Raw genomic sequence first — 55,280 nt, 5'->3', positions numbered from 1 at the left:
GTCGCGGAGTACCCCGAGATCGACGCCGCCGGCCTCGAGGACGCGCTGACCCGCGTCGCCGCGGCCGCGAAGGGCTGGGGCCGCACGAGCACGCCGGCCGAGCGCGCCGACCTGCTGCGCCGCGTCGCGCAGCTGCACCGCGACCGCCAGGAGGAGCTCGCGCGCATCGCCGTGCGCGAGATGGGCAAGCCGCTGCAGCAGGCCCGCGACGAGGTCGGCTTCGCGGCCGACATCATCGACTACTACGCCGACACCGGCCCCGACCTCGTGAAGGACCAGCCGATCGAGCTGTCGTTCGGCGAGGGCGACGCGGTCATCCGCACGAGCCCCGTCGGCGCGCTGCTCGGGATCATGCCCTGGAACTTCCCCTACTACCAGGTCGCCCGGTTCGCGGCGCCGAACCTCGTGATCGGCAACACGATCCTCCTGAAGCACGCGCCGCAGTGCCCCGAGTCGGCGGCCGCGATCGAGCGGATGTTCACTGACGCGGGCTTCCCCGACGGCGCGTACGTGAACATCTACGCCACCAACGAGCAGATCGAGCAGGTCATCGGCGATCCGCGCATCCAGGGCGTCTCGCTCACCGGCTCGGAGCGGGCCGGGTCGGCCGTCGCCGCGATCGCGGGCAAGCACCTGAAGAAGGTCGTGCTCGAGCTCGGCGGCTCGGACCCGTTCCTCGTGCTCTCCACCGACGACCTCGACGCCACGGTCGAGGCGGCCGTTGCGGGGCGGCTCGACAACACCGGGCAGTCCTGCAACGCCGCGAAGCGCTTCGTCGTCGTCGACGACCTCTACGAGCCGTTCCTCGAGCGGTTCACGTCGGCCCTGCAGGCCGTGGAGCCGAGCGACCCGAGCAGCGACGAGGCCCGGATCGGACCGCTCTCCTCCGAGACCGCGGCCGAGCGCCTGCAGTCCCAGGTCGACCGGGCGGTCGAGGGCGGCGCCCGCGTGGTGCTCGGCGGGAAGCGGAACGGCACGTTCTTCCCGCCGACCGTGCTCGTCGGGGTGACGCCCGACAACGACGTCTACCGCGAGGAGTTCTTCGGGCCCGTCGCGACCGTGTACCGGGTCGCCGATGAGGACGACGCGGTGCGCGTCGCGAACGACACCCCGTTCGGCCTCGGCTCCTACGTGTTCACGACCGACCGGGAGCAGGCGGAGCGGGTGGCCGACCGGCTCGAGGCCGGCATGGTCTACGTGAACATCGTCGGCGCCGACGCCCCCGAGCTGCCCTTCGGCGGCACGAAGCGCTCGGGCTTCGGCCGCGAGCTCGGCCGGCTCGGTCTCGGCGAGTTCGCGAACCGCAAGCTCATCCGCGCGAACGCGTGGCCCACGGTCTCCGGCACCACCGGCGCCTGAGCCCTCCCGCACGAACGACGGCGCCGCTCCCCACCCGGGGGAGCGGCGCCGTCGTCTGCTCCCGACCGGTCAGAAGCCCTCGGTCAGCACCCGGTCGAGCAGGTCGACGAAGTGGTCGGCGCTCCCGAGGGTGAAGCAGAGCGGCGGCTTCACCTTGAGCACGTTCTGCCGGTCGCCGGTCGGCTGCACGATCACGCCGAGCTCGAGCATGCGGTCGCAGAGCGCCGCGGTCTCCTCGGTCGCCGGCTCGAGCGTGACGCGGTCGCGGACGAGCTCGACACCGAGGTAGAGGCCGCGGCCGTGGACCGCGCCGATCAGCGGCTGCCGCTCCGCGAGCGCCTCGAGGCGGCGGCGCAGGTGCTCGCCCACCTCGTGCGCGTTCGCCTGCAGCCCCTCGTCCTGCAGCACGGCGAGCACCTCGAGACCGATCCGGGCGCTCAGCGTGCTGCCGCCCGCCGAGGAGAAGAACGAGCCCTGCGACGCGAGCGCGTCGGCGATCTCCCGGCGGGTGATCACGGCGCCGAGGGGATGCCCGTCGCCCATCGCCTTCGCGACGGTGACGATGTCGGGCACGACGTCCTCGTGCTGCTGGTAGCCCCAGAACACGTCGCCCTGCCGCCCGTAGCCGACCTGCACCTCGTCGTCGATCCAGACGCCGCCGTGCGCGCGCACCGCCGTCGACACCGCAGCGAGGTAGCCGGGCGGGACCTCGATCGCGCCCGCGTTGCCGTTGCGCGGCTCGGCGAGGAACGCGGCGAGCGGCGTGCCCGCGGCGGCGAGCCGGTCGATCTCGGCGACGGCGTCGGCGGCGTAGGCGGCGCCCGCGTCCGGGCCGCGGTGCCGCCCGCGGTACGCGTTCAGGGCGTCGACGACGTGCACCCAACCGGGTCGGGTCTCCTCGGCGCGCGGGTTGTCGGAGAGGGCCGTCGAGACCGCGTCGGAGGCGAGCGTCCAGCCGTGGTACGACTCCTGCACGCAGAGCACGTCGTCGCGGCCGGTGAACGCCCGCGCGAGCCGCAGGGCGAGGTCGACCGCCTCGCTGCCGCTGTTCACGAGCAGCACGGTGTCGAACGAGCCGGGCAGGGTCGCGAGCAGCCGCTCGCTGAGGTCGGCGACGACGCCGTAGTGGAACCGCGAGTTCGTGTTCAGCATCCGCCACTGGTCCGCGGCCGCTGCGGCGATGCGCGGGTGCCCGTGTCCGAGCACGGTGACGTTGTTCACCATGTCGAGGTGGTGGCGGCCGTCCGTGTCGATGAGCAGCTCGCGCCAGCCGCGCTCGATGCGCGGGGGAGCGGCGTAGTAGTGCGACTGCAGCGTCGAGTACGCGGCGTCGCGGCGGGCGAGCACGCCGGCGGGCGGCTCCTCCGCCGGCGCCGGCGGCATCCCGAGCAGGGGAGCGGGATCGAGGAAGCGGACCCGCCACGCGGGGAGCTCCGCGGCCGGCACGAACCGTCGCGGCTCGGCGGGCACCGGCCCGACCGCGAGATCGAGCAGCTGCAGCCACGCCGCCCGCCGCACCGTGCCGATCGGTGCGCCGGCGGACACCGGCCCCGGCGACTCGGGACCGACGCCGTCGACGACGAGCGCGGCGTCGCGCCCGGTCAGGACGAGACCGTTCCTCGTCGGTCGCAGCTCGCCGTCGAAGGGCGCGACGAGCCCCGTCGGGGTCGCGACGCGCAGGTCGACGCCGAGCGGCGCGTTCCGTGGCGGCGCGGGGTCGAGCGCGCGGGCGCGGGTGAGGCGCGGCTGCCCGAAGCGGGTGGCGGCGATCCCGCTCGCCGCGGCCTCGCCGAGCACCCGCTCCTCGGTGCCCTCCGGGTCATGCAGCCAGTCGCCGGCCTCGAGCTGCCTGCTCGACCAGCCGAGGTCGACGACCGCGACCGCCGTGCCGACGGGCACCACGGGTCCGGCCTCCAGGGATCGAGGGGCAGCGACGTGGCGCCCGAGCGCCCGACGGATCGCTGCGGTGGCCACCGCCTCGTCGAACGCCGCGGGCACCGCGAACATGAGCCACTCGCGGTCGCGGGCGGTGTCCGCGTAGTCGTTGCCCGGGTCGATCGCGACCTGCTGCTCGCCGCTCACGACGAGCGTCGCGCCGCGGAGCACGAGCAGCGGCCAGATCGCGGCGATCTCGTCGTCGGTGAGGCGCGCGTGGGCGTCGAACGCGGCGATGAGCGGCAGCACGGCGAGCGGCCGGTCCGGGTCGTGGTGGAACACCGGGCTGCAGGCGATCGCGAGCTCGGCCACCCGCCAGCCGAGCGCGGCGTCGCCGAGGTCGATCACGCCGGTGAGGCGCGGCCGGCCGAGGGCGTCCCGCTCGCACACCGTGTTGTCGTCGGTGAGGTCGCCGTGCAGCACCTGCAGCGGCAGCCGGTCGGCGAGCGGGGCGAGCGCCGCCGCGGCCTGCGCCGTGGCGTCCTCGACGAGCCGCCGCCGGTCGTCGTCGGCGACGTGCCGGAGCAGGTCGCCGACGACGCGCTCGGCGTGCCGCAGGTCCCACTGCAGCCGTCGCTCGAAGCCGGGGTGACCGGCGTCCGCGAGCGCCGCGGAGACGCGGCCGGCGAGATCGCCGAGCGCCGCGGTGGTGGCGGTCGACCAGTGCACGACGTCGATGAGGGGCTCGCCGTCGACGAAGGTGAGCAGGCGCACGACGCAGGTCCGCCCGTCGACGTCGACCGCCGCGGTGCCGCCCGCGAGCGGCATCACCGGCTCGGGGGCGGGGATGTCGGCGGCGTGCAGGGCGCGCATCGCGACGTCCTGCGCCTCGAGCTCCCGCGCCGGGAAGGCGGGGTTGCTCACCTTGAGCAGGAAGCGGCCGCGCTCCGCCTCGATCAGGAAGTTGCGGTCCTGCTGGCTGCCGAGCTCGGAGACCCGACCGCGCACGCCGAAGAGGGACTCCGCGAGCCCCTGGGCCTGCTCCAGCGACACCGCGGGCCGCGCGAGGCCGCCGAACTCCTCCACCTGCTGCTCCTGCACGGGAGGATCCTGGCGCACCGCGCGGCCGCCGCGCCGGAGCGCGCGCGCCGGCTAGGCCGCCAACGTGGCGGCGCCGCCGGGCGAGGAGGCGCCGGGCGCGAGGTGCGCGAGGCCGGCGACCTCCCAGGCCGGCACGGCTCGGGCGGCCTCGAGCGCGTCGTGGAGCTCGGGCGACGCCTCGGTGAGCACGACCGTGCGCCAGGGCCCGGCCGCGAGGGCGCGGACGAGCGCCTGGAACCGCTCGTCGGCAGCGCCGTCGGCGCCGGGTGCCTGCGGCACGGCGACGATCGACGAGCGCCCCGAGTCGAAGCCGAACCACTGGAGGCCGCTGGAGCGGAGCACGCCGGCACCGCTCCAGCGGATGCCGGAGCGCCCGAAGTCGCGCGCGGCGCGGGAGAGCGCCGCGACGGCGTCGTCCAGGCCGACGGGCAGCTGCACGACGCACAGCGCGGGTGCGGTCCGGAGCGCCTCGTACGCGAACGCCCGCACCGGGTCGTCGCGGCCCGGCACGGGCAGCGCGCGGAACGGCGTCGTCCGCGCCGCCTCCGTGGGTCGGGGACGACGGGGGAACACGAGCGACCTCCGTACCGGCGCCGGGGCGGCACCGCCTCCTGGATACCCCCGCACGGGGCTCGACGCGGAGTGCCGCTGCGGCGAGTCCGTCAGCCGACGGCGAGCCCGAAGCGCGAGCGCGAGGCGGGGGAGGGCGCCGCGAGCAGGCGGGCGATCGCCGCGGTGCGCCGGCCGACGCCGAGGCGGAGCGCGGCCGGGAGGCCGGCGGGACCGTCGACATCGGTGCGGACGCCGTCCGGGACGCGGATCGCGGTGTGGCCGAGCCGGCGGTGGCGGATGGCCGAGCCGGCACCGAAGGCGGGCAGCAGCGGGATGCCGGGGTGGGCGGTGAGCAGCACCGTGCCGGAGCCCTCGGCGTCGGGTGCGGCCGCGAGCGCGTGCTCGCCGGCGGTCGCGAGCGCGGTGTCGAGGTCGCCGGCGGTGAGCGCCGGCAGATCGCCCACCAGCACCGCCCGGCCGCACGTCTCGCGGCACTCCTCGATCGAGGCGAGGGCCTCGGCGATGCCGCGGTTCAGTCCGGGGGCCCGCTGCACGTGCACAGTCGCGGCGAGCGGCAGCGCGAGGTCCCTGGCCAGGCGCGCGTCGTCGGTCACGACGACGAGCAGCGCGACGGAGGCGCTCGCCGCGACCGCCTCCAGGGTGTCGCGTGCGACGGCGTCCGCGAGCGCGCAGCCGTCCTCGTCCTCCCGCGGGCCACGGACCGGCACGACGACCGCCCAGTCGAGCATGCGCGCCCCCTTCCGCCGGAAACGGCGTCCGAGGGGGTTCGGAGCCGACCCCCGATCGGAGGGGGAGCCGGTCCCTCGATGTCAAGCGGTCGGGCGCGACTGCGCTGCGGCGCCCCGGGCCCAATAGATTTCCGAGGTGCGACACGTGACCATGGCGGACAAGTCGCTCCTGATCGGAGACGAGGCCGCCGACCTGCTGCTCGAGTACGCGGCGCCCGGGCTCCAGCCGGAGCGGGAGGCCTGACGGTGGGCAGCATGACCTACAACGCCGTCACGGTCGAGTTCGACGACCGGACGCTCGCGCACCTGCACATCGTGATCATGCAGCAGTTCCGGCGCCAGGAGAGCTTCGCGATGTCGTGGCTCGACTCGCTCGCCTCCGGTGACGGTCGCAGCTCGATCTGGCTGCACCCGGAGGGCGACCTCTACTTCAAGTTCGCCGGCTCGCGGCCGCCCGCGATCGATCGGGACTGGCTCGGGGTGCTCACCGAGAGCGCGCGCAGCTCGCAGGGACTCGTCGTGACGAACGAGGAGGGCCAGCTCGTCCGCGCGCTCGGCGTGCGCCGCAGCTGAGCTCCGCGACCCGGGACCGGGCCGTGAAGACCGTCGAGCCCCTCGTCCGCAACCGCGGACCGAGGGGCTCGGCGACGTCCTACCCCTAGGGCGCCAGGTCATGCTGTGGAGCACGTACTGCAGTCATTCGACACCGCGCGCCTGAGCGGCGGCCGAGTACGTAGATGCATGGGCGTTCGCTGAGGAACAGGCCGCAGCACGGGTGGCAGCGCTAGGAACGTCGGCAGGAGGTGCCCCATGAGCTCCGTGATCTGGATCGTGATCGCCGTCGTGGTGATCGTCGTGGTGGTGGCGGTCGTGCTGGTGGTCGCGCGCCGCGGCAGGGCGACGGCGAGGCTGAACGAGCACCGCGCAGAGAAGCTGCGCGAGGAGGCGCGGGAGGCCGACCTCGCCACGCGGGAGCGCGAGGCGGACGCGATCCGGGTGAAGGCCGAAGCCGACCGCAAGCAGGCCGAGGCGATGCGCGCCCAGACCGAGGCCGAGCGGCTCGCCCGCGAGAGCGGTGACCGGCGGACCGAGGCCGAACGGGCGCGCGCCGACGTCGACGGGCGGCTGCGCCGGGCCGACGAGCTCGATCCGAACGTCGACACGACGCGCGCCGACCGGACGGACGCCGGCGCGACGCGTGCCGACGCGGGGCGGGCAGACGCCGACACGCGCCGCTACGACGCCGGACCGTCTCGCACCGAGTAGCGCTCGCGGAGCGGCCACCGCGGTCCGCGCCCGGATCAGGGGTCGCCGGATGCAGGGGATCCACCGGCGTGCAGGGACGATCGCCGGGTTCCGCCCTGCACGAGGGTGGATCCCCTGCACGCGGTACCCGCGGCGCGAGCCGGGTCAGTGCCCGCCGAGGTTCGCGTCGAGGCTCGACAGGTCGGTGCTCGCCTTGGAGCCGTCGGCGGCCGTGTAGCCGGCCTTGTCGAGCGCGGACTGCAGCGACGCGAGGTAGGCGTTGCTCGTGTAGGTGGCGCCGCTCACCGCGTCGACCGCCGCGGTCTGCTTCCTCAGCACCTCCTCCTCGAGCATCGGGATCGCCGCCTGGCTGATCTCCGCCGAGCGCGGATCGCCGTCGTTGTACGCGAGCACGACCACGTCGGTGATCCTCCCGTTCGCGATCACAACCCTGACCCGGGTGTCGCCGTAGCGGTCGGTCTCGAGCGCTCCGGTGGCGGTCGCGTTCAGACCGCTGGAGCCGCTCCTCGAGGAGGACGACGACGAGGAGGACGAGGAGGACGCGCCGCTCGAGCCGGAGCTCGCGGTGCTGCTCGTCGAGGACGGCGTACCGCTCGGCGCGGTGCTCGTGCCCTCCACGCTCGAGGCCGAGAGGGGCTTCCAGAGCAGCACACCGACGGTGCCGAGGATCGTCGCGGCGAGGACGACGGGGGAGCGCTTCATGACGGATCTCCTAGAGGACGAACGACTCGAGGTGGATGCGCGCCTCGGGGACGCCCGCACGGCGGCACTCGGCGGCGACGAGCTGCGTGAACTCCTCCGGCCCGCAGAGGAACACGTCGCGCTCGTGGATGTCGGGCAGCGCCTTCCGCAGCGTGGTGGCGTTCAGGCGGACCGTCGCGCGCGGCCCGAGCACCTCCCAGAGGCGGCCGCCGCGGCGACGGACCTCGTCGGCGATCTCGTCCCGGAGCACGAGGTCCTCCCGGCTCCGGCCGCGCAGCAGCACCGCGACGTCCGCGTGCTCGTCGAGGTCCTGCAGGATGCTGCGCAGCGGCGTGACGCCGACGCCGGCGCCGATCAGCACGACCTTCGGGTTCAGCGCGGCATCGGCGGTGAAGCGGCCGTACGGGCCCTCGATGAACACCGGCGTGCCGGCACGCATCCCGGCCAGCTCGCGGCTGTGGTCGCCCAGGTCCTTCACCGTGATGCGCATCCGGTCGCCGTGCGGCACGTGCGAGAGCGAGAACGGGTGCGCCTCCCACCAGGCGCCCTTCGTGAGGAAGCGCCACTGGAAGAACTGGCCGCCGGCGACGGGCAGCCGGTCGAGCCGGCGGCCCTCGAGCACGACCGAGACGACGTCCGGGCTCTCGCGCACCACGTCGGCCACCCGGATGCGGTGCCGCAGCGACCGCACGACGGGCAGCAGGAATCGCCACCAGAGCACCGCGGCGAGCAGCGCGAGCCAGATCGTCGTCCACCAGATCGTCGCGAGCGGGTGCTCCACGAACGAGGCGCCGTCGTCGACCTGGTGCGCGAAGGCGAAGAGCAGCGCGAGGTAGGTGTAGAGGTGGATGGTCCACCACGTCTCGTACCGGAAGCGGCGACGGGCCCGCTCGTACGAGGTGACGCCCGCGAGGAACAGCAGCGCTGTCGCGACCGCGGCCCCGAGCATGCCGGGGTAGGTGAGGACCAGCAGCCACAGCTGGTGGAGCACGCCCGTGCCCTCGAGCCCGGCGTAGCCGACCGTGATGAGCACGACGTGGGCGAGGAGCAGGTAGAGGCCCCAGGGTCCGAGCCGCCGGTGCCAGCGGATCAGGCGGTCCTGGCCGATCGCCCGCTCGAGCGGGCCGATGCGCGCCGACAGCGCGACGGTGACGAGCATCGCGTAGCTCGCGAGCAGCCCGGTGACGCGGCCGACCGCGGTGAGCAGGCCGGGCAGCGTCGCGACGCTGTGCAGCGACTGCGCGGAGATGCCGAGCGCGAGCGTGATCCCGAGGCCGAGCCCCGCGAGGGCGGCGAGCACGTCCGCCACGATCGGGCGACCGCGGCGCGGAAGCCGGCGGGGCGGCAGCGGCGGCCGGGTGCGCGCCGGCGCGGTGGCGGTGGGGGCCGAAGGGGTGGTCGTCACGGCGTGCCTGTTCTCGAGGTGGACGTCCCGAGGTTGGCCGTGCTCGCTATGGCCCTCCGATGTCGTTCCTGTGCGTCGCCGAGGCGTGTCCGATCGGCGAAGGAGCGGCGGTGCGCCCGCTCACGCGGCGACCCCGACCTCGGCGTCGGCGAGGCGGCGCCGGTGCGCCTCGGCGCACTCGGCGAGCAGCGCGAGGGCCGTCTGCACGGGCGCGTGATGCGCAGTGGCGGTGCGGACGACGGCGTGGATGCGGCGCACCGGCGTCGGCCAGTGCAGCGGCACGGCCACCACCTCCGGCGGCATGTCGTGGGCGCCGAGCCGGGGGAGCACCGTGAGACCCACCCCGGCGGCGACGAACGCGATCGCGGTCGGGTAGTCCTGCGTCTCGACGGCGAACGCCGGCTCGAACCCGGCGGCGGCGCACGACTCGAGCAGGTTGCGGCGGCACCAGCCGCGGTGCACGTCGTTGTCGATCCAGCGCTCGCCGGCGAGGTCGGCGAGCCGGACCCCGGGCTCGGCGGCGAGCGGGTGGTCGCGGGGGAGCACCGCCACGTAGGGCTCCTCGACGAGCGGGACCAGGCGCGTGCCGGAAGGCGGCGCGAACGCGGGCTGCTCGACGACGAGCTGCAGGTCGGGCCGCTGCTCCTCCACGGCGAGCATCTCGGCCTGCACGAGATCGAGCCGCAGGTCGGGGTAGGTGTCGAGGAGGCGGCGCACGACGTGCGGCATCCACGCCGAGCCGACGGAGCCGAAGTAGGCGATCGAGAGGGTGCCGGAGCGCCCCTCGCGCAGGTCCTTCGCCACCGACTCGAGGTCGGCGAGGCGGCCGAGCACGCCGTCGATGCCCTCGGCGAGCGACCGGCCCGCCGGGGTGATCTCGATGCCGCGGCCGGCCCGGCTGATGAGCACGAGCCCCGTCTCCCGCTGCAGGGCCGCGACCTGCTGGCTCACCGCGGAGGGCGTGAGGGAGAGCTGTGACGCGGCGGCCTGCAGCGAGCCGGCCGCGGCGACGGCGCGGAAGATGCGGAGACGGTGCACGTCGAGCATGGCTGGATTGTAAAGCGTGGCTGAACCCAGCAACAGGAATCATCAGTAGTGCTCTCGCTTCAGTCGCGCGATGCTCGAGACGTGCCCGCCCGCCCGTCCTCGCTCCCGCTCATCGCCGCCCTCGTCACCGTGCTCCTCTGGGCGTCGGCGTTCGTGGTGATCCGCGACGTCGGGGCCGTGCTCTCGCCGGGGCCGCTCGCGCTGCTGCGGCTCGCGATCGCGGCAGTCGCGCTCACCGGCGTGCGGCTGCTGCCGCACCGCGGTCCCGTCCGGGTGCGCCCGTCGCGGCGCACCCTGCTGCTGATCGGCGCCTACGGCGTCGCCTGGTTCGGCCTGTACAACATCGGGATCAACGCCACCGAGCGCCACCTCGACGCCGGGACGACGGCGCTCATCGTGAACGTCGCGCCCGTGCTCGTCGCCGTGCTCGCCGCCCTGCTCCTCGGCGAGGGGTTCCCGCCGGCCCTCCGGATCGGGCTGCCGGTCGCCTTCGCCGGGGTCGCGGTCATCGCCGTCGCCACCTCGTCGGGCCGCTCGGACGGCATCGGCGTGCTGCTCGCGGTCGGCTGCGCCGTGTCCTACGCGGTCGGCGTGCTGCTGCAGAAGATCGTGCTCCGCACGGTCGATGCGGTCACCGCCACCTGGCTCGGCTGCGTCGTCGGCGCGATCACCTGCCTGCCCTTCGCCGGGCAGCTGGTCGGCGAGCTCGCCGTCGCGCCGCCCTCGGCCGTCGCCGAGGTCGCGTACCTCGCGCTCGGACCGACCGCGCTCGCCTTCACCACCTGGGCCTACGCGCTCGCCCGCACGAGCGCGGGCACGCTGAGCGCCTCCACCTACGTCGTGCCGGCGCTCACCGTGCTGCTCTCGGCGGTCGTGCTCGGCGAGGTGCCGCCGCCCGTCGCGCTCGCGGGCGGCGCGCTCTGCCTCGTCGGCGTCGCCGTCACGCGGGTGCCCCTACGGCGACGGCGCGAGCCACGACCCGCCGCGACCCGGAAGCCCGTTCCCGTCTCCCGCTCGGAAGGATCCCCCTCATGACGCTGCACGGCACCACCACCGGTGCCCGGCCCGACGAGGAGGCCGTGCGGCACTTCGCCGCTCGGCTGCGCTTCGAGACCGACGTCGCCGACGTGCACGCCGCGCTCGAGGCGGGCACCCCGTTCCTGCTGCTCGACAGCCGTGGCGACGACGCCTGGCGGCAGGGACGGATCCCCGGTGCCGTGCACCTGCCGACACGGCAGATCGCGAGCCGCATCGGCGAGCTGCCCCCGGACCTCGAGGTCGTGACCTACTGCTGGGGTCCCGGCTGCAACGGTGCCACGCGGGCGGCGCTCGAGCTCGCGCGGCTCGGTCGCCCCGTGCGCGAGATGCTCGGCGGCTTCGAGTACTGGGCGCGGGAGGGGTTCCCCGTCGAGACCGACGGCGGGGTGACCCGGGGGGCCGCCGATCCGCTCACCGCGCCGCGCGGCGTGCACTGCGACTGCTGACCCCGCACCGGAGACCGGGACGCGGCCCGTCCTCTACCGTCGAGGCGTGCCAGCCGAGCTCTCGCCCCAGGTCCGCGACTTCCTCCGCCTCCCGAACCCCGCCGTCATGGCGACCGTCGGCACGCACGGGCGGCCCCTCTCCGTCGCCACCTGGTACCTGCTCGAGGACGACGACCTCGTGCTGCTGAACCTCGACGGCGGCCGGATGCGCCTCCAGCACCTCCGCGACGACCCGCGCGTCGCCCTCACGGTGCTCGACGGCGACGACTGGGGCACGCACGTGAGCCTGCAGCTCGACGTGACGCGCATCGACGACGACGCGGACCTCGCCGACATCGACGCGCTCGCCACCCACTACACGGGCAGCGCCTACCCGGACCGGGAGCGGCCGCGCGTCAGCGTCCGCGCCGGGATCCGACGCGTGCACGCCTGGGGCCGCTTCGCCTGAGGCTCTGCTTCCTGAACATCAGGGACGCGGCAGCGCGATCGCGAGGGTGAGCCCGAGCACGAAGAGCAGCACCGCGCCGCTCATGACGAGCACGGTGCCGCGGGTGCGGCGGCGCTCCTCATCCGTCCGGCCCCACACGCTCGCCCGCACGAGCCGACGCCGTGCCTCGTTCACCGCTCGCGCGATGTCCGGGTCGCCGAGGTCGAGCTCGCCGCGGTCGGCCCGCTCGGCGATGCGCTGCGCCTCCTCGACCGTCATCCCGGCCGCCCTGCTCCGTCGCACCACGACAGCATCGGGCAGCAGGCTGGGACGCCCGCGATGACCCGAGGTCGTCACCGGACGGCGGTCGCCTCGGCCACCCAGCGGCGCCAGCGGTCCCACGGGTCGACGCCGCCTGCGAGCACGTCGATGTGCGCGCGGAGCCGGTCGGAGAGGTCGAACCACTCGCTCGTGCCCTGCCGCTCGTCGGCGAACTCGCCGTGTCGACGCTGCTCGACCCGGCGGTCGCCGCGCTCGAACGCGAGCAGCTCTTCGTGCCGGATCGCGGCGAAGCGCTGCCGCGGGTTGCTCGTCGTGCCGATCTTCACGCGATCGCGGAAGCGGAGGTAGTAGACGACGTCGACGCGGGGCGGCGGCAGCTCGCCGTCGGGGACCTCGCCGTGCGGCCACTCGCACACCGCGCAGGCCCAGCCGGACGGGAAGCGCACGCCGAGCCGGGATCCGCAGAGCACGCACGGCACCGGCAGCAGGTCCGGGGTGCCGAAGCGCTGGGCGTGCAGCTCGGCGGCGGACGCGAGGTGCTCGGTGCAGAGCGGCAGCAGGTCCGGCCGCGACACGGGCGCGGCGCAGCCCGGGATCACGCAGGAGGCGGGCGGAGTGGGCATCGGCCCCTCAGGGTAGGGACCGGGCACCGACAGGACCCGAGGTCAGCCGGCCTCGACCGGGCCGCCGCTGTGGATCGGCCGCACCTCGACGCCGCCGCCGCTGCGGACCGCCGGGGTCGACGCGGCGAGCTCGAGCGCGGTGTCGAGGTCGGGCGCCTCGAGCACGAAGAGCCCCGCGATCGCCTGCTCGGCGTCGACGAAGGGGCCGGGCGTCACGCCCTCGGCGCGGATCGACACGGCGTGCTCGCGCGGGGTGAAGGCGTAGGCGGCGGTCATCGTGCCCGTCTCGCGCAGCCGTGCCGCGTGCTCGTCGCTCTCCGCCAGGTCGTCGGAGGTCGCCTCGGGCGCGTGAGCGGAGTCGGCCGCCCAGATGAGCACGGCGTACTGCGGCATCGGTCGCTCCGATCGGATCAGGCGGGCAGGGTGCGGGCGAGCACGACGGCCGCCGCGGTCGCCTGCGCGAACTCCTCGTCGGCGCGAGCGGCGTGCTCGGCCATGGCCGGGATGCTGCCGGCGAGCGTGAGGCTCGTGGTGATGACGTGCACCCGCATCCCGAGGGCCTCGCCGAGCACGATCTGCAGCGGCGGCACCGCGTGGTCCCAGCCCTCGGTGGGCGAGCCCGGGTCGTAGGAGCCGCCGCGGCTCGAGACGACCACCGCGTCCCGGCCGGCCATCGGGCGCGTGTCCAGGTCGCCGAAGGGCGTGGTCGTGCCCGGCACGTGCACGTGGTCGAGCCACGCCTTCAGCGTCGACGGCAGCGAGTAGTTGTAGAGCGGGGCACCGAGCAGCAGCACGTCGGCCTCGAGCAGCTGCGCGAGGATCCGCTGCTGCACCGCCTCCGCCTCGGGCGACGGGGCGGCACCAGGCTGCCGCAGCGAGGGCGCCCAGTGCAGGGCGGGGTCCGGGAGATGCGGCACCGGCTCGCGGTGCAGGTCGAGCGCCGTCGTCGTGAACGCCGGGCCGCGCTCAGCCCAGGCGTCGGCGAACGCGGTCGTGATCGCGCGTGAGCGCGACCCGTGCTCGTCGATGGAGGCGTCGATGCGCAGGAGGGAGGGCACGGGCACACGCTAACCGGTCGCTGTCGAGCCCTCCCATGTCGCTCCCCGGTCGACGCGGAAGGCTGGCTCCGCCGCGGGTGCGGTGACGATGCGAAGGGGGCGGTACATGAGCGACGGGAAGCCGGCGCGACGCGCTGCGGCGGCGGCGCTGGGCGGCATCGTGAGCGGCGTCGGGCAGAGCGTGTCCGACCGCGTGCGGCAGGAGCTCGCCGCGGCCCGTGCCGAGGGCGACGCCGCTCCGGCGGCGCGGGTCGGTGCCGCCGCGCTCGGCGGCCTCGTCGGCGGCCTCGGGCAGAACGTGTCCGACCTCGTCCGCGACGAGGTGCGCGCCGCCCGGAGCGAGATCACCGACTCGGCGAAGCAGGCCGCGAGGGGCGTCGGGCTGCTCGGCGGCGCGGCGGCGGCCGGTAACACCGCGGTGCTGTTCACCGGCATCGCGCTCTGGCGCGGGCTCGGCAACCGCATCGGCTACGCGCGATCGGCGGTCGTCGTGGCGGCCCTCGCGGGCGGCGCGGCGGTGCTGCTCGCGCAGAACGGTCGCGACGAGCTCGCGCGTGTCCGCGGGGCGCGACGGCAGGACGGAGCGCCACCAGCGGAGAACGCTCCGGCACCGGGGAGCGAGATCGTCCGGCCGACCGCTCCGCCCGATCCGGACCTCGAGATCCCGACCTGACGCCGGCCGCGAAGAATCCTCAGCAGGCATGTCGGATCCGTCGCGGCCCGTTCGTTGAGATGGTGAGCGGGCGCCAGAAGGGGCGCCCCGGACCGCAGGAGAGAACCCGATGCGATACCTCGTTTCCGTGATCGACGACGGCGCGGGCCGTGCCACCTCCGACGAGGCGACCGCGATCGACGCCTTCAACGACCGCCTCCAGGCCGACGGGCACTGGGTGTTCGCCGGAGGCCTCGGCTCGACCGAGAACGCCACGACCATCGACAACCGCGAGGGCCGCGGGCTCGTCACCGACGGGCCGTTCGTCGAGACGAAGGAGTGGCTCGCCGGCTTCTGGATCATCGAGGCCGCGGATCTCGACGAGGTGCTCGCCCTCGCGACCGAGGGGTCGAAGGCGTGCAACCGCAAGGTGGAGGTGCGGCCGTTCCTGTGACGGACGCGCGGGCGGCGATCGCGAGAGCCCATTCGGAGGAGTGGAGCCGGGTGCTCGCCGCCCTCACCCGGCGCTTCGGCGACCTCGACGTCGCCGAGGAGGCCACGGCGGAGGCGTTCGCGGTCGCCGTCGAGCGGTGGCCCGACGACGGCGTGCCGCCGAACCCGGGGGCCTGGCTGACGACCACCGCCACCCGCCGGGCGATCGACCGGATCCGCCGGGAGTCCCGGCGCGACGAGAAGCACCAGGAGGCGGAGATGCTGCGCGACGACGACCCGCCGGAGCCGATCGGCGCCGTCGAGGACGACCGGCTGCGGCTGCTCTTCACCTGCTGCCACCCGGCCCTCGCGCTCGAGGCGCGGCTCGCGCTGACCCTGCGCATGGTCGGCGGCCTCACCGTGCCGGAGATCGCCCGCGCGTTCCTCGTGCCCGAGACGACGATCGGGCAGCGCATCACCCGGGCGAAGGGCAAGATCCGGGCGACTCGGATCCCGTACCGCGTGCCGTCCGCCGCGGACCTGCCGGCGCGCGTGTCCGGGGTGCTCGCCGTGCTCTACCTCGTCTTCAACGAGGGCTACCTCGCGTCCGGGCCGGGCACGGATCCGATCCGTGAGGACCTCACCGCCGAGGCGATCCGCCTCGCGCGGCTCGTGCACGGGCTGCTGCCCGACGACGGCGAGGCGACCGGGCTGCTCGCGCTGCTGCTGCTCACCGAGGCGCGCCGGCCCTCGCGGCTGTCGCCGGACGGCGGCCTCGTGCCGCTCGCCGAGCAGGACCGCGGCCGTTGGGACGCCGCGCTGATCGACGAGGGGCACCGGCTCGTGCGCGCACGCCTCGCGACCGGGGAGCCGCCCGGGCCGTACCAGGTGCTCGCGGCGATCAACGCGGTGCACACGTCCGCCACGGACGTCGCGGCGACGGACTGGAGCCAGATCGTGGCGCTCTACGACCAGCTCGTGCGGCTCGACCCGTCGCCGGTCGTCGCGCTGAACCGCGCGGTGGCGATCGCGGAACTCGACGGGCCGGCCGTCGCGCTCGCCCTCGTCGACCGGCTCGGCGACCGCCTCGACGCGTATCCCGCGCTGCACGCCGCCCGCGCCGACCTGCTGCGGCGGCTCGACCGCGCGGCGGAGGCGCGCGAGGCGTGGGACCGCGCGATCGCGCTCACCGGCAACCCCGCCGAGGCCGCCGCGCTCGCCCGACGGCGCGACGGGCTCAGCGCAGCTCGAGGCGCATGAGCGGCCTCGTCGCCGACGGCCGGGCGACCTCGACGAAGCCGGCGGATTCGAACAGCCGCTGCGTGCCCGTGTAGAGCGCGCTCGCGCCCACCTTGCGAGCGGCGAGGTGCTCCACGTCGACCGGGTACCCCTCGACGGCGCTCGCGCCGTGCGCGCTCGCGTGCGCCACGTCGGCGGCGAGCAGCGCGGTCGCCACGCCGCGCCCGCGGACCGCCGTCTGCACCGAGAAGCAGGTGACCCACCAGGTCTCCGGATCGGGCACCAGGTGCCTCGCGAGCGTGCGGTTGCCCGTGACGCCCACGAACGCGTCGCGCCGGCCGACGCGGCTCCAGCCGCCGGGACGGCCGTCGAGGTAGGCGATGAGACCCGGCGGCGTCGCCCCGCCGTCGACCTCGTCGTGCAGGGCGCGGCGGTTGTCAGGGCGCCCGTCCGCGCCGGGCGGACCTGGGGTGAGCAGCACACGGCACCAGTCCCAGGAGGCGTCCTCGCCGCGGCGCCCGAACACGGCGGCGACGTCGTGCCAGCGGTCCGGGGTGGCCGGATGCACCGCGATGTCCGCCATACCGCCCTCCAGTCGCTCGTTCGCACCCTAGGGGCGGGGCCCGACGTCGCGGCATCATCGGTCGGAGGACGACTTCTCGCGGGCTGTCGATCCCGGCGCCCCCTCGACGTCGGTAGAGGTGAGGACGGTCCTCGACGAGCACGAGAGCAAGGAGCACTGCCGTGGCGAACTACCTGATGCTGATCCACCGTGACGAGTCGGCGGAGGAGCAGGTGACCGGGCAGACGGTCAGCGAGGCCTACCGCCGGTTCATGGAGCGGCGGGGGAGCGCGCTCCGCGGCGGCGCGGCGCTCGAGCCGGCCGCCACGGCGACGACCGTGCGACCCGACGGCGGAGGCGGCTTCGCGGTGACCGACGGGCCCTTCGCCGAGACGAAGGAGGTGCTCGGCGGCTACTACGTGATCGAGGCCGCGGACCTCGACGAGGCCCTCGCGATCGCGAAGGAGATCCCGATGCCGTCCGGCGGCGTCGAGGTGCGCCCGATCCGGGTGATGAGCTGACGGTGGCGACGTCCGCCGAGGTCGCCGCGGCGGTCAGCGCCGCGCACCGCCGCGAGTGGGCGTTCGTGCTCGCCGCGGCCGCCCGACTCGCGCCGGATCTCGGTGCCGCGGAGGAGGCGGTGCAGGACGCCTACGCGTCGGCCCTCGCCACCTGGGGCGAGCGAGGGATCCCGGTGAGCCCCGGCGCCTGGCTCACGACGGCGGCTCGGCGGCGCGCGCTCGACCTGCGGCGCCGCGCCGTCGTCGCCGAGCGGGCCCTGCCGCAGCTGCTGCCCGAGCCAGATCCCGCGGACGACCGCGGCGCGGTGCCGGACGATCGGCTGCGGCTGATCTTCACCTGCTGCCACCCGGCTCTCGCGGAGGAGGCCCGGGTCGCGCTCACGCTCCGGCTCGTCTGCGGGCTGTCGACCGCCGACGTCGCCCGCGCGTTCCTCGTCGCGGAGCCGACGATGGCGGCCCGGATCACGCGGGCGAAGAAGAAGGTCGCCGCCGCATGCATCCCGTATCGCGTGCCGGAGCCGGACGACCTCCCGGAGCGCCTGCAGTCGGTGCTCTCGGTCGTGCACCTTGTCTACACGACCGGGCACACGGCACCAGACGGGGAGGGCCTGCTGCGGCGGAGCCTCTCGGAGCGGGCGCTCGAGCTCGCGCTGCTGCTGCGCGCGCTGCTGCCGCGGGAGCCGGAGGTCGCCGGGCTGCTCGCGCTGGTGCTGCTCACCGACGCGCGCCGGCCGGCCCGCGTCGACCCCGACGGCGTGCCGGTGCTGTTGCCGGACCAGGATCGCGACGTGTGGGACCGCGAGGCGATCGCCGCGGGGCTGCGGGCGCTCGCGGCCGCATTCGAGCTCGGACGTCCCGGACGCTTCACGCTCATGGCGGCGATCGCGGCGGTGCACGACGAGGCCGAGACGTGGGCGGGCACCGACTGGCGCCAGATCCGCGGCCTGTACGACCTGCTGCTCGACGTCTGGCCGTCGCCGATCGTCGCCCTGAACCGGGCAGTCGCCATCGGCTTCGCCGACGGACCGGCCGAGGGGCTCGAGGAGCTCGACCGTCTCGCCGCCGAGCCGGTGCTCGCGGGCTACGGCTACCTGGCGTCCGCGCGGGCGGACCTGCTGACCCGCCTCGGCCGGCCGACGCAGGCACGCGCCGCCTACGAGGAGGCGCTGCTGCTCACGGGCAACGCGGCGGAGCGGCGGCTGCTCGAGCGCAGGCTCGCAGCGCTCCGCGTCGTCGAGCCGAGCGCCGCGGCCAGCCGCTCGTACTCGGGCAGCAGGCGTGCCCAGTAGGGATCCGGATCGACGGGCGGTCGGCCGGCGAGGTACGCGGCGAGGTTCTCGAGGTGGATCTGCACGCCGACGCCGTAGTACTCGACCTGCTCGAGCGCGGCGCCGCGCTCGGTGAGGACCACCGTGCACCCGCCGGCGCCGTCGGCCTCGATCACGAGCTCGTCGGTCATCGGTGCCCGCCCCGCCTCCGCTCCCTCGACGACCCACCGGCGCCCGGGCTCGCAGGCGACGACCCGCCCCCCGCCCTCCCAGTCGCTCGGGAACAGGTGCGCGGTGTAGGTCCCGCCCTCGCGGAGGTCGCCGCCGATCTCACCCGCCCAGCCGGCCATCCGTTCCGGCTGCGTGACCGCCGCCCAGACGGTCGCCCGGTCTGCGGCGACGGGCATCTCGATGCGGACGACGCCGACGCCGTCCTCGGCCTGCAGGGTGCCGCGCACCCGGATGTCGGACTCGGTCGGATCCGTCATGGAAGGTCCTCTCGCTGCTGAGGCGGCGCCGCCTGCGGAAGCAGGATGCTCGTGGGCGCCGACAGCGTCCGGCAGCGGTCCGCCGCTACCCGCCGGCGGTCCGGCTGCGCTGCCGGCCGGCGGAGGTGACGCTCGGCGTCGTGGGCAGCACGACGAGGTGATGGCCACCGCGACCGGGAGCCGCTGGACCGAGCGGCAGCACGTCGCGGAGGTCCTGCGCGAGCAGGTGGCCGAGGATCGCCTGCCCGGCCGCCGTGGGGTGCGCGTTGGCCGGATCGATGATCCGGTCGATCGTCGCGCTCGTGAACCAGCCCTCGCGCATCGGCGAGAGATAGGTGACGTCCTCGCTCGCGGCGGTGCGCGCGAGCACCGCATCGACCGACCGCTGCATCGCGGTGACGGGCCATGGATCCGGCCCCGGTCCGAGCAGCACGATGCGGGCGCCGGGCAGCGTGCGCTCGACGGCATCGATCGTCGCGGTGACCGCCTTCGGCAGCGCTCCGAGATCGGCGACGTCGTCGTTGCTGCCGCCCTGGATCACGACGACCGAGACGGGCACGTCGACCGAGATCGCGGCCGCCCGCTGCGGGTAGGTCTGGGTGCCCGCAGGGGCGATGAGGTAGCCCGTGCCCGACTGCGCGTCGACGATGGGTGTCATGTGCAGCTCGGCCGCGGCGTCCTGCGCCAGCGCCCGGGCCGGGTCGGCGTAGAGGCCCGCGCTCCACGAGTCGCCGAGCACGTAGAGCACGCGCGGGTGCCGGTGCGGCAGCAGGGACCCCGCTGTGAGCACGAGCGTCACCACCAGCGCCGTCGCGATGCCCGCCACGACGGGCAGGGTGCGTCGCCCCCGGCTCCGGCCTGGACGGGCCCCCACGCGCTCCTGCAGGGAGCGGGAGGAGCGGTGCACGCCGGAACGGTACCGCGACGGAGGCCGATTCTGTGACCCGATCGTGATCTTTCATACGGAGTGCCGATACGGCCGTGGTCTTGCGCAGAACCAGTAGCCGGGATCCGCCCGTGGGGCGGTTCCAGCGCCTAGCCTCCCGGAGCGTGACGAGCGCGCAGGTGCGACCCATGACGCAGGTCGAGTTCGAGATGTGGCAGGAGCACGAGGTCGAGGCCTACGCCGTCGACATCGCGGAGGCGTCCGGGGTGCCGCTCGACGAGGCGCGACGGCGCAGTGCCACGCAGACCGCGGAGCTGCTGCCGGACGGGCTCCGCACCGCGGGCGCGCATCTCCTCCGCATCCTCGACGCGGAGGGCGGACCCGTGGGCGTGCTCTGGGTCGGTCCGCATCCTCGACGACCTGCAGCCGGCTGGGTCTACGACATCGAGATCGACGAGGAGCGGCGGGGGCAGGGCTTCGGCCGGGCGGCGATGCTCGCCGCGGAGGCCGTGGCGGCCGATGAGGGCTGGACCGCCATCGGGCTGAACGTCTTCGGGCGGAACGTCCGGGCACGCGCGCTCTACGAGTCGCTCGGCTACGCCGTCGACTCCCTGCAGATGACGAAGGTGCTGGGCGGCTGAGCCCTGCGTCCGGGTTCAGGCGGTGATACCGCGTTCAGGCGTGAGAGCCCGTTCGGTGCCTGATACGGGCCGCTCCGCCTGATCCCGGACGCCGGACCGCCGCATCACCGACGCGGAGCTGCTCGCCTCCGCGGTCGCGTCGAGGCCGGAAGCCGCGTGACCGGCTCCGCTCAGTCCTCGGGCGGCAGCATCGCCCGGTAGGCGCGCACCAGCACGACGATCCCGGTCAGGATCACGCCCGCTCCGACGATGCTCACCAGCACCCAGAGCATCTCGGCGAGCCCGTCCGTGACGGCGAGCTGCGCGATCACGCCGACGAAGAGCGTCAGGACACCGGCGAGCACGAGTGCGACGCCGAGGCGAGACGGGCGGTAGGGCATCACGGCACCGTACTCCCGCGCAGGTGCCGGGCAGGGACAATGGCAGCGGTGCCCGCCCGGGCGCCGACGGCGACGACGCCAGCGGAGGTGCAGCGATGACGGCGGTGGACGACGTCCCGACCACGAAGGGCAGCGACGCTGCCGCCGCTGGGAGCGCACCGGACACGCCGCCAGTACCGCCGGCCGCTCGTCGGCGGCTGCCGCGGATCGCCGAGCTGCGGACGGTGCTGCGGTTCCGGCGTCCGACGCTGGACCCCGTCGAGCGTCGGCTCGAGTCCGCCCTGACGATCGCGGACCTGCGCCGGGTCGCGCAGCGGGTGACGCCTCGCGCGGTGTTCGACTACGTCGACGGCGCCGCGGACGCCGAGGCGACGGCGCGCAAGAACCTCGCCGCGTTCGAGACGACGGAGTTCCTCCCGGAGCTGCTGCACTCCGTCGTCGACCCGGACATCTCGACCACGCTTCTCGGCGACCGGATCGCGCTGCCGCTGGTCTTCGCGCCTACGGGCTACACGCGCCTGATGCATGAGGCGGGCGAGACCGCAGCCGCCCGGGTCGCTGCGCGCGTCGGCATCCCGTACGTGCTCTCGACCGTCGGCACGTCGACGATCGAGGAGGTGACGACGGCCGCACCGGGCGGGAACAACTGGTTCCAGCTCTACCTCACCAACAGCGAGGCGCTGAACGCCGAGCTCGTCGAGCGCGCGCTGCAGGCGGGGGTGCGGACGATCGCGCTGACGATCGACTCGGCGGTCGGCGGCCGACGGCTGAAGGATCTCCGCAACGGCCTCACGATCCCGCCGTCGCTCACCGCGCGGACCTTCCTCGACATGGCCCGCTACCCGTCGTGGTGGATCGACAAGCTGACGACCGCGCCGGTCGAGTTCGCGTCGGTGCGCGACTTCCCGGGCGTCTCCTACTCCGAGGTCGCCGGGCTCCTGTTCGATCCGGGCATCGACTACGACGACCTCGCGTGGCTCCGGTCGAGGTGGCCCGGCAACCTGCTCGTGAAGGGGATCGTCAACCCGGAGGACGCGCGCCGGGTCGTCGCGGCCGGGGCGGACGGCGTCGTCGTCTCGAACCACGGCGGACGCCAGCTCGACCGCTCACCGGCGACCCTCGACGTGCTGCCGGCGGTACGCGAAGCGGTGGGCGAGTCGACGACCGTGCTGCTCGACAGCGGCGTGCGCAACGGGCAGGACATCATCGCGGCCGTGGCGCTCGGCGCTGATGCGGTCCTCGTCGGCCGCGCCTACCTGTACGGCCTGATGGCGGGTGGCGAGCGCGGCGTCGACCGCGCCGCGGAGATCCTGCGCTCCGAGTACCAGCGCGCGCTGCAGCTGCTCGGCCTCGACGCGACGGCGAAGATCGGTCCGCAGCACGTGCTCCGGAGCGAGCGGGCGTCGGGCTAGTACGCGTCCTGGTGCTCGGTGAGCACCTCCGTCAGCGTCTCGAGGTTGCCGCGGACCGTCCGAGCATGCGCCTTCTCGACCAGCGGGTCCGCAAGGCGCCCGAACACGCCGCCGAGGCCCGGCGTCGCGTCCACCCGCCAGGTCACGCGGGTGCCGTCCCCCTCGCGCTCGAGCGTGTTCGTCACGGTGAAGTGCAGGCGTCCTTCGACCGATCGGCTCACGAGCCGCCGGGGCGGGTCGTACTCGGTGTACTCGGTCACCCAGTCGAAGCGGCGACCGAGGATCTTGCTGGTGCCGCGCACGCGCGTGCCGACACCGAGCGGTCCATCGCCGTCCTGCGCGGCGTCGACGATCGAGTTGTCCCAGACCGGCAGGTTGGCCGGGCGGGCGAGGAAGTCGAAGACCTCCTGCGGGGCCCGGTGGACCACGGTGCTCTCCTCGACGACGGCCATGTCGTCCTCCTTCCGCATGCGATGAGGCGTCGCAGGGACCCGCGTCAGCCGGTTGCGGGGAGGTCGGCGGCGCGGGTCCAGCCGCATCATCCGTCTCCGCGCCGCTCTGGAACAGGGACCGAAGGCCGGGGCCTCCGGTCCTGCCCGCACGGCGCAGCGCCGGCTCACCGGAGTTGCTCGCCTCGGGCCGGGGCGCTGTCCAGCCCCGCCGCGTACGGTCCCGGCACCACGGGGCATCCCCGCACCGTCGACACCGATTGAAGGAGGCACGATGACGACCGTCGAGCACAGGATCCTCGTGAACGTCCCCGTGAGCGTCGCGTACAACCAGTGGACGCAGTTCGAGGACTTCCCGCACTTCATGAACGGGATCAAGAAGGTCACCCAGCTGAGCGACGACCGCCTCCAGTGGGTCGCCCAGATCGGTGGCGTTCGCCGGGAGTGGGAGGCGAAGGTCCTCGAGCAGATCCCGGACAGGAAGGTCGCCTGGGCCGCGACCGAGGGCGCGACGAACGCCGGCGAGGTCACCTTCGAGGACCTCGGCGGCGGGCAGACCACCGTGCGGCTGCGGCTCGAGTACGAACCCGAAGGGCCCGTCGAGAAGGTCGGCGACAAGCTGAACGTGGTCGACAACCAGACCGAGAACGACCTCGCGCGGTTCAAGGAGCTCGTCGAGTCGGAGGGCTACGCGTCCGGCGCCTGGCGCGGCACCATCCAGGACGTGCCCGGGACGCCGACGGTCGAGGACGCCGCCGCCACCCGGGGCGACTCGGGCAAGGCGGGCGTCTCCGGCAAGGTCGTCGCCGGCGCCGCTGCGGCCGCCGCGGCCGCCGTCGTCGGTGGGATCGCCGCCGCGAAGAAGGGCTCCTCGGACACCGGTACGGCCGATCGGCTCCGGACGGCGGACCACGTCGCTCCCGCGAACGAGCAGGTCGAGGTCGTCGCGCCGATCGGCACCGACCAGCAGGTGGGCACGCACGCCACCGCGCCGCGCCCGATCACCGAGGAGACGATCGAGGACGGCGTCGGCCTCGAGGACACCTACGGCACCGGCACCACCCGTCCCGGTACCGGCGTCTAGCGCCGCCCGCGGAACCGCCCGCACGTCCGGCCGAGCCGGGTGCGCGGGCGGGACCCCGTCGGAAGCGGAGCAGTCCCAGCGGGGCAGCGGAAGGCCCGAGCCGGAGGAACCGTGACCGACCCCGACCTCCCGGAGCGGGCCGCCGGGCCGCTGTGGTGGTGGGAGCCGCTCGCGGAGAGCGACCACGTGCTGCCGCCGGCGCTTCGCCGCCTCTCGCCGATGCCGGACACCCGCTTCTACGCCTCCGACCGGTTCGGCCGCTCGGCCGGCGGCCTCGTCGGACTCGACGGCGTGCATCCCACGACGATCGGCTACGGCGTGATCGCGCAGGCCGTGCTCGACGTGCTCCTGCTGAAAGCGGATGTCCGGCCTGGCGCGGAGGCCCCCGGCGCGATCGACTTCGCCGCGCTCGCGGCGCTGGACCCGCTTCTCGCGCGTCCGCCGACGCGCCTCGACGAGATCGGCCGCGCGGTGGGCTGGATCGGCAAGCGGGTCGACCTCGCCGAGGCGCTGCGCGGGTGGCGGGGGTGACGGGAGCAGCGGGTTCTCGCGTCGCGCGGCGTTCGGTGGTCTGACGAAGGGGAGGACGAGCCGCCCGACGCCGGTACGGTCGCCGCTGAACCCGATCCCGGCGACCCGAACCCGCAGGAGGCCCAGGGGAGACTGCGGAGGTGCGTCGCCCCTTCCTCGCCGGACTCGCCGGTTCCGGGGCGCGGGCCAGGAGCTCGGCCGACGGCGCCGTTTCCATCCGGGCACGGCCGTCGACGCTCGCACTGGTGCTCGTCACCGGGACCACCGCGCTCTCGACCGATACCTACATCGCCGCGCTGCCCGCGATGCGCGCATCGCTCGGCACGACCGACGCCGCGGTGCAGCTGACGCTGACGACGTGCATCGCCGGACTCGCCCTCGGTCAGCTGCTCGTCGGGCCGGTGAGCGACGCGCGGGGACGGCGGCGGATCGTGCTCGCCGCGACGATCGCCTTCGCCGCGATGTCGGTGGTCAGCGCGCTGTCGACCTCGATCGTGGTCATGCTCCTCGCCCGCCTGCTGTCCGGCGGTGCCGCGGGCGCGGCGGCCGCCGTCGGCCGTGCCGCCGTGACCGACAGCTTCGAGGGGCGCGCGGCGGCAGCGAAGTTCGGGACGCTGACGTCGGTGAGCCTCGTCGCGCCCGTCGCCGGGCCCGCGATCGGTGCCCTGCTGCTGCCGTTCGGCGGGTGGCGGGCGGTCTTCTGGTTCCTCGCCGTCGTGGGTGTCGTCATGCTCGTCGGCGCGGCGGTCGGGCTGCCCGAGACGCTGCCGGTCGAGCGTCGCCGGCCGGGTGGGGTCCGTCAGCTGCTGCGACGCACCGGCGAGCTGATCCGCGACCGGCCCTTCATCACCCCGGTGGCCGTGCAGTGCCTCGTGACCTGCGGCTTCTTCATCTACATCGGCGGCTCGTCGATCGTGCTGCAGACCGACCTCGGGATCGGCCCGGGCCTGTACGCGACGGTGTTCGCGACCGACGCGGCGGCGATGATCGTCTCGAGCCTGCTGTTCCGCGCCCTGGTGCTGCGGCTCGGGCCCGAGGTGCTGCGCCGCTGCGCCTTCGCGGTGCAGGCGGGCGGGGTGTTCGCGCTGGTCGCGGTGGCGCTCGTCGCGGCGCCGTCGGCGCCGCCGCTCGTCGCCGTCTGGACGTGCCTCGCCGTCATGACGTTCGGGCTCGGTGCCTACCTCCCGGCGAACGCCTCGATCGCGCAGCGCGCAGGACGCCGCTACGCCGGCGCCGCGTCGGCCCTGAGCGGCGGCCTGCCGTTCCTCGCCGGATCCCTCATGACGCCGCTCACCGGACTGCTCGGCTCGCAGACCGTGCTGGCGATGGCCGGCGGCATGGGCGCCTTCTTCCTCCTCGCCGTGGTCCTCGCGGTCGTGGCGCGGCCGCGCCGGAGGAGCGCGGCCACCTGATCGACCCCGGGCGGCTCAGTCGACCGCGAAGTCGTACTCCTGGAACGCCGCCACCTCGGTGGACCACCGGGTCGCCACGAATCCGCGGTGCTCCGGGTGCGCGTCGTAGCCGTCGTACGCGGCCCGGTCGGCGAAGCGCATCGAGAACTGCCAGGTCAGGTCGCTCTTCGGGCTCACCTGCCGCTTCACCGCGAAGTCCTCGACGCCGGGGATCTCTGCCAGCACCGTCCGGCCGGTGCGGAGGAAGTCCTGCTCGGCGGGGGAGCCGGCCTCGTGCACGAGCCGGAAGACAACGGTGTGCTCGATCGCCATCGGGAGTCTCCTCGTGTCGGTGCCCAGACGCTGGGTGGCACCCAGGCTACGGCGGGCGCCCATCCCGGCGGCGTCGCTAGCCTGCGGCCGAGCCGCTGCCGCCCTGAGGAAGGACCCTCGCATGCCCGTTCTCGACCGATTCGATCTCACGGGCCGCACCGCGGTCGTCACCGGTTCGACCCGCGGCCTCGGCAGGGCGTTCGCGCGGGCCCTCGCCGAGGCGGGGGCGAACATCGTGGTGAACGGCCGGGACGCCGCGGCCGCCGCGTCGCTCGAGGAGGAGCTCGGGGCGCTCGGCGTGCGGACCCTCACGGTGCTCGCCGACATGACCGTCCGCGCCGACATCGAGCGCCTGCTCACCGAGAGCGCGCAGCGGTTCGGCCGCGTCGACGTGCTCGTGAACAACGCGGGCGCCTGCATCCACAAGCCGGCGCTCGAGGTGACGGACGAGGAGTGGCGCGACGTGATGGGCCTGAACGTCGACGGGTTGTGGATCGCGAGCCAGGTGTTCGGGCGCCACATGATCGAGGCGGGCGGCGGCGTCATCGTCAACATCGGCTCGATGTCCGCGTCGATCGTGAACCGGCCGCAGTGGCAGCCCGCCTACAACGCGTCGAAGGCCGCGGTGCACCACCTCACGCGCAGCCTCGCCGCCGAGTGGGCGCCCCACGGCGTGCGGGTCAACGCGCTGGCTCCGGGGTACATGCACACCGACATGGCGCCGGTGCACGAGCCGCGGTTCCAGCGCTACTGGATCGAGGACGCGCCGCAGCGGCGGGCGGGGGAGCCCGACGAGCTCGGCGGCGCCATCGTGTTCCTCGCGAGCGACGCGTCGAGCTTCATGACGGGGTCCGTGCTCACGATCGACGGCGGCTACACCGTGTTCTGAGGCGCGGGAGGCCGGTGGCGGCGCCCGTCGTCGCGCCGCCACCGGAGCCCGTCAGCGTCGCTCGGCGGCCGGCGGAACCGGGTCGGTCGACAGCGCCTCGGCGCCCTCGAGGAGCACCCGAGCCGCGTCGAGCGCGCTTCTCCCAGCGGCCCTCTGCCTCTGGTCCGGGGCGCCCGAACGGGCCGGCAGACGGAGGCACCGCATGGCGAGCACCAGACGGTCGCGTGCTCGGCGGCCGTGGTGACCGCCGAGCCGCAGCGCTAGAGCGTCAGCGCGACCGCGGCCACCGGGCCCGACTGCGTCGCGGTGATCGGCTGCACCGTGATCGAGTACGGGTAGCCGACTCGGAGCAGCTTGAAGCTGAACGTCCGCGCTGAGGCGCTCACCACGGTGCCCCAGGGGCCGCCGCCGTTCACGTCGGTGCCGGTGCGCGCCACGCGGTAGCGGGTGATCGCCAGGCCGCCGGTGGTCGCCGGCGCCGTCCAGCTCACGGTCGCGAGCCCGGTCGCCGCGTCGCCGGACGCGTGGAGGTACCGCGCCGCGCCGAGCCCGGTGGTCACGGTCGCGGTGTGCGACGGGCCGCTGCCGATCGTGTTGATGGCGCTCACCCGCAGGTGGTAGGCCGTGTTCGGGAAGAGCGTGCGGATCGTCACGGATCGCGCCGTCGCCGGCAGGGTGGTCGACCAGGCGCCGACGCCGCGGGTGTCCGTGCCGTCGCGCGTCACGTGGTATCCGGTGACCGGCGCGCCGCCGTCGCTCACCGGGGGTGCCCACGTGAGCGTCTCGGTGGAGGCGGTGTTGCTCGCCGTCACATGCATGGGCACCGACGGGGTCGCGACGAGGCCCGGGATGTAGGACGCCTCGTCGCTGTACTGCTCGACGAAGTTCCAGTGCAGGTTCGCGAACCCCTTCTGGCCCCAGGAGGTGCCCCACGAGTTCTGGATGCGCACCCCGGAGGCGTTGTAGCCGACGATGAGCACCTCGTGGCCGCCGTCATAGGTGTACGGGTCGATGTCGTTCGCGTCGAGCGTGTAGTGCGTCGAGTCGAGGCGCATGAAGGCGTCGTACGCCTCGAAGCCGAGCGCGACGGGGTGGCCCTGCGCGAGCTGGGTCTTGATCGCCCAGACCGCGCCCGAACCGGGGACGCCGGAGTAGAGGTACTGCCCCGCGAACGCCTTGTGGTGCGCCGCGCTCAGCTTCTCCGACCAGGTGGGGGGCGTCGTGAAGCTCGAGCCGCCCTGCCAGTAGTGGTCCCGGGTGTCGACGCCCTGCCTCGTGCCGATGTCGTACGCGTCCTGCGAGTACGAACCGCCGCCGTCCGAGGAGTTCGACAGGTGCACCTGCGAGTACACGTACATCGGCGCCAAGGGGGTGGGCTTGCCGAGCCGCTTCGAGTACCAGCCCATCATCCCGTAGTCGATCGCCCACTCGACGCAGGAGCCGACCTGGCCCTGGTCGCCGACCGGCATCGTCCACGGCGTGAGGTCGACGGAGGACGGGAGGGTGCTCGTCGCGGTGAACGGCGCGGCCCCGACCGCCTTCGTGGTGCGCGGGGCGATCTGGCCCAGGCCGTGGGCCGGCGCCGCAGGCGTGGTGCTCGCGACGGCGGGCGTGGCGGCGGCGCCGACGCAGAGGGCGAGGAGGGCGGCGGTGGTGGCGATCCGGAACATGGGTCCGTCCAGGCGCACGCGTGCCACCCCGATCGCACGAGCGAGCGGAACTCAGCGGGCCGGCGCAGGGAGGGGTGCGTCGCCCGGATGGGGAGGTATCGGGCGGCGGGTACCGCCCTTCGGGGTGCGCTGAGGCTGCCAGCCGGGCCGAGCGCGGGCAAGACCCCCGTTCAGGCGGACACGGGCTGCCACTCCGAGCGGAGGATCGCCATCAGCACGATGTCCTCGTACGCGCCGCGCACCCACGCGTGCTCCCGCTGCCGCCCCTCGACGACGAAGCCGGCCCGCTCGTAGGCGCGGAGGGCACCGGTGTTCGAGGCGATCGCCTGCAGGTGGATGCGGTGGAGGTTGCGGCGCACGAACCCGAACTCGACGACCTGCCGGATCGCCTCGGTACCGATGCCGCGACCCCGTGCCTCGCGAACCAGGGTGATGCCGACCTCGGCGTGCCGCACGAAGGTGTCGAAGCCGAAGAGACCGATGCTGCCGACCGCCGTGCCGTCGGCCTCGATGATGAAGCGGACGTTGTCACCGGAGTCGTCCTCGTCGGAGCGCGCCAGGCGCCGGTCGAACGCCGCCCGCGTCAGCGGGGCCGGCGGCGCCGGGCTGCGCTCCTCCCACGTCTCCAGCTCGCTCGCGATGCGGAACAGCACCTCCTCGTCGCCGTCGATGCGGGCGCGGAGGATCACGGATGGGGCGTCGGGCACGAGCGACAACCTAGGGCCGGGCGGCGACGGGCCCGAGGTGGCTTCAGGCCCGTTCGCGGCGGAGCATCTCGCCGACGGGCACCGGGAGCCGCAGCCGCACCTGCAGCTGCCGCGTCCCGCGGATCCTCGCCCGGCGCTGTCGCCAGGGGGAGGCCCGGCAGCGTTGGCGCCCGGCCCTGCTCGTCGACGTACCCGACGTGCTCGTCGTCGCCCGGCCGGTGCACCGGCTGCCGGGCGCCCGGGATCACGCTCGGGCGGCGGTGCGGATCCGCACCTCGCGCTCCATCCGCTTCTCGTGCCGCTGCCGCCCCTTGACCGCCTCGAGCTCGCGGCTCTTCGGCGGCGCCGCCGTGACGAGCTGGTCGAGCATGCGCCTCGTCGCTGCGGCGATCTCATCGATGGCCTGCTCGAAGGCCGCCGCGTTCGCCCGGGAGGGCCGTGTCGAGCCGCTCACCTTGCGGACGAACTGGAGCGCGGCCTCGCGCACCTCGTCGTCGGTCGTCGCGGGCTCGAAGTTGTGGAGGCAGCGGATGTTCCTGCACATGGCGGGAACGATAGGGCGTGCGGGCCGTCTCGGGCAGACCCCGGCGAGTCGTACCCGCGCGGCCGCGCGCGAACTTCTCGTCACGAGGGCAGTGCTGCCCAGTACTGGTGTTCCCGACCACCACCGTCCACGTCGAGCTGGCTGTCGATTTGGCGCTCGCTGCCGAGCGAGGCTCCGGCCTGAGGAACCCTGACCTGCAGGACTCCTCAGGCCAGGCGGCCGGGACGGATCAGCCGATGTACGCGCCAGCCTTCGCGATCGGACCGTAGGAAGTGCTGCCGTACACCGGTTGCACCGAGAGGTTGTAGGTGCGGCCGAGCACCAGGTACGTCAACGTGATCGATCGAACACTCGCCGCGACGACGTGCGAGTAGGTGTGGCCGCTCGTGTCCAATCCGTCGCGCGCAACTCTGTAGCCCGTGATTGTCTTGCCGCCGAGCACAGTCGGGGGACTCCATTTCACTGTGGCGCTGCCCTGAGCGGTGCGCTCCACCGTGAGGGCGCTCGGCGCGTACAGGCTGCTGCTCGATCCCGGGATCGATATCTGCGAGAGCGGGCTGGAGCCGACGGCGTTGACAGCCTGTACCGCGAGTGTGTAGCCAGCGCCGGCAGTCAACGAGCTGAAGGTGAATGACCGCGTGGAGGACGACAGCGTCGTCGACCAACTACCGGTGCTGTTCGTCCGTTTGACGATGTACTTCGTCACCGGGGCGTAACTGTTCAGGGACGAGTTAGCGGGCGGCTGCCAGGAGATGGTTGCACTGGTCGAGTTCGACCGTCGGCCGGTCACTGCGCTTGGCGCTTCAGGTTGCGTCGCGAAGGTCCCGTGGAACTCGATCACGTTCGCCGGGCGGCCGTACGCGTCGTACGTGTCGATCCTGACATTCAAGCCCTGGTCCATGCCGTCCTGCTCGACGTCATAGTTCATGGCCTTCGGCAGCGTTGTGGTGATGGCGCTGCTATCGGAATTGATCGCCGCGTTCGGGATGGTCTGACTTGTGCCGCCGAACCCGGCGATCGTCGTGCTCACGACGTGGACCTGCCCGAAGTGCACCTCGAGCCACGTGCTGCCGTCGGAGGAGGCCACCGTGACCGGCGTTCCTGGGGAGAGCTGCGCATAGTCATTCGCGCGACAGACGTCCCGGCCCTCGCTGCTGTCGTAGGAGCACGCCGTACTCGGATCGAGGTAGAGCGTCTGGGCCGGCAGCGCCGCGTGCGCCGGAGCAGCGGTGAGTAACGCGATCGGGGCCGTCAACACGGCACCGACGATCAGCGGTAGGGGGGATTTCATGCGGCTCTCCCTGCGTCGTCCGGAGCCCGCCCGCTGGACACCGTCCCGGCGCAACGCTATGAGCGTCGCAGGCCGAGCGCGATACGGGAAAGGACGTATGGACAAGCGACCGCATGTGTGCGGGTCGAGGACTCCTTCCGGAGCGGAAATGTCAGCGGGACGAGAATCCGGGCACCGAGATCCGCAATTACCTGAATCGAGTCGAAGAGCTAGCGTCCGGCGCAATTCGCGGAGTGCCGACGGCGAGGGACAACGAGGCGACGTCCCCGTGCCGAGAGTCGTCAACTCCGTCGCCCCGCCAGCTTCGAGCGATCAGGCCCGTCGAAGCGCCCTGCCCGGCGTGGCGCCCGTGAGCCGGCCGCCCGAGAGGACGGGGATCCCGGCCACGAGGACGTCGTCGATCCCGATGGCGAGCGCCTTCGGGTTCTCGTACGTCGCCTGCGGGGCGACCTCGTCCGGGGAGACGACCGTCAGGTCGGCGATCCATCCGGGGCGGACCGCGCCGCGCTTGCCGAGCCGGAACCGCGCGGCGGTCGCCGTCGACAGGTGGTCGACGACCTGCGCCCAGGTCAGCAGGCCGGGCCGGGCGTAGTCGGCCAGGTAGCGGGCGAAGGTGCCCGCGGCGCGCGGGTGGGGGTGGCCGCCGACGAAGATGCCGTCGGAGCCGCCGAGGTGACCGTCACGGACGAAGAGGGCCGCGAGCTGCTGCGCCGACCGGGGGATCGGGACCGCCATGATCACGGTCGCCTGCATCCGCGTGGCGAGCAGCAGCTCGATCGCGAGCGCGGCCGGGTCCTCGCCCTCGATGCGCGCCACGTGGGCGAGCGTGCGGCCCTCGAGGTGCCCGTAGGTGCTCGACGGGACGTGGGACAGCGTGATCTGCTCCGCCCAGCCGGGGCCGAGATCCGGGCGTGCCGTGACCCGCCCGGTGACGAGCCGCCGGATGCGCTCGCGCCCGCCCGCCGAGCCCGCGGCCGACTGGAGGAGGTCCGGTCCCGTCGAGGCGAGCTCCGGGGGGAGCGCGAGCATCGAGAGCAGGGTGCAGCCGCGCGAGTACGGGTAGCTGTCGAAGGAGAGCTCGATGCCGGCGCGCTCGAGGTCGTCGAGCAGGGGGACCGCGACGTCGATCGGGGCGTGCAGATGGGAGACGTGCGCGCGGACGCCCGTCTCCTCGATGATGCGCCGGACCTCGCGCAGGCCGGTACCGAGGTTCGCCTCGTAGCCGCCCCGGACGTGGCTGACGTAGAGCCCGCGGGCGGCGGCGACGTCGCGGCAGAGCTCGATGAGCTCGGCGGTGCCGGCGAAGGCGCCGGGGATGTAGTCGAGGCCCGTCGAGAGGCCGACCGCGCCCTCGGCGAGCCCCCGCCGGACGAGGGCCCGCATCGCATGCAGCTCCCGCTCGCTCGCCGGACCGGGCTCGTCGCCGCGGACCTCGTGCCGGACCGTGCCCGCCGGGACGAGCACCGCCGCGTTGAGCGGCGTCGTCCCCTCGTACGTGCCGAGCAGAGCGCCGATGCCGCCGCCCCGGTAGGTCGGGTGCGGCCCGTTGATGGCGCCGAAGTACCGGGTCGCGTAGGCGCCGCTGCCTGGGGCGAAGCCCACCCCGTCCTGCCCCAGGACCACGCTCGTCACGCCCTGGCGGAGCAGGGCGAGCTGCGCGGCCGGGTCGAACAGGGCGGCGTCGGCGTGCGAGTGCGCGTCGATGAAGCCGGGCAGCACCACCCGTCCGGAGCAGTCGAGCACCTCGTCCGTGCGATCCCGCAGGTCGGGCGCCACCGCGAGGACCACCCCGTCGCCCACGAGGACGTCCGCCCGTTCGAACGCGCCGTCGACGCCGAGTACCGAGCCCCCGCGCAGCAGGATGCGCGCAGCGTTCGGAGCCGGTGTCGGGGTCACGTCCCCTGCAGTATGTCGCGCCCGGCGGGCCGCGCCCCGCGGTGGGATCGTGATGCGGTGACCGACGAGGGACAGCACGCGGCGGTGCTCGCCGCGCTTCTCCGCGCCTGGCAGGTCGAGCCCGTGGCCGACACCCTGCGTACGCCGAGCTCGCTGCTGGTGGCGGGCGTCCGTGACGGCGTCCCCGTGATGCTGAAGGTGCCGCTCGTCGAGGAGGAGCGCGTCGGGTGCCGGCTCCTCGAGTGGTGGGGCGGTCGCGGCGCGGTGCCCGTGCTCGAACGCGACGACGACGCCGTGCTCATGCTGCGCGCGACCGGCGGCAGATCGCTCGTGGCGATGGCCACCGACGGTCAGGACGCCACGGCCACCGCGGTGCTCGTGGACGCCGCGGCCTCGCTGCACGCGCACGGCCTGCCGCCCGAGGATCTCGGGCTGGTCCCGCTCGGCGTGTGGTTCCGGGACCTCATCGATGAGGACCACCAGGACCCGCTGCTCACGCGGGCGTCCGCGGTCGCCCGCGAGGTGCTGGAGGCGACCCGCGAGGAGGACGTCGTCGCGCTGCACGGCGACCTGCACCACGACAACGTGCTCGACCTCGGCGACGGGTGGGCCGCGATCGACCCGAAGGGCCTCGTCGGGCACCGCGCCTTCGACTTCGCGAACGTGTTCTGCAACCCCGACGAGCAGACTGCCCTGGCTCACCTCGAGCAGCGTCTCGAGGCCATCGCGGCGCAGGCGGGTCTCGAGAAGGCGCTGCTCGCGGCGTGGGTGGTGGCCTGGTGCGGCCTCTCCCTCGCGTGGACCACGGACGAGCCGGGGTGGCACGACCGCGCGGCGCGGGGCGTCGCCGAGCTCCTCCTCCGCCGTCACCTCGCCTGATCGCGCCCCGTCGCGGTGCGCCGTTCAGCCTGCTGCCAGGTTCCGGCCCTAGAAGGCTGAGCAGGCTGCGCCGGGCCTCGTTCCCGCGCCTCGGTGAACACGGTGGTTCGGGAAGGCTGTCGATGCTCGAAGTGGAAGAACCACACGCGACGCCGCGGTCCGCGGCAGAACCCGCGGACACGCCCCGGCAGCGCCGGATCGTCGTCGCGCGGCTGGTGCTCGGCAGCGCCACGATGCTGTTCCTCGAGCTCGCGCTGATCCGGTGGCTCGGTGCGAACGTCCTGCACCTCAGCTACTTCTCGAACTTCGTGCTGCTGGGGTCCTTCCTCGGCGTCGGGCTGGGGTTCCTGATCAGCCGCAAGACCTGGTCCGCCCTGCCGTTCACGGCGCCGCTGCTCGCGGTGACCGTGGTGCTGGCGCTGCTGTTCCCGGTCACCATCCAGCGCGCCGACGCCGACGTCATCTACTTCACCGGCCTGCACGCGCAGGGCCCGCCCGCCTGGGTCGCGCTCCCCGTGATCTTCCTGCTGGTCGCCGCGACCCTGGCGGGCCCGGCCGAGGTGGTGGGCCGGTGCTTCGCGCGCCTGGAACCGCTGATGGCCTACCGCTACGACCTGTTCGGGTCGCTGATCGGGATCGGCCTGTTCACCGGGCTCTCGTTCCTCTGGGCGCCGTCCATCGTCTGGGGGCTCCTCGCCGGTGCGGCGCTCATCGCTCTCGCGACGGGGATCAGGACCCGGCTCGTCGCGGTGGCGAGCGCGCTCGTCATGGTGTTCATGCTGCTCACCGAGACCCTGACGACAGGAGTCAGCTGGTCGCCGTACTACAAGATCACCACGCATCAGACATCCCGGTACGGTCCGGGCGCGCTGAGCATCTGGGCCAACGGGGTCCCGCACCAGACGATGGCCAAGGCGTCCTGGCGGCTGGTGCACATGCCCCAGCAGTACGGCACGCCGTACAAGCGGCTGCCGAACGTCCACCTCGACGACGTGCTGGTGGTCGGCGCCGGATCGGGCAGCGACGTGGCCATCGCGCTGCGCAAGGGGGCCAAGCACGTCGACGCGGTCGAGATCGACCCCCGGATCCTGCAGCTCGGCCAGCAGCACAACCCGGACCACGTCTACCAGGACCCCCGCGTGACCACCCATGTCAACGACGGACGCGCGTTCCTGCAAGGCACGAACACGAAGTACGACCTGATCCTCTTCGCCCTGCCCGACTCCCTGGCGCTCGTCAGCGGCGCCTCGCAGATCCGGCTCGAGTCCTTCCTGTTCACCGAGGAGGCGATGCGGTCCGCCGCCGACCACCTCAAACCCGACGGCGGCTTCGCGATGTACAACTACTACCGCGAGAACTGGCTGATCGACCGGCTGGCCGGCACCGCGGCGACCGCGTTCGGCCACGCCCCGTGCGTCGATCAGTTCGCACTGCACCAGGCGGTGGTCACGGTCGCCAAGCAGGCGGGCAACCAGCAGTGCGGCTCGTCCTACGCGCCCACCACGACGGTGGTGGCACCGGCCACCGACGACGCGCCGTTCCTCTACTTCAAGGGTGGATCGATCCCGCCCATCTACCTCTGGACCCTGGGCGGGATCCTGCTCGTGTCGCTCCTGCTCGTGCGCGTCGTCGGCGGGCGGTTCCGGGCGATGCGTCCCTACGGCGACCTCTTCTTCATGGGCGCCGCGTTCCTCCTGCTGGAGACGAAGAACGTCGCGACCTTCGCCCTGCTCTTCGGCACCACCTGGCTCGTGAACGCGCTGGTCTTCGCCGGTGTGCTGGTCACCGTGCTCGCGGCGGTGGAGACGACGAGACGCCTGCGCACCCCGCCGATCAGGGTGGTGTACGCGGGCGTGCTCGCGGCGCTGGTGCTGGCCTGGGTGATACGACCGGACTGGTTGCTGGCGCTGCCGTTCCTGCCGCGCCTCGTCGTGGCGACCGCGCTGGCGTTCCTGCCGATCTTCCTGGCCAACGTGGCCTTCGCGAAGCGGTTCGCGTCCACGTCGGACTCGCAGGAGGCGTTCGCGGTGAACCTCCTGGGGGCGATCGTCGGCGGCTGCCTCGAGTACGCCGCGCTGCTGACCGGGTACGCCAACCTGCTCGTGGTGGTCGCGCTGCTCTACCTGGTCGCCTTCCTGCTGCTCCCGAAGCTCACGGCCTCGGCAGGCGCTCGCTAGGCGGGGCCGTCAGCGCAGGGTGAGGAGGAACACCCTGGCGCCGGCGGCCCATGCTGCCCGCAGGTCGTCGGCGTTCGGATCCCCGTCGGTGTCGAAGCCGATCTTGTTGATGTGGGCGAACCCCGGGTTGCGCCGGGCGATGACGGCGTAGTGCGCGACCACCTCCGTCTCGCTCGTCAGCACCTGGACGTCGGCGGTACGCCGTCGGCCCATGTACCGCAGCTCGAGCGGCTGACCGGTGCGCAGGTTCTTGCCCCAGGCGAACCCGGAGCCGAGCAGGAGGGCGTTCTGGTGCCTGACGTAGGCCATCGGGATCGTGTACTGCTTCCCTGACCTCCGTCCCACCACGTACAGCGTGACGAGGCCTCTGCCGACCAGCCGACAGATCCCCGGGGTGACGAGGAGGCCGCGAACGATGCCGTTGAGCACCTTCTGGAAGCGGAACGGGCGGACACGGCCGTCCCGGCGATCGGGGTGCGAGGCACCGTGCTGCGCCGCGTCCCGGCTGTCGTCCGTCATGACCTCATCCAACCCCCGACGGCCACGCCTCCGGCCGTTCACGCGGCCGGTGCGTCGACGAACCGCGTCGGCTACGGTCGCAGCATGCGGGGTCGGTTGGCGATCGTGACCGGTGCGAGCCGCGGGATCGGGCGAGCCCTGACCGAACGCCTCACGCGATCCGGGCGCGAGGTCGCCGCGATCGGCCGATCCGCGAGCGATCTCGAGGCCCTCGCCGCTCGCTGCGGAGCGAAGCCCTACGTGCTCGACGTGGCCGACCCTGCCGCGGTGGACGCGGTGGTCGGGCAGATCCTTCACGAGCTCGGCGCGCCCGACCTCCTCGTCAACAACGCTGCCGTGAGCGGAGGCAGCGGGCTGACCGTCGACGTCGCGGCGAACGACTGGTGGAGGGTGCTCGAGGTGAACCTGCGCGGCACCTACTCCTGCACGAGGGCCGTGCTGCCCGCGATGATCGCGGCCGGTCGTGGCCGGATCGTCAACCTGTCATCGGGCGCCGCGAGCTATCCAGTCGGCTTCGACAACGACGGCCAGATCACCTCGGCCTACATGGCGAGCAAAGCAGCGGTGAACCGATTCACCGAGGCGCTCGCCGGGGAATGCTTCGCCTCGGGGGTCCGCGTGTTCGCCGTCTCGCCCGGCATGGTCAAGACCGACATGACCGCCGAGGTCTTCACCGACATCTGGGACGACGAGGACACGTGGACCCCGATCGAGAAGAGCCTCGACCTCATCGAGGACATCGACTCCGGCCTGCTCGACGAGCTGACCGGTCGGTACCTGCACGCCGCGAACGACGACTGGCGCACCCTCGCGAGGCGCGCTGCCGAGGTGATCGAGCTCGACACCAACCGTCTCCGCCTGACCGACCTCCCGGCCTGAACCTCAGGCGCTATTCGCAGAACCCCGAATAGGGGCTGATATGCGATTTCCGAAGGCGATTGAATCATTCGTCGCCTGAATATTGGACGAACCAGTGCATTCGAAGGCGCACTGCGGACACCGTCTTCCGAAGGAAATCGAATGTTCACCATCCGCGCTCGCGTCGCCGCTGCAGGCGGCGCTGTCGCGCTCGCCGCTGCGGGCTTCGTCGCGATCGCCGCGCCCGCCCAGGCCGACTCGGGTCTCGGCAAGATCGGCTTCTGCCACGCCACTGGAAGCACCACGCACCCGTACGTGTACCAGTCGACCAGCTGGAACAACATCCTGTCCTGGTCCGCCAAGAGCAGCATCGACAACGGCAACCACTCCTACGACCTGATCCCGGCGGTCGGCGCCTTCGGCGGCCAGTTCCTCCCGATCAGCACGATCGTCCCGGGCCAGTGCGCCGTGGCCGAGGCGGCTGCCGCCGCCTCCCTCGGGCTCGGCAGCGACTCCTACTCCGCCGCTGAGTACGCCGCACAGGCGGTGAACGCCGCCTCACCGAGTGCCATCGCCGCGAACCCGAGCGCAGCGGTCGCGGCCGCGACCGCCGATGCGACCGCCACCGCCACGACCGCGTCTGCCTCGACGGCCACGGTCGCTCCGTCCGCCACCGCCTCGCCCTCGGTCGTGACCCTCGTCTACAGCGACGCTGTCACCAGCACGAACGGGCTCGTCGCGTACTGAGCCACCCGACGAGCGCCCGGTGCCTGCCCCTGCGGCACGCGCCGGGCGCTCGTCGTCGTCCCGTGGCCCGGTCCGGATGAGGGTGCGGGCGCACATCCGGGGTCGGCGCGCCGAGTCGCCCGTCAGCTGCGGATGGCCTCGACGATGCGCGCTCGTGCGGCGCGACCGGTGCGGGTGGGCAGCAGCGGGAACACATGGAGTCCACCGGCTCGCTCGAGGAACGTCACCTCGACGCCTGATGCGCGGGCTCGGCCGAGCAGCAGGTGAGCGTCGGGGTTGAGGATGTCGTGGGTCCCGCACGCCAGGAACATCGGTCCGAGGCCGTGCATGTCGCCGAACAGCGGGCTGACGCGGGGGTCGGTGATCGGGATCGCTCCGCGCCACCGTTCAGCCAGGTGGCGGGTGCCTTCGACGCCGAGCCAGGGGTCCTTCGGGAGCACGGAAGGGATCTGCGGGTTCGACACGGTGAGGTCGAGCGCCGGCGAGATCAGGATGGTCCGCACGTTCTCCGTCCCGCGGTCGCGGATCGCTTGCGCCGCGGACAGCGCGATCTGACCGCCCGCGGACCCACCGGCGATAAGCACGTCACGGCCGGTGTGCTGCAGCTTCTCGTGCAGGTGCAGCATGAGCTCGAGCGCCTGCGTGGCGTCGCCGTAGGGGAGGAGCGTCCAGATCGGGACGGTGACGGCGGCGCGAGCCTCGGCGGCGATCTGAACGATGAGCGCCCAGTGCTGGGGGCTGATCTCGTGCACCCAGCCCCCGCCGTGGGCGTAGATCACGTGCTTCAGCGGCAGATCGGCTCTCGGGATGACGGTGTAGACCGGGACGCCCCCGTCGCGCTCGACGGTGATGCGCACCCCGGCACGGACGTTCGCCGGCGGCCGGTGCGAGACCGGTCGGAGCGCCTGCTCGTGCACCTCCTTCTCCGCCCCTTCGGCCGTCATGAACGGCGCGTTGGCATGCGTGAGGCGGAGATAGACGGGGATCAGTGCGTCGGGGATGAGCATCGCCGGGCCATTCTTCTGCGGCGCTCGCAGCAGGATTCGAACCTGCCTCCGGGGTTTCCGGCCGCTGCTCCGGTCAGCATCAGGGCGAGATGCTGCGGCGGTCACGGACGCGTTCGAGGACGAGGTTCGCGAGCAGCCCGGTCCAGCCGGTCTGATGACTCGCCCCGAGGCCGGCGCCGTCGTCGCCGTTGAAGTACTCGTAGAAGAGCAGGGCATCGCGCCAGCTCGCGTCGCTCGCGAAGCGTTCCTGGCCGCCCCAGACGGGGCGGCGACCGTGGCCGTCCGGCAGGTACAGCCGCGTCAGCCGATCGCTCAGGTCGTCCGCGATCGCGCTGTAGGTGGCGTGCTCGCCGGAGCCGGTCGGGTACTCCACGGTCTCCTGCGCACCGGAGGCACGGCCGTACCGGCGCAAGGCCTGCTGGAGCAGGAAGTTCACGGGCAGCCAGACCGGGCCCCGCCAGTTCGAGTTGCCGCCGAACAGGGCGTTGGTGGACTCGGCGGGCTCGTAGTCGATCTCGGTGTCGTTCTCGGCGCCGGCGTGGAGGACGTAGGGCGCGTTCCGATACGCCGCGGAGAGGGCGCGGACGCCGTGCGGTGCGAGCATCTCCCCGGGGGAGCCGACGATCCGCAGGATGCGTCGCAGGCGGCCCGGCTCGACGAGGGCGAGCAGCGCGGCGCCGGATCCGGAGGCGGCCTCGTGGTCGCCGCCTCCGGCGTCTCCGCCCCGCTCCGCGCGGAACCGGGTCACCCTGGCTCGGAGTCGGGGGAGCCGGGCGAGCAGGTCCTCCCGCAGGGTGACGGTGGCGAAGATCGGCACGACGCCGCTCATCGAGCGCACCTCGATCGGCCAGCCGGAGCCGTCGGGACGGGTGATGCGGTCGTAGAAGAAGCCGTCGTCCTCGCTCCACAGCCCGCTCGTCTCCGCCGCGTCGGCGATCAGCGTGAAGAGGTCGAAGAACATGAGGGCCATGTCCTCGAGTGCGGGGTCGGACTCGGAGAGCACGAGGGCGATCTCGAGCATGCTCGCGCAGGAGAGCGCCATCCAGCCGGTGGCGTCGGCCTGCTCGAGCACCAGCCCGTCCGGGAGCGCCGCGCCGCGGTCGAAGGGGCCGATGTTGTCCATGCCGAGGAAACCGCCGGAGAAGGTGCCGTCGCCCTCCGGGTCGTTGCGGGCGACCCACCACGTGCTGTTCACGATGAGGCGCTCGAACACCTGACGCAGCCAGGGCAGGTCGGTGCCCCCGTCGGTGCGGAACACGTGGAGCGCCGCCCACGCGTGCACCGGCGGGTTGACGGCGCCGAAGTCCCACTCGTACGCCGGCACCTGCCCGGTCGGATGCATCCAGCCCGCGCCGAGCACCATCGCCAGCTGCTGCTTCGCGAAGGCGGGGTCGACGTGGGCGAGGGTGACGCAGTGGAAGGCGAGGTCCCACGCGGCGAACCAGGGGTACTCCCAGGGGTCGGGCATCGAGACCACCGCTTCGGCGTCGAGGTGCTGCCAGCGCCGGTTGCGGCCCTGTCGGCGCTCCGCGGGCGGGGGAGGCTGTCCGGGATCCCCGGCGAGCCAGGTGTGGACGTCGTAGGCGTAGTACTGCTTGCTCCAGAGCATCCCGGCCATCGCGGAGCGCACCAGGTGCGCCTCGTCGGCCGTGGCGCCCTGCGTGAGCTCGGCGTAGAAGTCGTCGGCCTCCGCCGCCCGGGCCGACATCGTTCCCTCCCAATCGGCGGCGAGGTCGGGCGCGACCGCGGCGGAGAGGCGCAGCCGCACCTCGTGGGACCCGCCCGCGGGCACCGCGAGGACGTGGTGCAGCGCCGCCTTCGTCCCCGTGCGCGCCGAGTTCACCGTCGCTGCGCCGTCGACGACGTGGTCGTTGATGCCGTCCTTCGGGTAGGCGGACCCGGGGATGCCCCACAGCCGTCCGGTGTTGGTCGCGTTGTCGCAGAACAGCGGCTCCGCCGTCCCGTCCCCGGCGAGCACGACGGAGCCGAGGTCGGGATGCGTCGCCGCGAGCGCACCGGCCGCGGTGGCGGTGATGGTCGGCACCGGCGTGCCCGGGCGCCAGGTCCAGGTGTCCCGGAACCACAGCGTCGGCAGCACGTGCAGCACCGCGTCCTCGGGGCCGCGGTTCACGACCGTGATGCGGATGCAGATGTCGTCCGGCGACGCCTTCGCGTAGTCGACGGTCACGTCGAAGTAGCGGTCCTCGGCGAACACGCCGGTGTCGAGCAGCTCGTACTCCGGGTCGTGACGGGTCCGCCGCGCGTTCTCGCGCACGAGGTCCTCGTAGGGGAACGCGCGCTGCGGGTAGGCGTAGCGCCAGCGCATCCAGGAGTGGGTCGGCGTCGAGTCGACGAACCACCAGTACTCCTTCACGTCCTCGCCGTGGTTGCCCTCCGGTCCGGTCAGCCCGAACGCGCGCTCCTTGAGGATCGGGTCGACGCCGTTCCAGAACGCGAGGGCGAAGCACAGCCGCTGCCCGTCGTCGGAGAGGCCGGCCAGACCGTCCTCGTTCCAGCGATATGTCCGCGACCGCGCGTGGTCGTGCGGGAAGTACCGCCAGGCGTCGCCGTCCGCGCTGTAGTCCTCCCGGACGGTGCCCCAGGCCCGCTCGCTCAGGTACGGACCCCAACGGCGCCACGCGCTCGCGTCGTCACCCTGCACACGGCCCTGCTCTGCACCGACGGTCATGGATCCTCCCGACTCAGCCCGATCCTGCCGCGTCCTCCGGTGCGGCAGCCGTTCGGGCGGCCCGGTGTCGAGGCGATCGGGACGAGCCGGTCAGCGGCCGACGGCGTGCAGCACCCAGGAACCGGACCGAGCGATCACGGCTCCGGACTGGACGCGGGCGGTGTCCGCGCGGTCCAGCTTCGTGTTCGTCCGGTGCACGATCACCGCCTGTCCCGACAGGAGGAACCGCGTGACGTCCGCTTGCCAGAGCGGGTTCAGCACGCTCGCGGCCTCGGTCCCGTGGACGCGGTACGAGTCCCGGTCGAAGGTGTATCCGGTGACGTCCGGCCGGACGACGCATCCTCGCTCCAGGTCGCGTGACAGCACGTCGAGCGCAGCGAGGATCTGCGGATCGTCGCTCTCGACGCACCCGGCGACCTGCGACGCAGCCGGCCTCAGGGCGTCGACCGGGATCACCGGGCTCGGCTGCGACAGCTCGGCCGAGCGCACCCCGAGCGCCGCAGCGGCGAGGACGACCAGTGCCGCGATGATCAGCCGCGCCGGCTTCCGCGGCACGAGGGTCAGAATGCGTGCCCCGCCCACCGCCACGGTGAGCACGACCCACGGCGCCGCGAGCGCCGCGTAATGCAGGAAGAACGTCGGGCTCGCCAGGAGCACGACTGCCGCCGCTGCGCCGGCCAGCGGATACAGCCGTGCTCCGCGGACCGTGCAGGCCGCGATCGCGGCCGCGAGCACCACGAGCATCAGCAGGAGCCCCAGCTCGTTCACGCCGAGCAGCGCCGCGAACGGGCCCGGCAGGTGCAGATCCGTCGCGCCGAGATAGGTCGCCAGCCGCTTGAAGCTCGAGGCCGACGTCGCTCGCGGCCGACCGAGCTGATCGAGCAGCACCTCGCGCACCATGACGGCCGGGGCGGTGAGGAAGAACGGCGCGCAGATGACGCCGGCGGCACCGGCCGCTCCGAGCAGGAACCGGGGGGCTCGACGCCAGTGCACCGCGGCGATCAGCAGCACGGGCACCACGTACCAGATCCGCATGGTGACCGCCGCTCCCGCGGCGACGCCGGCGAGCACCGGTCCGAGACGGGGCCACGCGGCGGCGCGCTCGATCAGCAGGACGGCCACCAGGAGGCCGCAGGTGCCGAGCGGTTCGAGCAGCGTGCTGCGCTCGGCGTGCGCCGCGGGGAAGTAGACCGCGTAGCCGACGCCTCCGATGACCGCCGCTGTGCGGCCGAAACGGCGGGCGATGCCCATCGCGAGGACCGCGTTCAGGGAGCCGACGGCGATGAAGCACACGCGCCCCAGCGCGACCCCGGCCGGATCTCCGAGCACGGACCCGACGGCGGCGAACGGTGCCAGCGCCAGAATCGCGCCCGGCGGCTGCAGCAGCAGGAAGTCCCGGTAGGGGATGCGGCCATGCACGAGCGCGTCCGCTGCTGCGTAGTAGACGCCGTCGTCGTACCCGTCCAGGCCGTCCAGGCCCGCGATCCGGAGGAGGATCACGAGCCGGATCAGGAACGCGATGAGGGCGACGGCTGCGAAGCCGCCGATCCATGCCCAGCGCGGCGACACGAGGGGTTCGCTGCGTGGGCGGGCGTCCGTGTGGAGGTCGAAGGCCGTCGCCGCGGTCACCGGGGGAGGCTAGCCCGGGCGCCGCGCGAGCCGGGGTCCTCCCGCGCATGTCGCCGAAGCCGGTCCACGACACGTACGCCGTGATCTTCGGGGCGGAGGTCGATCGGGTCGCCGAGCGGCCCGCTGCCAGGGATGTGGGCACAATGCCGACAAGGGCGCCTGAGGGCGCGATGCGTCGAGCGCCCAGACAGCAGAGAAGCCCGGCGTGACCGGGCTTCTCGTGTCTGCGCCCCCAGCAAGATTCGAACTTGCGCCCCTGCCTCCGGAGAGCGAACAGCCCACTTTGTGGTAAGCCGAGGGGGAGGCGAAACAGGTCGCTGACCAGCACCAGGACATCGCAGGAGAACGCGTCGAATATCACGGGAACTCGTGCGGATGTTGCCATTCTGTTGCCGCTGGGCGCGGAGCCTCCTGCCGGAGGACAACCGCACCTGGGTGCACGCAATCTGCAGCAGTTCTGCTTTGGGCATGAAGCGCAGAAGCGGACCCGCCCCCGATCGCCACGCGGTGGACGTCCGCGGGATCGTCCTCATCGGTCCGGACTCCAACAGAGGTTCGCGCCGAACTCGACGAGCACGTAGCCGTATGGGGCGCGGTGCCGCGCTCCTTCGGCCGCGAGTGACATGGAGGTTCTCGGGATGACCGGCCTCAGCCGGCTTCACGTCCCGAGCGGCGGCCCTGACGCCCAACAATTTGGCTTCGACGAGCCTCATTTCGCTCGACGCTGCCCAGCTATCGTCCGGAATTCGAGCAGTCGGACTGAGTATTCAGGTATCAGCGCTTATAGCCCGCGGTACGGTCCGCCGGTGATCCGAGGTTTTTTCGCCTCTGCCCTAACCATGGTGCTGGTGTTGAGCGGCGGCCTGACGGCGCAAGCCTCGATTCCGCGTGTGAATGATGCTCCATGCGTCGCGCCGAACGTCTACGTGTCCGGCGACCACCTTTCGGTGCAGGTCTCCGCCCGACCCGAGACAGACAGCGACCACCGCCACGACTCCACGCCCCTGTCGCAGCTGAAGTACGGCCTCCTGGCGTTCATCGACGGGTGGGGTCCGCTCTTCGAGGTCGACCAGGCTCCTGCAGGCGTGAAGTACAAGTTGACCGGACTCCCGCTCTGGGCGCACCTCACGTTCACAGAGGTCGAGGTGAACAGTGTCGGCGCCTCGCACTGGGGGCCGCAGTCACGGGTGATCAAACTCTCGCCGATCTACCCTCCAGGCCAGTTCTCGATCTCGATCACGCCCTATCGGTCCTACGCCGGCATCGCGTGGGTGCCCCCCGCGATGAGCCCAGGAGTTCGCGTCGTCTCGTACACGGAGTCGGTGAATGAACCCCCATTCAACAGGGAGTACGACTATCGGACCTTCGGCGCAGGGACGCACTGGTTCCGGACTCCAAGCCTTCCGGCCCGTACGTTTTTCATATTGTGGGTGCAGGTCAAGCTGAGCAACGGCAAAAAGTGCACCATAGAGACAACGTTCCTCACGAAACCCTGAAGCCGACCGTTGAAGGACTGACCACGATCCAATGCGCGGGCCGAGACCGTCCTGTTGCTCAGGGGCGGCGGCCGACGCTAGGAACCGCTCAATGCCCTGCGGAAACCCTGCTGATCCCAGTACCCCTCGGCTCGGGCGATAAGACTGTCGGGGTCCACCTGCAGCACGTCGATGCCTTCGACAGTCGCCTCGTGGCCGCTCTTGCCCCTAGCAACCATCCGCCAGTGGGCGGCGACCGATCCTCCAGCCGGAAGCGCGGCCAGCACTTCGATCCGTACGGACGCCGCCGCCTGACACAGGCCCTGGGCGAAGTACTCGCCGATCTGCTCACGGCCGCGCCGAACTGGCGTGCCGACTGGGTCTTCGATCTCGCCGTCTTCTGCGAAGACGGCGGCGATCTGACGTGCGTCAAGGGCCGCGAGCGCGTCGAAATAGGCCGTCAACACGCGAAGACTCGCTTCTGCGTCAGCCATGTCCGGTCCCTCCCGCGCACGACGTAGTCCCGCAACACGTTAGCCCCGGCTGCTCGCCCTGCAGCCGGGTCGAGCGTCACGTCCTTCCCGGCGACGATTCCCTCGTGCAGTACGTGTTTTCCCGGATGCGACGTCGCCGCTGGGTGCGCTAGCCCGAACAGCATGCGATTCCTCCGCCGTTCCCACCTCGTCCTCGCCGCCACTGCTGCGGCCGCCACCGTCGTCGCCGTCGTGGTCGGCGGCGTCACCTCCGCGTCCGCCGCGACTGCGTACAGCGTCACCTACGCCGGCACCGATGCCCACACGCTCGACCCGAACATGCAGCCGAAGTACAAGGGCGGTGGGGGCGTGGGTGCGGTCGCGACCGCCTCCTCGCTCGACATCCACGCCATGGAGTTCGGCCTGAACCTTCCGGTCGGGGCCAAAGTCACGTCCGTTGCCGTGAGCTACACCAGCTGCTCGCCGGCGGCGCCTCCGACGATCAGCTTCGGCGTGGACACCCCGACGACGGGCAGCAGCGCTCAGATCGCCGCGATCCCGACAAGCATGCATTGCGGAGTGACGACGGTCTCGAAGACGGGCTCGCCGCTGACCACCGTCCTCGCCGGCCAGAGGTATGTCGTGGACTTCACCTTCACCACCTACGGCGCCTACAACGGCCCCTTCAACGAAGTGCTGTACGGAACGACGGTGAAGTACACCTGCGACGCACCCTGCGTGCCCTAAAGCAGCCCGTCGCGGACCTCGAGCCGCCCGGACCCCGGTAGTCCCGCTCCACCGCGGGCCACCAGGCTGGCTGTAGCGTCACGTCCTTCCCGGCGACGATCACCGCGAGGAACGGGGGCCGCATCCCCGCCTCCGCGTACAGGCGGAGTTCCCGCTCGAGCTGCTGGCGGACCGGCTCCGCAAGGTGTGACACGTCCCGCCGTGCACCGCCGTACTCGATCCCCGCGCCACGAATGAGACGCTACGTCGATGGGCCGACGCCTGCCTGCCCGAGGGATACGGTGCGACCGTGCAGGAAGACACCACCCCGTCGATCGCTCGCCAGGCAGAGGTCCGGAGCATCCTGCAGCGACTCCGCGAGGACGGCGCGGCCTCTCGGCTGGACGAGTTCAGCGCACTGATCGAGTATCTCGCAGTCGCCAGTCGGACCATCCCGCGAGACGAGGTCGATCAGTGGATACGGGAGCGCATCGCTGCGTTCGAGTGGCTCCGCGAGCAGGAGCAGCTCGAAGGCTGACGACGGGGCGTCGCGACCGCTGACCTGCGCCCGTGGCGCGGCCGCCGAGACCCGAGACCTATGGCAGGACGGCCGTCTCCGGCGCCGCACTCGTCGTCACCGGGGCGCTGGGGGCGCTCGTCGCGCAAGGCACGTTTCCTCGGCTGTTCGACATCCTCATTGCAGTGATCGGACTGGGGTTCTTCGCCTGGTACTTCCCGCGATGGTGCACACATCGATCGGGCAGGAAATGAGCGGTCCGCGTGCATGACGCCGTAGGCGTCCGGGGTGGGAATTCACCCTGGTGTGAGAGGCGGTCGGGCCCTGCCGGCTGTCTTCAGGCTGCGTGTGCCGCCGGTCCGAAGTACAACACCCAGACGCCGAACACGAGCAGGAGGGTCAGAATGGGCGCACTCGTGGCCAGGACGGCTCCCAGCCACCGGCTGTGCTGACTGCCCCGGTCCCCGCTGGCCTGAAGGTATTCGAATCGCTTTCGGTAGTTCGGCGGGTAGACGAGCTTCCACCACCAGCGTTCCTGTGCGCCCTGGGCGAGGTTTCGCTCCAGACTCATGAGTTGCAGCGTGTCGAACGTGCGCTTCAGGACCGCTTTAGCCGCGAATCCAGCAGCCACGCCGATGATGGTCAGTTGGATGGTCCCTTTGCCCACGAGGTTCTGCAGATAGGGGTTCCCCGAGGTTGTGCCGAGACTGTCGACGGCCGGAGCGGCGTAGATGAAGAACGCGATCAGGACGCCAGCTGTTGCGAGTGCCGCCAGGAAGGCGAGGGGTATTGACAGCACCATGTGAGCCCTGCTCGCCCGCTCACGGTTCTTGAACCCGACAGTGATTGCGCCGACCAGGAGAACGGCGATGAAACCGATCAGGACATGGCGCGCGTCGTGACGGGCGATAACCCACCAGGCCGGAGCTTTCTGTGATGGCCCGAACCAGCGGGCGCCGAACAGGTCTTCAATGTGAATCGGCAGGCGGTCCCATGCGTCCTTGAGGTAGAGGACCGTGTAGATCTTCCCTTGGAAACCGACCATGTACCGCGTCTGGGTCGTCAGGAAGTAGATAGCGGAGCCGATCGGGATGGCGACCTGCGTCAACACCAGCCCCCAAACCAGCATCTCGAGCCGCTCGAACTTGTCGAGGCCGTACTGCCGAAGCAGCAGGCTGTCGGCCATGAATGTTCGTGTTTTCTGGAATGGGTAGTTCATTCATGTGCTCCTACTCCGGTCGAGGTTGACGTACTGGCGGAGGTCCCCGCGGTGGACGAGCTGCTGGACGTTGCGATGACGGCACAATGCAGCAGGCCACGAACGGATTGCTGAAGGTCGTCCGTTCGGACGCTGCTAGCTGCGTGATCGCGATGGCGCGGCCCGGTCGCCGGTTCCCGCACGCGTGCGGCTCTCGCCGCCGGTCGCCGTCGGCCTGCCCGTCTGGCTGGAGGTCGTCGGTCGCCCGCCGCGAGGTCGAGGTGTGTCGTGGAGGTCCCGGTCGGCCCAGCCGGAACGCGCCGTCCGAGCATGCCCAGGACGTGCCAGAAGCGCGAATGCGGTCGAGTCGAAAGAGGAGTTGACGACCTCTGGCGCTGCCCACCGCCGCGTGCCACCGTGCGCAGCGAGGACTGAGGAGGCGCGGTGAACGTGGGTCAGTTGCGACCTTCGGCGGCGCTCTTCGCGGCCTTGTCGGTGCCGCCGCGTCCGCGGAGCAGGATCGCGACGCCGACCGCGAGGAGCGCTCCTCCGGCCGGCCCGACCAGATAGATCCAGTAGTCGCCGAGGTCGCCCCCTACCAGGGCGGGTCCGAAGCTGCGCGCCGGATTCATCGACGCGCCGCTGACGGGGCCACCCCAGAGGCCAGCCGCGGTGATGTACGAGCCGGCCGCGAGTGCCGCAAGTGGGCCGATGTTCTGTGCGCCGGAGGCGGCTCCGAGCACCACGTTGACAAGCCCGGCGGTGAGCAGGACCTCCATGAGCAGCGCCTGCATCGTGCTGAAGCCGGGGCCGGGGCGGGTGGCGCCGAGCCCGCCGCTCATGCCCAGCAGCGCCTCGACCGTGAGCGCCGCGAGGATCGAGCCGATGATCTGAGCGAGCACGTAGCCGGGGACCCGCCGCCACGGGAAGTCGCGGCGGAGGGCGAAGGCGAATGTGACCGCCGGGTTCAGATGCGCACCCGAGATGGTCCCCATGAACAGGATGATCGCCGTGACCATGAGGGCAGGCGCCGTGACCTCCCCAGCCGGTCCGACCTTTCCGTGTGCGAGCGTGTCGACCACGCCCGCGCCGACGGCGACGATCACGAGCAGATAGGTGCCGAGCAGCTCGGCGAGCAGTCGACGCAGCTCCTGGTCGGGGTTGTCGAAGTCGCGGACTTCCAACCGCTGCCGCTCCGACAGTGACAAATGCTCGGCGTCCACCGTCCCCCTTCCTGAGCGCACCTGCGGACCGGAAGCAGTCGTCCGGTCCGTGTCCTCCATGATCATCATCGAACCGCGCAGGATGCGGGCACCGAGACGGGAGGGATCCCTATGACGCCGGCTTCGCTGCGCGCCGCACTCCCGTCGTGGCGGGACACCCCGGCTAGGGCCGTCCTCGTGGACTTCCTCCAGGAGGTCACCGAGGGGGAGACCGCCGTTCCGGCCGAGCAGCGGCTGGCCGCATTCGACAACGACGGAACCCTCTCGCCCGAGAAGCCGGAGTCCTCGCTGACGGCGTTCCTCCGCACACTTCCCCCGGCGCCGGAGATGCCGGCAGCCACCGGACCCGCGGCGACCGATGCGCAGGAGCAGCTGGCTGCCCGGTGCAACGGTCTTACCGTGCAGGAGTTCGAGGAGCGGGCCGAGTCGTTCCTCCGCGCCGCCCGGCACCCCGCTCTCAACCGCACCTGGCCGACGCTGACCTACGTGCCGATGATCGAGCTCCTCGATCTGCTGCGGGCGCTCGAGTTCTCCGTGTACATCGTGTCCGCCGGTTCCCGTGACTTCCTCCGGGCGATGGCGGCCACGGCCTTCGGGGCGACCAGGGAGCACGTGATCGGCACCGACGTCGAGATCGATTACCGGGAGGGACGCCTCGTGCGCACCGACCGGCTCATCCCTCGCGACCGCGGGCCGGGCAAGCCGGCGCACATCTGGGACCGCAGCGGACAGGTGCCCCTGCTCGCCGCCGGCAACACCACCGGTGACCGGGAGATGCTGGAGTGCGCCCGGTTCGCCCTGCTCATCGACCACGACGACGCGGAGCGGGAGTACTCCTACCGCGACGACCAGGCGTTGCGGGTGGCATCCGAGCGGGGATGGACGACGGTCAGCATGCGCCGCGACTTCGCCGCCGTCTTCCGCGAGGTCTGACCCCCGCCCGCTCTGATCGCCTGGGCCGCTCCACGGGCCTGCCTGAATCGCGCATGCACGCGTGTCGACGCGCCGAACCTCTGCTGCCGGAGAGCGAACAGCCCACTTCGTGGTAGGCCGAAGCGGTAAAGAAAAACAGCGCTGACCAGCGGTAGGACGTATCACTGGATCGCGTCGGATTTCACTGAATCTCGCACGGATGCTGCCATTTTGTTGCCACCGCAGGGGAGCAACTGCCTGAGCGCCGAACCGCGCAGCTGCTGATAGCGCTCACGCCGCCCGGGCCAGGCTGCCACGGCATGTCGGTGAAGAAGCCGACGGGAGGCAGCACTACGGCAGTGCCCGAGCTGAATACCGCCGCGGCAGTACTGGGCGCCCTGGTCTGCCGCAGCACGCCCACCGGGAGACCTCGCACGGGAATCGGTTGGTGTTGCCGACGACCGTGATCCACGGCGCTGCCGCGCTGGGAATGCGATGGTCGCTAGCACGCCGATCGCGACCGCTGGCCTAGCGCTGGCCAGAGGACAGGTCAGCGGTGGACGCGGGGGAGAGCGGGGACCAGCCGGCGCGGTTGTGGGCGCGGAGGCGGACGGTGTCTCGACCGGGCGGCAGCCCCATGGATCGGACGCCGCCTACTCGGGCGTGCGACACGCCGGGTGCTGGCCGGGGTTGGCCCGTCCGGGCCTCGCGGAGGACGATCGGAGGCGTGACCGACGTGCGCCATCGGACCGACCCCCACCGTGGCCAGCCCGAGCCGTTCCGCTGGGCGGACGTGCCCGAGCTCGTCTACAAGGAGCACGACACGACGTTCCGCGGGGTGACCCGGCGGGTGCTGTTCGGCGCCGAGCACGGGCAGGACGTCGAGGTCCGCTACTTCGAGGTCGCGCCAGGCGGCTGGAGCACGCTCGAGCACCACGAGCACACCCACCAGGTGGTCGTGCTGCGCGGCTCCGGCGCCTGCCTGATCGAGGACAGGGTGATACCGCTCCAGCAGCACGACCTCGTGTTCGTGCCCGCGTGGGCGTGGCATCAGTTCCGGGCGACCGGCGACGAGCCGCTCGGCTTCCAATGCATCGTGCCGCTCGACCGGGACCGCCCCGTGCTGCCGGACGCGGCGGAGTTCGCGACGCTGATCGGCGACCCCGAGATCGCGGCGTTCGTCCGCCGCTGAGGGGACCGCTGCTTCAGGGAGCACCCGGCAGGCAGGACCAGCGCGTCCCACTCGAGCGACCCGGGCTCCTGCCGAGGGTCTCGGGGCTCGGCGCCCTCGCAGTCGATCCGGGGCGGGGTCAGGCGAGGGGATCGACGAGGGCGCGGAACCGCTCGGAGGTGCCTCTGGGGTCGCCCTCGCGGTGCAGCTCGCCGCCGATGAGCAGCACGACGTCACGACCGTAGAAGTCGACGAGCTCGGGCACGCGATCCGGGCGCATCCCGCCACCCGGCGCGGGTAGCGAGGGGGCCAGACCCGCGAACGGCCGTGCGCAGCCCTCGGCGATCGCTCGGCACTCCTCCGGCGAGAAGCTGAATCGGCCCCCGTAGGAGGGAAAGATCGCCGCGTCCGCGCCGGCCAGGCGCAGCAGGAGGCCGTAGAGGACGTCCGGGGCGATCCCAGCGGTCGGCGACACCGCGAGGCCACCGAGCAGCGCCGGATGCGCGAGCAGCACGAAGTCGTCCGGCGTGTTCCGCGCGAGCCACCGCACCAGCGGCAACCCGCCGACGCCAGGGACGACGAGCAGGCCGCCGGCGCCGGCTTCGAGGGCGATCCGGAGCCGCTCCTCCACGTGCTCGGGCGGCGCGTCGAAGCAGGGCAGGTATCGAGCCGCGTTGCCGGAGGCGGCGTTGCCCGCCGCGACCGCCTCCGCGATCCGCGGCACCCGCTCGGCGTACGGCGCCCACCGCTGGTCCCCGAGGCCCTGGTCGTCCTTAATGAGGTCGATGCCGCCCTCGGCGAAGGCGCGGCCGAGCGCGGCGAGATCCTCGCTCGGCAGCCCGACGGGCTTCAGCGCGGTCGCGAGGATCGGCCGCTTAGGCACCTCGAGCACCCGCCGGACCCCGTCGACGCCGAGCGCCGGTCCCCCGCCGACCGCCGCGGCGAGCTCCGGGGACACGTCGAGGTCGACGAGCCGCACGCCGGGCAGCAGGGCGCAGTTGCCGAACACCATGACGAGCACCTGCGTCAGCTCGTTCCCGCTGAGGTCGCTCGGGAAGTCGACTGTGGCGAGCGCGAGGCCCGGCCCGCGCTCCTCGACCGAGACGACGTGCGCGCGGGAGGGGGCGGCCTTCGCGGGTGCGAGCTCGGGCGGGAACTCGTGGCTCTGCTCGACCGCGAGCGCCTCCGCCCGGTCCCGCGCCGCGCGGATATCCCCGGTAAGGGCGTAGACGGCGCGGACGGTCACCGCGTGGCCTGGGCGATGGCCGGACCGTATGGGGCGTGCAGCACTCCGCGCTCCGTGACGATGCCGGTGATCAGCCCGGCGGGCGTGACGTCGAAGGCGGGGTTCCAGACCCGCGTGTCCGCGGCGGCCGCGCCGGGTCCTGCGCCCAGCACCTCCGCCGCGGCGCGCTCCTCGATCGGGATCGCCGAGCCGTCCGGCGTGCTCGCGTCGATCGCGTTCCAGGTCGCGGCGACGTAGAACGGCACCCCTGCATGCTTCGCGGCGATTGCGAGCGCGAGGGTGCCGACCTTGTTCGCGGTGTCGCCGTTCGCGGCGATCCGGTCCGCGCCGACGACGACCGCGTCGGCCTTCCCGGCCACGAGCGCGGCGGCGGCCGCCGAGTCGACGAGCAGGGTCACGGGGATGCCGGCCTTGTGCAGCTCCCAGACCGTGAGCCGGGCGCCCTGCCGGAGTGGACGAGTCTCGGTCGCGAGGACGGTGACGGGCTCCCCTGCCTCCGCCTTCGCGTAGACGATCCCGAGCGCGGTGCCGCGGCCGGTGGTCGCAAGCGCGCCGGTGTTGCAGTGGGTGAGCAGCCGGTCGCGGCCGGCGAGCTCCTGCCGGCCGAGCTCGCCGATCGTCGCGCATGCCTCCCGGTCCTCGTCGAGGAGGCGGAGGGCGACGCCGAGCGGGTCTTCGCCTCGGCGCTGCGCGTCGTGGGCGAGCTCGACGGCGACGCGGAGGTTCACCGCCGTGGGCCGAGCGGCGATCACCCGGGCGGCCACGTCCTCCGGGGCGAGGCCGGCGCGGAGGCCGAGGACGTAGCCGAACGCGCCCGCGGTGCCGAGTACGTTCGCGCCACGCACGGCGAGGGTGGCGATCGCCTCGATCACCCCGTCGATCGTGGTGAGCTGCAGGAACACGGTGTCGTCGGGCACGCACCGCTGGTCGAGCACGGTGAGCCCCTCCCCGGTCCACTCGATGCTGCTCACCGTCTCCAGCGGCGCCGCCTCGCCGTCGCTGGCCGTCGGTGAGGAACCGGCGCGCCTGGCCCCGATCACCGCCACGCGCGGATCGCCTCCTCCGCCGCCTGCCCGAGCGCGGTCGGGTCGGCCAGCTCGTGCCGTCGCAGGATCCAGGTGCGCGCGGCGGTCAGCGCGGCGCCGGCCGCCTGCACCCGCTGTGGCTGCTCGAGGGACTGGATGTCGGCAACCTTCGCCCACCCGACGACGCGGCGCACCGCCTTGACGCCGCCGAAGCCGACGGCGCGGCGCCACGTCTCGGCCAGCCAGGACTCGAGGAATGCGTCGTTGAAGGTCGGGTCGACACGGGACGGCCAGAGGCGGCGCAGCTCCGCCTCGAACGCCGCCCACGTCTCGCCGACGAGCCCGGCGACCCACATGCGGAACTCCGCCGGGCGGCCGATCGCGGCGGCGCGTGCCTGCGCGAGGAGGAAGTTGCCGAAGAGCGCACCGAGGTCGAACGCGATCGGCCCGTAGACGCCGAACTCGAGGTCGAACGCCTTCGCGACGACCCCGTCGGCGCCGGCGGCCCCCTCGGGGGCGACGAACACGCTGCCGGTGTGCAGGTCACCGTGGATCCGTCCCTCCGCCGAGGAGAGGAACCGCCACTTCAGCTCCGCCACCTCGGCGAGCACCGCGTCGTCCCGCAGTGCGAGGACCGCGGGCGTCACCGCGTCGTCCCACCCGTTGTGCTCGTGGTCGCGGAACGGCTCCGTGAACACCAGGTCCTCGGTGATCCGGCACAGCTCGACGTTCAACGCGCCGGCGGCGGCCTCCCGCACCTCGGCGGCAGGCAGGCCGAAGGCAGAGGTGCCGAACGCGAGGCGCGCGACGTACCGGCCGAGGTCCGCGCCGGCGCGGCGGGAGATCCGACCCTCGTTCAGCGCAGTGCGCCAGACGGTCCAGCCGGAGAGGTCCTCGATCGCGATGAGCCGCCGGTCGGCGTCCAGGCCGAAGTACCGCGGCGTCGCGCCCGGCGAGGTGCGCTCCGCGGCCGCGTAGCCGCGCGCCTCCGAGAAGATCCGATCCTGCGGCACCGCCCAGGAGTGGTCCGTGCGCACGTACGGCAGGGACTGCTTCAGCACCACGGAGGAGCCGGCCGCGTCGCGAGCGATGAAGACGAGGTTGAGGTTGCCGTCGCCGACCTCCTGCACCTGTGCTGTGGCGGGGTCGACCCCGGCGGCGAGGTCCGGATGCGCGGCGAGGTAGGCGGGGACGGAGTGGACGTCGAGCAGCTCGACGGTCATGCACGGGCCTTCCGGTTGAACAGGGCGGAGAAGCTGACGACCAGCGCGCCGACGAGCAGCAGGCCCTGGACGAAGTCCTGCGCGTAGTACGGGGCGTTGACCATGGTGAGGCCGTTCAGCACGACGCCGACGAAGACGGCGCCGACGACCGTGCCGAACGCGTTCGGACGGTTCGCGCCGAGCACGGCGAATCCGATCAGCGCGGCGGAGACGGCCTGGAGGAGGTAGTCGGCGCCGACGTTCACGTCGCCGCGCCCGAGCCGTGCGGTGAGCAGCACACCGCCGAGGCCCGCGAGGAAGCCGCTGACGACGTAGGCGAGCACGCGCAGCCGCCCGACGTGCGCGCCAGCGAGTCGGGCGGCCTCACGGTTCCCGCCGACGGCCCGCAGC

The 55,280-nt window shown here is 72.8% G+C and carries 57 protein-coding genes and 1 pseudogene (2 of these 58 only partly in view); 26 read left to right on the top strand and 32 right to left on the bottom strand.

What is annotated here, in order from left to right:
• Positions 1-1,359, top strand: the 3' portion of a protein-coding gene (locus QDR37_RS14600) for an NAD-dependent succinate-semialdehyde dehydrogenase (RefSeq protein ID WP_279714509.1). 42 nt of this gene lie to the left of the window's left edge; the window shows 1,359 of its 1,401 coding nt (coding positions 43-1,401); its start codon lies beyond the left edge, outside the window; the stop codon is at positions 1,357-1,359.
• A gap of 69 nt (positions 1,360-1,428) precedes the next feature.
• Here QDR37_RS14600 and QDR37_RS14595 read toward each other — a convergent pair whose 3' ends face one another.
• The 3 genes from QDR37_RS14595 to QDR37_RS14585 form a co-directional block, all read right to left on the bottom strand.
• Positions 1,429-4,335 (bottom strand): aminotransferase, encoded by a 2,907-nt coding sequence (locus tag QDR37_RS14595; protein WP_279714508.1) that lies wholly within the window; start codon positions 4,333-4,335, stop codon positions 1,429-1,431.
• 51 nt (positions 4,336-4,386) lie between these two features.
• Positions 4,387-4,908 (bottom strand): hypothetical protein, encoded by a 522-nt coding sequence (locus QDR37_RS14590; protein ID WP_279714507.1) that lies wholly within the window; start codon positions 4,906-4,908, stop codon positions 4,387-4,389.
• 89 nt (positions 4,909-4,997) lie between these two features.
• The gene (locus QDR37_RS14585; RefSeq protein WP_279714506.1) at positions 4,998-5,636 is read right to left on the bottom strand and encodes a 2-phospho-L-lactate guanylyltransferase; all 639 of its coding nucleotides are present in this window, start codon (positions 5,634-5,636) and stop codon (positions 4,998-5,000) included.
• A 255-nt stretch (positions 5,637-5,891) separates the two neighbouring features.
• Between QDR37_RS14585 and QDR37_RS14580 the strand changes: the two genes are divergently transcribed.
• Positions 5,892-6,209: an ATP-dependent DNA ligase gene (locus QDR37_RS14580; protein ID WP_279714505.1), complete on the top strand. Its 318-nt coding sequence runs from the start codon at positions 5,892-5,894 to the stop codon at positions 6,207-6,209.
• Between the two features lie 237 nt (positions 6,210-6,446).
• Positions 6,447-6,902 (top strand): hypothetical protein, encoded by a 456-nt coding sequence (locus QDR37_RS14575; protein ID WP_279714504.1) that lies wholly within the window; start codon positions 6,447-6,449, stop codon positions 6,900-6,902.
• A 144-nt stretch (positions 6,903-7,046) separates the two neighbouring features.
• Here the strand turns inward: QDR37_RS14575 and QDR37_RS14570 are convergent, their stop codons facing one another.
• From QDR37_RS14570 to QDR37_RS14560, 3 genes are all read right to left on the bottom strand, one after another.
• Positions 7,047-7,604, bottom strand: coding sequence for an FMN-binding protein (locus tag QDR37_RS14570; protein ID WP_279714503.1), 558 nt, complete (start codon positions 7,602-7,604; stop codon positions 7,047-7,049).
• A 10-nt stretch (positions 7,605-7,614) separates the two neighbouring features.
• Positions 7,615-9,009, bottom strand: a complete 1,395-nt coding sequence (locus QDR37_RS14565) for a ferredoxin reductase family protein (RefSeq protein ID WP_279714502.1) — start codon at positions 9,007-9,009, stop codon at positions 7,615-7,617.
• A gap of 120 nt (positions 9,010-9,129) precedes the next feature.
• Positions 9,130-10,056 carry a LysR family transcriptional regulator gene (locus QDR37_RS14560; RefSeq protein ID WP_279714501.1) on the bottom strand — a complete coding sequence of 309 codons (927 nt, stop codon included), beginning with the start codon at positions 10,054-10,056 and terminating at the stop codon, positions 9,130-9,132.
• 81 nt (positions 10,057-10,137) lie between these two features.
• Between QDR37_RS14560 and QDR37_RS14555 the strand changes: the two genes are divergently transcribed.
• From QDR37_RS14555 to QDR37_RS14545, 3 genes are read left to right on the top strand one after another with little or no spacing between them, the layout of a single operon-like run.
• Complete coding sequence (locus QDR37_RS14555) at positions 10,138-11,091, top strand: DMT family transporter (protein ID WP_279714500.1); 954 nt, start codon at positions 10,138-10,140, stop codon at positions 11,089-11,091.
• Entirely contained in the window at positions 11,088-11,540 is a 453-nt protein-coding gene (locus QDR37_RS14550; RefSeq protein WP_279714499.1) for a rhodanese-like domain-containing protein, read from the top strand. The genes QDR37_RS14555 and QDR37_RS14550 overlap by 4 nt, the downstream gene beginning before the upstream one ends.
• A gap of 46 nt (positions 11,541-11,586) precedes the next feature.
• On the top strand, positions 11,587-11,988 hold the full coding sequence (locus QDR37_RS14545; RefSeq protein ID WP_279714498.1) for a TIGR03618 family F420-dependent PPOX class oxidoreductase: 402 nt from the start codon (positions 11,587-11,589) through the stop codon (positions 11,986-11,988).
• Positions 11,989-12,006: 18 nt separating this feature from the next.
• Here the strand turns inward: QDR37_RS14545 and QDR37_RS14540 are convergent, their stop codons facing one another.
• From QDR37_RS14540 to QDR37_RS14525, 4 genes are all read right to left on the bottom strand, one after another.
• Positions 12,007-12,246 (bottom strand): hypothetical protein, encoded by a 240-nt coding sequence (locus tag QDR37_RS14540; RefSeq protein WP_279714497.1) that lies wholly within the window; start codon positions 12,244-12,246, stop codon positions 12,007-12,009.
• Positions 12,247-12,320: 74 nt separating this feature from the next.
• Entirely contained in the window at positions 12,321-12,872 is a 552-nt protein-coding gene (locus QDR37_RS14535; protein WP_279714496.1) for a GIY-YIG nuclease family protein, read from the bottom strand.
• Positions 12,873-12,914: 42 nt separating this feature from the next.
• Entirely contained in the window at positions 12,915-13,265 is a 351-nt protein-coding gene (locus QDR37_RS14530; protein ID WP_279714495.1) for a YciI family protein, read from the bottom strand.
• 17 nt (positions 13,266-13,282) lie between these two features.
• On the bottom strand, positions 13,283-13,930 hold the full coding sequence (locus QDR37_RS14525; RefSeq protein WP_279714494.1) for an NAD(P)H-dependent oxidoreductase: 648 nt from the start codon (positions 13,928-13,930) through the stop codon (positions 13,283-13,285).
• A 106-nt stretch (positions 13,931-14,036) separates the two neighbouring features.
• On the opposite strand from QDR37_RS14525, the gene QDR37_RS14520 reads away from it, so the two are divergent.
• The 3 genes from QDR37_RS14520 (at position 14,037) to QDR37_RS14510 (ending at position 16,274) form a co-directional block, all read left to right on the top strand.
• Complete coding sequence (locus tag QDR37_RS14520) at positions 14,037-14,603, top strand: phage holin family protein (protein WP_279714493.1); 567 nt, start codon at positions 14,037-14,039, stop codon at positions 14,601-14,603.
• 109 nt (positions 14,604-14,712) lie between these two features.
• Positions 14,713-15,036, top strand: coding sequence for a YciI family protein (locus QDR37_RS14515; protein WP_279714492.1), 324 nt, complete (start codon positions 14,713-14,715; stop codon positions 15,034-15,036).
• Entirely contained in the window at positions 15,033-16,274 is a 1,242-nt protein-coding gene (locus QDR37_RS14510) for a sigma-70 family RNA polymerase sigma factor (protein WP_279714491.1), read from the top strand. The genes QDR37_RS14515 and QDR37_RS14510 overlap by 4 nt, the downstream gene beginning before the upstream one ends.
• On the opposite strand, the gene QDR37_RS14505 is transcribed toward QDR37_RS14510, so the two are convergent.
• Positions 16,252-16,836: a GNAT family N-acetyltransferase gene (locus QDR37_RS14505; RefSeq protein WP_279714490.1), complete on the bottom strand. Its 585-nt coding sequence runs from the start codon at positions 16,834-16,836 to the stop codon at positions 16,252-16,254. The genes QDR37_RS14510 and QDR37_RS14505 overlap by 23 nt on opposite strands.
• Before the next feature lie 161 nt (positions 16,837-16,997).
• Here QDR37_RS14505 and QDR37_RS14500 point away from each other — a divergent pair, with 161 nt between their 5' ends.
• The gene (locus QDR37_RS14500) at positions 16,998-17,336 is read left to right on the top strand and encodes a YciI family protein (RefSeq protein WP_279714489.1); all 339 of its coding nucleotides are present in this window, start codon (positions 16,998-17,000) and stop codon (positions 17,334-17,336) included.
• A 2-nt stretch (positions 17,337-17,338) separates the two neighbouring features.
• Positions 17,339-18,625, top strand: coding sequence for a DUF6596 domain-containing protein (locus QDR37_RS14495; protein ID WP_347882111.1), 1,287 nt, complete (start codon positions 17,339-17,341; stop codon positions 18,623-18,625).
• A 41-nt stretch (positions 18,626-18,666) separates the two neighbouring features.
• Here QDR37_RS14495 and QDR37_RS14490 read toward each other — a convergent pair.
• Positions 18,667-19,011, bottom strand: a pseudogene (locus QDR37_RS14490) (SRPBCC domain-containing protein); the annotation flags it as partial.
• Positions 19,012-19,177: 166 nt separating this feature from the next.
• Positions 19,178-19,918 carry an SGNH/GDSL hydrolase family protein gene (locus QDR37_RS14485; protein WP_279714488.1) on the bottom strand — a complete coding sequence of 247 codons (741 nt, stop codon included), beginning with the start codon at positions 19,916-19,918 and terminating at the stop codon, positions 19,178-19,180.
• Between the two features lie 224 nt (positions 19,919-20,142).
• On the opposite strand from QDR37_RS14485, the gene QDR37_RS14480 reads away from it, so the two are divergent.
• Entirely contained in the window at positions 20,143-20,619 is a 477-nt protein-coding gene (locus QDR37_RS14480) for a GNAT family N-acetyltransferase (RefSeq protein WP_279714487.1), read from the top strand.
• A 170-nt stretch (positions 20,620-20,789) separates the two neighbouring features.
• Here the strand turns inward: QDR37_RS14480 and QDR37_RS14475 are convergent, their stop codons facing one another.
• A complete protein-coding gene (locus tag QDR37_RS14475) occupies positions 20,790-20,999 on the bottom strand; it encodes a hypothetical protein (protein ID WP_279714486.1) in 210 nt (69 codons plus the stop codon).
• A gap of 95 nt (positions 21,000-21,094) precedes the next feature.
• On the opposite strand from QDR37_RS14475, the gene QDR37_RS14470 reads away from it, so the two are divergent.
• Complete coding sequence (locus tag QDR37_RS14470) at positions 21,095-22,411, top strand: alpha-hydroxy acid oxidase (RefSeq protein ID WP_279714485.1); 1,317 nt, start codon at positions 21,095-21,097, stop codon at positions 22,409-22,411.
• Here the strand turns inward: QDR37_RS14470 and QDR37_RS14465 are convergent.
• Entirely contained in the window at positions 22,408-22,863 is a 456-nt protein-coding gene (locus tag QDR37_RS14465; protein ID WP_279714484.1) for an SRPBCC family protein, read from the bottom strand. The two genes, QDR37_RS14470 and QDR37_RS14465, sit on opposite strands and share 4 nt — an antisense overlap.
• Positions 22,864-23,134: 271 nt before the next feature.
• Between QDR37_RS14465 and QDR37_RS14460 the strand changes: the two genes are divergently transcribed.
• From QDR37_RS14460 to QDR37_RS14450, 3 genes are all read left to right on the top strand, one after another.
• Positions 23,135-23,944 (top strand): SRPBCC family protein, encoded by an 810-nt coding sequence (locus tag QDR37_RS14460; RefSeq protein WP_279714483.1) that lies wholly within the window; start codon positions 23,135-23,137, stop codon positions 23,942-23,944.
• A 111-nt stretch (positions 23,945-24,055) separates the two neighbouring features.
• On the top strand, positions 24,056-24,475 hold the full coding sequence (locus QDR37_RS14455) for a hypothetical protein (protein ID WP_279714482.1): 420 nt from the start codon (positions 24,056-24,058) through the stop codon (positions 24,473-24,475).
• 245 nt (positions 24,476-24,720) lie between these two features.
• Entirely contained in the window at positions 24,721-25,887 is a 1,167-nt protein-coding gene (locus QDR37_RS14450) for a Bcr/CflA family efflux MFS transporter (protein ID WP_279714481.1), read from the top strand.
• Between the two features lie 15 nt (positions 25,888-25,902).
• On the opposite strand, the gene QDR37_RS14445 is transcribed toward QDR37_RS14450, so the two are convergent.
• Positions 25,903-26,199, bottom strand: a complete 297-nt coding sequence (locus QDR37_RS14445; protein WP_279714480.1) for a Dabb family protein — start codon at positions 26,197-26,199, stop codon at positions 25,903-25,905.
• A gap of 121 nt (positions 26,200-26,320) precedes the next feature.
• Between QDR37_RS14445 and QDR37_RS14440 the strand changes: the two genes are divergently transcribed.
• Positions 26,321-27,088, top strand: coding sequence for a glucose 1-dehydrogenase (locus tag QDR37_RS14440; protein WP_279714479.1), 768 nt, complete (start codon positions 26,321-26,323; stop codon positions 27,086-27,088).
• Positions 27,089-27,348: 260 nt separating this feature from the next.
• Here QDR37_RS14440 and QDR37_RS14435 read toward each other — a convergent pair whose 3' ends face one another.
• The 5 genes from QDR37_RS14435 to QDR37_RS14415 all read right to left on the bottom strand — a co-directional run bounded on the left by QDR37_RS14435 (position 27,349) and on the right by QDR37_RS14415 (position 33,196).
• Positions 27,349-28,758 (bottom strand): fibronectin type III domain-containing protein, encoded by a 1,410-nt coding sequence (locus tag QDR37_RS14435; protein ID WP_279714478.1) that lies wholly within the window; start codon positions 28,756-28,758, stop codon positions 27,349-27,351.
• A 170-nt stretch (positions 28,759-28,928) separates the two neighbouring features.
• Positions 28,929-29,465, bottom strand: coding sequence for a GNAT family protein (locus QDR37_RS14430; protein WP_279714477.1), 537 nt, complete (start codon positions 29,463-29,465; stop codon positions 28,929-28,931).
• 244 nt (positions 29,466-29,709) lie between these two features.
• Positions 29,710-30,009, bottom strand: coding sequence for a DUF2277 domain-containing protein (locus QDR37_RS14425; protein WP_279714476.1), 300 nt, complete (start codon positions 30,007-30,009; stop codon positions 29,710-29,712).
• 229 nt (positions 30,010-30,238) lie between these two features.
• Positions 30,239-31,300, bottom strand: coding sequence for a fibronectin type III domain-containing protein (locus QDR37_RS14420; RefSeq protein ID WP_279714475.1), 1,062 nt, complete (start codon positions 31,298-31,300; stop codon positions 30,239-30,241).
• A gap of 312 nt (positions 31,301-31,612) precedes the next feature.
• Positions 31,613-33,196: an amidohydrolase family protein gene (locus tag QDR37_RS14415; RefSeq protein WP_279714474.1), complete on the bottom strand. Its 1,584-nt coding sequence runs from the start codon at positions 33,194-33,196 to the stop codon at positions 31,613-31,615.
• 57 nt (positions 33,197-33,253) lie between these two features.
• On the opposite strand from QDR37_RS14415, the gene QDR37_RS14410 reads away from it, so the two are divergent.
• Both QDR37_RS14410 and QDR37_RS14405 read left to right on the top strand, forming a co-directional pair.
• Positions 33,254-34,075 carry an aminoglycoside phosphotransferase family protein gene (locus tag QDR37_RS14410; protein ID WP_279714473.1) on the top strand — a complete coding sequence of 274 codons (822 nt, stop codon included), beginning with the start codon at positions 33,254-33,256 and terminating at the stop codon, positions 34,073-34,075.
• A 122-nt stretch (positions 34,076-34,197) separates the two neighbouring features.
• Positions 34,198-36,252: a hypothetical protein gene (locus QDR37_RS14405; RefSeq protein WP_279714472.1), complete on the top strand. Its 2,055-nt coding sequence runs from the start codon at positions 34,198-34,200 to the stop codon at positions 36,250-36,252.
• Positions 36,253-36,261: 9 nt separating this feature from the next.
• Here QDR37_RS14405 and QDR37_RS14400 read toward each other — a convergent pair whose 3' ends face one another.
• Positions 36,262-36,771 carry a hypothetical protein gene (locus QDR37_RS14400; RefSeq protein WP_279714471.1) on the bottom strand — a complete coding sequence of 170 codons (510 nt, stop codon included), beginning with the start codon at positions 36,769-36,771 and terminating at the stop codon, positions 36,262-36,264.
• An 84-nt stretch (positions 36,772-36,855) separates the two neighbouring features.
• Here QDR37_RS14400 and QDR37_RS14395 point away from each other — a divergent pair, with 84 nt between their 5' ends.
• Both QDR37_RS14395 and QDR37_RS14390 read left to right on the top strand, forming a co-directional pair.
• The gene (locus tag QDR37_RS14395) at positions 36,856-37,650 is read left to right on the top strand and encodes an SDR family oxidoreductase (protein ID WP_279714470.1); all 795 of its coding nucleotides are present in this window, start codon (positions 36,856-36,858) and stop codon (positions 37,648-37,650) included.
• A 141-nt stretch (positions 37,651-37,791) separates the two neighbouring features.
• Positions 37,792-38,376 (top strand): hypothetical protein, encoded by a 585-nt coding sequence (locus tag QDR37_RS14390; RefSeq protein ID WP_279714469.1) that lies wholly within the window; start codon positions 37,792-37,794, stop codon positions 38,374-38,376.
• 122 nt (positions 38,377-38,498) lie between these two features.
• Here QDR37_RS14390 and QDR37_RS14385 read toward each other — a convergent pair whose 3' ends face one another.
• The 3 genes from QDR37_RS14385 to QDR37_RS14375 all read right to left on the bottom strand — a co-directional run bounded on the left by QDR37_RS14385 (position 38,499) and on the right by QDR37_RS14375 (position 43,701).
• On the bottom strand, positions 38,499-39,383 hold the full coding sequence (locus tag QDR37_RS14385; RefSeq protein WP_279714468.1) for an alpha/beta hydrolase: 885 nt from the start codon (positions 39,381-39,383) through the stop codon (positions 38,499-38,501).
• Between the two features lie 79 nt (positions 39,384-39,462).
• Positions 39,463-42,072: a glucosidase gene (locus tag QDR37_RS14380; protein ID WP_279714467.1), complete on the bottom strand. Its 2,610-nt coding sequence runs from the start codon at positions 42,070-42,072 to the stop codon at positions 39,463-39,465.
• Positions 42,073-42,162: 90 nt separating this feature from the next.
• Complete coding sequence (locus tag QDR37_RS14375) at positions 42,163-43,701, bottom strand: hypothetical protein (RefSeq protein WP_279714466.1); 1,539 nt, start codon at positions 43,699-43,701, stop codon at positions 42,163-42,165.
• Between the two features lie 806 nt (positions 43,702-44,507).
• Here QDR37_RS14375 and QDR37_RS14370 point away from each other — a divergent pair.
• Positions 44,508-45,197: a hypothetical protein gene (locus QDR37_RS14370; RefSeq protein ID WP_279714465.1), complete on the top strand. Its 690-nt coding sequence runs from the start codon at positions 44,508-44,510 to the stop codon at positions 45,195-45,197.
• Between the two features lie 77 nt (positions 45,198-45,274).
• Here the strand turns inward: QDR37_RS14370 and QDR37_RS14365 are convergent, their stop codons facing one another.
• Complete coding sequence (locus QDR37_RS14365) at positions 45,275-45,670, bottom strand: nuclear transport factor 2 family protein (RefSeq protein WP_279714464.1); 396 nt, start codon at positions 45,668-45,670, stop codon at positions 45,275-45,277.
• Between the two features lie 162 nt (positions 45,671-45,832).
• Between QDR37_RS14365 and QDR37_RS14360 the strand changes: the two genes are divergently transcribed.
• Together QDR37_RS14360 and QDR37_RS14355 are read left to right on the top strand one after the other, a co-directional pair.
• Positions 45,833-46,396, top strand: coding sequence for a hypothetical protein (locus QDR37_RS14360; protein ID WP_279714463.1), 564 nt, complete (start codon positions 45,833-45,835; stop codon positions 46,394-46,396).
• A gap of 289 nt (positions 46,397-46,685) precedes the next feature.
• Entirely contained in the window at positions 46,686-46,913 is a 228-nt protein-coding gene (locus QDR37_RS14355) for a hypothetical protein (protein ID WP_279714462.1), read from the top strand.
• 316 nt (positions 46,914-47,229) lie between these two features.
• Here QDR37_RS14355 and QDR37_RS14350 read toward each other — a convergent pair whose 3' ends face one another.
• Complete coding sequence (locus QDR37_RS14350) at positions 47,230-48,111, bottom strand: hypothetical protein (protein WP_279714461.1); 882 nt, start codon at positions 48,109-48,111, stop codon at positions 47,230-47,232.
• 434 nt (positions 48,112-48,545) lie between these two features.
• Positions 48,546-49,373 carry an aquaporin gene (locus tag QDR37_RS14345; protein WP_279714460.1) on the bottom strand — a complete coding sequence of 276 codons (828 nt, stop codon included), beginning with the start codon at positions 49,371-49,373 and terminating at the stop codon, positions 48,546-48,548.
• A 117-nt stretch (positions 49,374-49,490) separates the two neighbouring features.
• Between QDR37_RS14345 and QDR37_RS14340 the strand changes: the two genes are divergently transcribed.
• Together QDR37_RS14340 and QDR37_RS14335 are read left to right on the top strand one after the other, a co-directional pair.
• A complete protein-coding gene (locus QDR37_RS14340; RefSeq protein ID WP_279714459.1) occupies positions 49,491-50,246 on the top strand; it encodes an HAD family hydrolase in 756 nt (251 codons plus the stop codon).
• 706 nt (positions 50,247-50,952) lie between these two features.
• On the top strand, positions 50,953-51,417 hold the full coding sequence (locus QDR37_RS14335) for a cupin domain-containing protein (protein ID WP_279714458.1): 465 nt from the start codon (positions 50,953-50,955) through the stop codon (positions 51,415-51,417).
• 118 nt (positions 51,418-51,535) lie between these two features.
• On the opposite strand, the gene QDR37_RS14330 is transcribed toward QDR37_RS14335, so the two are convergent.
• The 4 genes in view from QDR37_RS14330 to QDR37_RS14315 are tightly spaced (each overlapping or abutting the next) and all read right to left on the bottom strand, a layout consistent with a single transcriptional unit that may run on beyond the window.
• Positions 51,536-52,642, bottom strand: a complete 1,107-nt coding sequence (locus QDR37_RS14330; RefSeq protein WP_279714457.1) for a RuBisCO large subunit C-terminal-like domain-containing protein — start codon at positions 52,640-52,642, stop codon at positions 51,536-51,538.
• Positions 52,639-53,688, bottom strand: a complete 1,050-nt coding sequence (mtnA, locus tag QDR37_RS14325; protein WP_279714456.1) for an S-methyl-5-thioribose-1-phosphate isomerase — start codon at positions 53,686-53,688, stop codon at positions 52,639-52,641. Before mtnA ends, QDR37_RS14330 begins: the two co-directional genes overlap by 4 nt.
• Positions 53,679-54,890: an S-methyl-5-thioribose kinase gene (mtnK, locus tag QDR37_RS14320; RefSeq protein ID WP_279714455.1), complete on the bottom strand. Its 1,212-nt coding sequence runs from the start codon at positions 54,888-54,890 to the stop codon at positions 53,679-53,681. Before mtnK ends, mtnA begins: the two co-directional genes overlap by 10 nt.
• Positions 54,887-55,280, bottom strand: partial view of an ABC transporter permease gene (locus QDR37_RS14315; RefSeq protein ID WP_279714454.1) — the 3' end only. The gene runs 677 nt beyond the window's last position; 394 of the gene's 1,071 nt are visible here — the last part of the coding sequence; the start codon falls outside the window, past its right edge; its stop codon occupies positions 54,887-54,889. Before QDR37_RS14315 ends, mtnK begins: the two co-directional genes overlap by 4 nt.

Origin of the sequence: Amnibacterium sp. CER49, assembly GCF_029846255.1 — a bacterium.
Taxonomy (GTDB): Bacteria; Actinomycetota; Actinomycetes; order Actinomycetales; family Microbacteriaceae; genus Amnibacterium.
This window is presented reverse-complemented; position numbering and strand designations above follow the sequence as displayed.

What these genes read in the sequence shown, in the direction of transcription:
- QDR37_RS14585 (WP_279714506.1), bottom strand. Translation starts at nt 5,636, where the DNA reads ATGCTCGACTGGGCGGTCGTCGTGCCGGTCCGTGGCCCGCGGGAGGAC.
- QDR37_RS14465 (WP_279714484.1), bottom strand. Translation starts at nt 22,863, where the DNA reads ATGGCCGTCGTCGAGGAGAGCACCGTGGTCCACCGGGCCCCGCAGGAG.
- QDR37_RS14400 (WP_279714471.1), bottom strand. Translation starts at nt 36,771, where the DNA reads ATGACGGACGACAGCCGGGACGCGGCGCAGCACGGTGCCTCGCACCCC.
- QDR37_RS14470 (WP_279714485.1), top strand. Translation starts at nt 21,095, where the DNA reads ATGACGGCGGTGGACGACGTCCCGACCACGAAGGGCAGCGACGCTGCC.
- QDR37_RS14560 (WP_279714501.1), bottom strand. Translation starts at nt 10,056, where the DNA reads ATGCTCGACGTGCACCGTCTCCGCATCTTCCGCGCCGTCGCCGCGGCC.
- QDR37_RS14345 (WP_279714460.1), bottom strand. Translation starts at nt 49,373, where the DNA reads ATGGAGGACACGGACCGGACGACTGCTTCCGGTCCGCAGGTGCGCTCA.
- QDR37_RS14540 (WP_279714497.1), bottom strand. Translation starts at nt 12,246, where the DNA reads ATGACGGTCGAGGAGGCGCAGCGCATCGCCGAGCGGGCCGACCGCGGC.
- QDR37_RS14365 (WP_279714464.1), bottom strand. Translation starts at nt 45,670, where the DNA reads ATGGCTGACGCAGAAGCGAGTCTTCGCGTGTTGACGGCCTATTTCGAC.
- QDR37_RS14475 (WP_279714486.1), bottom strand. Translation starts at nt 20,999, where the DNA reads ATGCCCTACCGCCCGTCTCGCCTCGGCGTCGCACTCGTGCTCGCCGGT.
- QDR37_RS14440 (WP_279714479.1), top strand. Translation starts at nt 26,321, where the DNA reads ATGCCCGTTCTCGACCGATTCGATCTCACGGGCCGCACCGCGGTCGTC.
- mtnK (WP_279714455.1), bottom strand. Translation starts at nt 54,890, where the DNA reads ATGACCGTCGAGCTGCTCGACGTCCACTCCGTCCCCGCCTACCTCGCC.
- QDR37_RS14530 (WP_279714495.1), bottom strand. Translation starts at nt 13,265, where the DNA reads ATGCCGCAGTACGCCGTGCTCATCTGGGCGGCCGACTCCGCTCACGCG.
- QDR37_RS14435 (WP_279714478.1), bottom strand. Translation starts at nt 28,758, where the DNA reads ATGTTCCGGATCGCCACCACCGCCGCCCTCCTCGCCCTCTGCGTCGGC.
- QDR37_RS14405 (WP_279714472.1), top strand. Translation starts at nt 34,198, where the DNA reads ATGCTCGAAGTGGAAGAACCACACGCGACGCCGCGGTCCGCGGCAGAA.
- QDR37_RS14535 (WP_279714496.1), bottom strand. Translation starts at nt 12,872, where the DNA reads ATGCCCACTCCGCCCGCCTCCTGCGTGATCCCGGGCTGCGCCGCGCCC.
- QDR37_RS14580 (WP_279714505.1), top strand. Translation starts at nt 5,892, where the DNA reads ATGACCTACAACGCCGTCACGGTCGAGTTCGACGACCGGACGCTCGCG.
- QDR37_RS14575 (WP_279714504.1), top strand. Translation starts at nt 6,447, where the DNA reads ATGAGCTCCGTGATCTGGATCGTGATCGCCGTCGTGGTGATCGTCGTG.
- QDR37_RS14520 (WP_279714493.1), top strand. Translation starts at nt 14,037, where the DNA reads ATGAGCGACGGGAAGCCGGCGCGACGCGCTGCGGCGGCGGCGCTGGGC.
- QDR37_RS14550 (WP_279714499.1), top strand. Translation starts at nt 11,088, where the DNA reads ATGACGCTGCACGGCACCACCACCGGTGCCCGGCCCGACGAGGAGGCC.
- QDR37_RS14460 (WP_279714483.1), top strand. Translation starts at nt 23,135, where the DNA reads ATGACGACCGTCGAGCACAGGATCCTCGTGAACGTCCCCGTGAGCGTC.
- QDR37_RS14380 (WP_279714467.1), bottom strand. Translation starts at nt 42,072, where the DNA reads ATGACCGTCGGTGCAGAGCAGGGCCGTGTGCAGGGTGACGACGCGAGC.
- QDR37_RS14350 (WP_279714461.1), bottom strand. Translation starts at nt 48,111, where the DNA reads ATGAACTACCCATTCCAGAAAACACGAACATTCATGGCCGACAGCCTG.
- QDR37_RS14515 (WP_279714492.1), top strand. Translation starts at nt 14,713, where the DNA reads ATGCGATACCTCGTTTCCGTGATCGACGACGGCGCGGGCCGTGCCACC.
- QDR37_RS14395 (WP_279714470.1), top strand. Translation starts at nt 36,856, where the DNA reads ATGCGGGGTCGGTTGGCGATCGTGACCGGTGCGAGCCGCGGGATCGGG.
- QDR37_RS14390 (WP_279714469.1), top strand. Translation starts at nt 37,792, where the DNA reads ATGTTCACCATCCGCGCTCGCGTCGCCGCTGCAGGCGGCGCTGTCGCG.
- QDR37_RS14570 (WP_279714503.1), bottom strand. Translation starts at nt 7,604, where the DNA reads ATGAAGCGCTCCCCCGTCGTCCTCGCCGCGACGATCCTCGGCACCGTC.
- QDR37_RS14425 (WP_279714476.1), bottom strand. Translation starts at nt 30,009, where the DNA reads ATGTGCAGGAACATCCGCTGCCTCCACAACTTCGAGCCCGCGACGACC.
- QDR37_RS14420 (WP_279714475.1), bottom strand. Translation starts at nt 31,300, where the DNA reads ATGAAATCCCCCCTACCGCTGATCGTCGGTGCCGTGTTGACGGCCCCG.
- QDR37_RS14505 (WP_279714490.1), bottom strand. Translation starts at nt 16,836, where the DNA reads ATGGCGGACATCGCGGTGCATCCGGCCACCCCGGACCGCTGGCACGAC.
- QDR37_RS14445 (WP_279714480.1), bottom strand. Translation starts at nt 26,199, where the DNA reads ATGGCGATCGAGCACACCGTTGTCTTCCGGCTCGTGCACGAGGCCGGC.
- QDR37_RS14360 (WP_279714463.1), top strand. Translation starts at nt 45,833, where the DNA reads ATGCGATTCCTCCGCCGTTCCCACCTCGTCCTCGCCGCCACTGCTGCG.
- QDR37_RS14385 (WP_279714468.1), bottom strand. Translation starts at nt 39,383, where the DNA reads ATGCTCATCCCCGACGCACTGATCCCCGTCTATCTCCGCCTCACGCAT.